This is a genomic window from Pseudomonas maioricensis (genome assembly GCF_022790535.1).
In the GTDB taxonomy this organism is placed as follows: Bacteria; Pseudomonadota; Gammaproteobacteria; order Pseudomonadales; family Pseudomonadaceae; genus Aquipseudomonas; species Aquipseudomonas maioricensis.
This window is the reverse complement of record NZ_LOHG01000006.1, coordinates 240,731-297,190: the sequence shown is the minus strand read 5'-3', so window position 1 is coordinate 297,190 and position 56,460 is coordinate 240,731. Positions and strand designations below refer to the sequence as shown.

Annotated in this window: 57 protein-coding genes (1 of these 57 running past the window's edge); 37 read left to right on the top strand and 20 right to left on the bottom strand. The window is 57.0% G+C overall.

What is annotated here, in order from left to right; translation table 11 throughout:
* Positions 1-2,225, bottom strand: partial view of an efflux RND transporter permease subunit gene (locus tag AUC61_RS12415; protein WP_243246482.1) — the 5' portion only. 937 nt of this gene lie to the left of the window's left edge; 2,225 of the gene's 3,162 nt are visible here — the first part of the coding sequence; its start codon is at positions 2,223-2,225; the stop codon falls past the left edge of the window.
* 3 nt (positions 2,226-2,228) lie between these two features.
* A complete protein-coding gene (locus AUC61_RS12410; RefSeq protein WP_243246480.1) occupies positions 2,229-3,383 on the bottom strand; it encodes an efflux RND transporter periplasmic adaptor subunit in 1,155 nt (384 codons plus the stop codon).
* A 249-nt stretch (positions 3,384-3,632) separates the two neighbouring features.
* Here AUC61_RS12410 and AUC61_RS12405 point away from each other — a divergent pair, with 249 nt between their 5' ends.
* The 3 genes from AUC61_RS12405 to AUC61_RS12395 all read left to right on the top strand — a co-directional run bounded on the left by AUC61_RS12405 (position 3,633) and on the right by AUC61_RS12395 (position 6,634).
* Positions 3,633-4,265, top strand: coding sequence for a TetR family transcriptional regulator (locus AUC61_RS12405; protein WP_243246478.1), 633 nt, complete (start codon positions 3,633-3,635; stop codon positions 4,263-4,265).
* Between the two features lie 284 nt (positions 4,266-4,549).
* Positions 4,550-5,683: a type VI immunity family protein gene (locus tag AUC61_RS12400; protein ID WP_243246472.1), complete on the top strand. Its 1,134-nt coding sequence runs from the start codon at positions 4,550-4,552 to the stop codon at positions 5,681-5,683.
* Positions 5,684-5,779: 96 nt separating this feature from the next.
* A complete protein-coding gene (locus AUC61_RS12395; RefSeq protein WP_243246470.1) occupies positions 5,780-6,634 on the top strand; it encodes a cache domain-containing protein in 855 nt (284 codons plus the stop codon).
* Positions 6,635-6,740: 106 nt separating this feature from the next.
* On the opposite strand, the gene AUC61_RS12390 is transcribed toward AUC61_RS12395, so the two are convergent.
* Together AUC61_RS12390 and AUC61_RS12385 are read right to left on the bottom strand one after the other, a co-directional pair.
* Entirely contained in the window at positions 6,741-8,249 is a 1,509-nt protein-coding gene (locus AUC61_RS12390) for an MDR family MFS transporter (protein WP_243246461.1), read from the bottom strand.
* A gap of 126 nt (positions 8,250-8,375) precedes the next feature.
* The gene (locus AUC61_RS12385; RefSeq protein ID WP_243246452.1) at positions 8,376-8,546 is read right to left on the bottom strand and encodes a hypothetical protein; all 171 of its coding nucleotides are present in this window, start codon (positions 8,544-8,546) and stop codon (positions 8,376-8,378) included.
* Positions 8,547-8,783: 237 nt separating this feature from the next.
* Here AUC61_RS12385 and AUC61_RS12380 point away from each other — a divergent pair, with 237 nt between their 5' ends.
* Positions 8,784-10,421: a 5-guanidino-2-oxopentanoate decarboxylase gene (locus AUC61_RS12380; protein WP_243246449.1), complete on the top strand. Its 1,638-nt coding sequence runs from the start codon at positions 8,784-8,786 to the stop codon at positions 10,419-10,421.
* Between the two features lie 45 nt (positions 10,422-10,466).
* Here the strand turns inward: AUC61_RS12380 and AUC61_RS12375 are convergent, their stop codons facing one another.
* Positions 10,467-11,396: an AraC family transcriptional regulator gene (locus tag AUC61_RS12375; RefSeq protein ID WP_243246448.1), complete on the bottom strand. Its 930-nt coding sequence runs from the start codon at positions 11,394-11,396 to the stop codon at positions 10,467-10,469.
* A gap of 316 nt (positions 11,397-11,712) precedes the next feature.
* On the opposite strand from AUC61_RS12375, the gene AUC61_RS12370 reads away from it, so the two are divergent.
* Both AUC61_RS12370 and AUC61_RS12365 read left to right on the top strand, forming a co-directional pair.
* Positions 11,713-12,054, top strand: coding sequence for an antibiotic biosynthesis monooxygenase family protein (locus AUC61_RS12370; protein WP_243246429.1), 342 nt, complete (start codon positions 11,713-11,715; stop codon positions 12,052-12,054).
* A gap of 52 nt (positions 12,055-12,106) precedes the next feature.
* The gene (locus AUC61_RS12365) at positions 12,107-12,346 is read left to right on the top strand and encodes a hypothetical protein (RefSeq protein WP_243246427.1); all 240 of its coding nucleotides are present in this window, start codon (positions 12,107-12,109) and stop codon (positions 12,344-12,346) included.
* A gap of 14 nt (positions 12,347-12,360) precedes the next feature.
* On the opposite strand, the gene AUC61_RS12360 is transcribed toward AUC61_RS12365, so the two are convergent.
* The 7 genes from AUC61_RS12360 to AUC61_RS12330 form a co-directional block, all read right to left on the bottom strand.
* A complete protein-coding gene (locus tag AUC61_RS12360; RefSeq protein WP_243246424.1) occupies positions 12,361-12,984 on the bottom strand; it encodes a flavin reductase family protein in 624 nt (207 codons plus the stop codon).
* Positions 12,985-13,124: 140 nt separating this feature from the next.
* The gene (locus AUC61_RS12355) at positions 13,125-13,544 is read right to left on the bottom strand and encodes a hypothetical protein (protein ID WP_122665504.1); all 420 of its coding nucleotides are present in this window, start codon (positions 13,542-13,544) and stop codon (positions 13,125-13,127) included.
* Between the two features lie 354 nt (positions 13,545-13,898).
* Positions 13,899-15,224, bottom strand: a complete 1,326-nt coding sequence (locus tag AUC61_RS12350) for an MFS transporter (RefSeq protein ID WP_243246422.1) — start codon at positions 15,222-15,224, stop codon at positions 13,899-13,901.
* A gap of 376 nt (positions 15,225-15,600) precedes the next feature.
* Complete coding sequence (locus tag AUC61_RS12345; RefSeq protein WP_243246421.1) at positions 15,601-16,929, bottom strand: sigma-54-dependent transcriptional regulator; 1,329 nt, start codon at positions 16,927-16,929, stop codon at positions 15,601-15,603.
* The gene (locus AUC61_RS12340) at positions 16,923-18,692 is read right to left on the bottom strand and encodes an ATP-binding protein (protein WP_243246413.1); all 1,770 of its coding nucleotides are present in this window, start codon (positions 18,690-18,692) and stop codon (positions 16,923-16,925) included. The genes AUC61_RS12345 and AUC61_RS12340 overlap by 7 nt, the downstream gene beginning before the upstream one ends.
* A gap of 179 nt (positions 18,693-18,871) precedes the next feature.
* Complete coding sequence (gene bglX / locus AUC61_RS12335) at positions 18,872-21,181, bottom strand: beta-glucosidase BglX (RefSeq protein ID WP_243246411.1); 2,310 nt, start codon at positions 21,179-21,181, stop codon at positions 18,872-18,874.
* Between the two features lie 224 nt (positions 21,182-21,405).
* On the bottom strand, positions 21,406-21,558 hold the full coding sequence (locus AUC61_RS12330) for a hypothetical protein (protein WP_243246409.1): 153 nt from the start codon (positions 21,556-21,558) through the stop codon (positions 21,406-21,408).
* On the opposite strand from AUC61_RS12330, the gene AUC61_RS12325 reads away from it, so the two are divergent.
* The 3 genes from AUC61_RS12325 to AUC61_RS12315 all read left to right on the top strand — a co-directional run bounded on the left by AUC61_RS12325 (position 21,548) and on the right by AUC61_RS12315 (position 24,481).
* Positions 21,548-22,765 (top strand): class I SAM-dependent methyltransferase, encoded by a 1,218-nt coding sequence (locus AUC61_RS12325; RefSeq protein ID WP_243246408.1) that lies wholly within the window; start codon positions 21,548-21,550, stop codon positions 22,763-22,765. The two genes, AUC61_RS12330 and AUC61_RS12325, sit on opposite strands and share 11 nt — an antisense overlap.
* A gap of 210 nt (positions 22,766-22,975) precedes the next feature.
* Entirely contained in the window at positions 22,976-24,124 is a 1,149-nt protein-coding gene (yiaY, locus tag AUC61_RS12320; protein ID WP_243246407.1) for an L-threonine dehydrogenase, read from the top strand.
* A gap of 33 nt (positions 24,125-24,157) precedes the next feature.
* Positions 24,158-24,481 carry a DUF2025 family protein gene (locus tag AUC61_RS12315; RefSeq protein ID WP_243246405.1) on the top strand — a complete coding sequence of 108 codons (324 nt, stop codon included), beginning with the start codon at positions 24,158-24,160 and terminating at the stop codon, positions 24,479-24,481.
* Between the two features lie 160 nt (positions 24,482-24,641).
* Here AUC61_RS12315 and AUC61_RS12310 read toward each other — a convergent pair whose 3' ends face one another.
* From AUC61_RS12310 to AUC61_RS12290, 5 genes are all read right to left on the bottom strand, one after another.
* On the bottom strand, positions 24,642-26,273 hold the full coding sequence (locus AUC61_RS12310) for a methyl-accepting chemotaxis protein (protein WP_243246403.1): 1,632 nt from the start codon (positions 26,271-26,273) through the stop codon (positions 24,642-24,644).
* Between the two features lie 267 nt (positions 26,274-26,540).
* Entirely contained in the window at positions 26,541-26,783 is a 243-nt protein-coding gene (locus AUC61_RS12305) for a pyocin activator PrtN family protein (RefSeq protein WP_099268585.1), read from the bottom strand.
* Positions 26,780-26,977, bottom strand: a complete 198-nt coding sequence (locus tag AUC61_RS12300) for a hypothetical protein (protein WP_243246402.1) — start codon at positions 26,975-26,977, stop codon at positions 26,780-26,782. The genes AUC61_RS12305 and AUC61_RS12300 overlap by 4 nt, the downstream gene beginning before the upstream one ends.
* A 105-nt stretch (positions 26,978-27,082) precedes the next feature.
* A complete protein-coding gene (locus AUC61_RS12295) occupies positions 27,083-27,334 on the bottom strand; it encodes a DUF1654 domain-containing protein (protein WP_243246385.1) in 252 nt (83 codons plus the stop codon).
* A 144-nt stretch (positions 27,335-27,478) separates the two neighbouring features.
* Positions 27,479-28,195 (bottom strand): XRE family transcriptional regulator, encoded by a 717-nt coding sequence (locus AUC61_RS12290; protein WP_243246384.1) that lies wholly within the window; start codon positions 28,193-28,195, stop codon positions 27,479-27,481.
* A 196-nt stretch (positions 28,196-28,391) separates the two neighbouring features.
* Between AUC61_RS12290 and AUC61_RS12285 the strand changes: the two genes are divergently transcribed.
* The 22 genes from AUC61_RS12285 (at position 28,392) to AUC61_RS12180 (ending at position 45,256) form a co-directional block, all read left to right on the top strand.
* The gene (locus AUC61_RS12285) at positions 28,392-28,811 is read left to right on the top strand and encodes a hypothetical protein (RefSeq protein WP_243246381.1); all 420 of its coding nucleotides are present in this window, start codon (positions 28,392-28,394) and stop codon (positions 28,809-28,811) included.
* 511 nt (positions 28,812-29,322) lie between these two features.
* A complete protein-coding gene (locus AUC61_RS12280; RefSeq protein ID WP_087264749.1) occupies positions 29,323-29,691 on the top strand; it encodes a putative holin in 369 nt (122 codons plus the stop codon).
* Entirely contained in the window at positions 29,684-29,977 is a 294-nt protein-coding gene (locus AUC61_RS12275) for a phage holin family protein (RefSeq protein WP_238599512.1), read from the top strand. Before AUC61_RS12280 ends, AUC61_RS12275 begins: the two co-directional genes overlap by 8 nt.
* Positions 29,978-30,153: 176 nt before the next feature.
* Positions 30,154-30,354, top strand: a complete 201-nt coding sequence (locus AUC61_RS12270; RefSeq protein WP_243246378.1) for a Com family DNA-binding transcriptional regulator — start codon at positions 30,154-30,156, stop codon at positions 30,352-30,354.
* 3 nt (positions 30,355-30,357) lie between these two features.
* Positions 30,358-30,999: a hypothetical protein gene (locus AUC61_RS12265; RefSeq protein WP_243246376.1), complete on the top strand. Its 642-nt coding sequence runs from the start codon at positions 30,358-30,360 to the stop codon at positions 30,997-30,999.
* A gap of 188 nt (positions 31,000-31,187) precedes the next feature.
* A complete protein-coding gene (locus AUC61_RS12260) occupies positions 31,188-31,778 on the top strand; it encodes a phage tail terminator protein (RefSeq protein ID WP_243246374.1) in 591 nt (196 codons plus the stop codon).
* Positions 31,775-31,969: a DUF2635 domain-containing protein gene (locus AUC61_RS12255; protein WP_243246371.1), complete on the top strand. Its 195-nt coding sequence runs from the start codon at positions 31,775-31,777 to the stop codon at positions 31,967-31,969. Before AUC61_RS12260 ends, AUC61_RS12255 begins: the two co-directional genes overlap by 4 nt.
* On the top strand, positions 31,966-33,462 hold the full coding sequence (locus AUC61_RS12250; protein ID WP_243246368.1) for a phage tail sheath C-terminal domain-containing protein: 1,497 nt from the start codon (positions 31,966-31,968) through the stop codon (positions 33,460-33,462). The genes AUC61_RS12255 and AUC61_RS12250 overlap by 4 nt, the downstream gene beginning before the upstream one ends.
* A 61-nt stretch (positions 33,463-33,523) precedes the next feature.
* Positions 33,524-33,871: a phage tail tube protein gene (locus AUC61_RS12245; protein WP_243246360.1), complete on the top strand. Its 348-nt coding sequence runs from the start codon at positions 33,524-33,526 to the stop codon at positions 33,869-33,871.
* A complete protein-coding gene (locus AUC61_RS12240) occupies positions 33,871-34,170 on the top strand; it encodes a phage tail assembly protein (RefSeq protein ID WP_087264742.1) in 300 nt (99 codons plus the stop codon). Before AUC61_RS12245 ends, AUC61_RS12240 begins: the two co-directional genes overlap by 1 nt.
* Positions 34,171-34,299: 129 nt before the next feature.
* A complete protein-coding gene (locus AUC61_RS12235) occupies positions 34,300-36,450 on the top strand; it encodes a phage tail tape measure protein (protein ID WP_243246358.1) in 2,151 nt (716 codons plus the stop codon).
* Positions 36,451-36,474: 24 nt separating this feature from the next.
* Positions 36,475-37,716, top strand: a complete 1,242-nt coding sequence (locus AUC61_RS12230; RefSeq protein ID WP_243246355.1) for a DNA circularization protein — start codon at positions 36,475-36,477, stop codon at positions 37,714-37,716.
* Between the two features lie 3 nt (positions 37,717-37,719).
* The gene (locus tag AUC61_RS12225) at positions 37,720-38,754 is read left to right on the top strand and encodes a phage baseplate assembly protein (RefSeq protein ID WP_243246354.1); all 1,035 of its coding nucleotides are present in this window, start codon (positions 37,720-37,722) and stop codon (positions 38,752-38,754) included.
* 53 nt (positions 38,755-38,807) lie between these two features.
* Positions 38,808-39,344: a phage baseplate assembly protein V gene (locus tag AUC61_RS12220; protein WP_243246352.1), complete on the top strand. Its 537-nt coding sequence runs from the start codon at positions 38,808-38,810 to the stop codon at positions 39,342-39,344.
* 2 nt (positions 39,345-39,346) lie between these two features.
* Positions 39,347-39,748, top strand: coding sequence for a phage GP46 family protein (locus tag AUC61_RS12215; protein ID WP_243246342.1), 402 nt, complete (start codon positions 39,347-39,349; stop codon positions 39,746-39,748).
* Entirely contained in the window at positions 39,738-40,781 is a 1,044-nt protein-coding gene (locus AUC61_RS12210) for a baseplate J/gp47 family protein (RefSeq protein WP_243246339.1), read from the top strand. The genes AUC61_RS12215 and AUC61_RS12210 overlap by 11 nt, the downstream gene beginning before the upstream one ends.
* The gene (locus AUC61_RS12205; RefSeq protein ID WP_243246336.1) at positions 40,772-41,377 is read left to right on the top strand and encodes a YmfQ family protein; all 606 of its coding nucleotides are present in this window, start codon (positions 40,772-40,774) and stop codon (positions 41,375-41,377) included. Before AUC61_RS12210 ends, AUC61_RS12205 begins: the two co-directional genes overlap by 10 nt.
* On the top strand, positions 41,377-42,537 hold the full coding sequence (locus tag AUC61_RS12200) for a phage tail protein (RefSeq protein WP_243246334.1): 1,161 nt from the start codon (positions 41,377-41,379) through the stop codon (positions 42,535-42,537). The genes AUC61_RS12205 and AUC61_RS12200 overlap by 1 nt, the downstream gene beginning before the upstream one ends.
* A 118-nt stretch (positions 42,538-42,655) precedes the next feature.
* Positions 42,656-43,747, top strand: coding sequence for a hypothetical protein (locus AUC61_RS12195; protein ID WP_243246331.1), 1,092 nt, complete (start codon positions 42,656-42,658; stop codon positions 43,745-43,747).
* A complete protein-coding gene (locus tag AUC61_RS12190; RefSeq protein WP_243246330.1) occupies positions 43,744-44,115 on the top strand; it encodes a tail fiber assembly protein in 372 nt (123 codons plus the stop codon). The genes AUC61_RS12195 and AUC61_RS12190 overlap by 4 nt, the downstream gene beginning before the upstream one ends.
* 212 nt (positions 44,116-44,327) lie before the next feature.
* Positions 44,328-44,765, top strand: a complete 438-nt coding sequence (locus AUC61_RS12185; RefSeq protein WP_243246329.1) for a cell wall hydrolase — start codon at positions 44,328-44,330, stop codon at positions 44,763-44,765.
* Positions 44,762-45,256 carry a lysis system i-spanin subunit Rz gene (locus tag AUC61_RS12180; RefSeq protein ID WP_243246327.1) on the top strand — a complete coding sequence of 165 codons (495 nt, stop codon included), beginning with the start codon at positions 44,762-44,764 and terminating at the stop codon, positions 45,254-45,256. Before AUC61_RS12185 ends, AUC61_RS12180 begins: the two co-directional genes overlap by 4 nt.
* Positions 45,257-45,410: 154 nt before the next feature.
* Here the strand turns inward: AUC61_RS12180 and AUC61_RS12175 are convergent, their stop codons facing one another.
* A complete protein-coding gene (locus AUC61_RS12175) occupies positions 45,411-46,232 on the bottom strand; it encodes an alpha/beta fold hydrolase (protein ID WP_122665470.1) in 822 nt (273 codons plus the stop codon).
* A gap of 534 nt (positions 46,233-46,766) precedes the next feature.
* Positions 46,767-47,657: a LysR family transcriptional regulator gene (locus AUC61_RS12170; RefSeq protein WP_027901660.1), complete on the bottom strand. Its 891-nt coding sequence runs from the start codon at positions 47,655-47,657 to the stop codon at positions 46,767-46,769.
* Positions 47,658-47,825: 168 nt separating this feature from the next.
* Here AUC61_RS12170 and AUC61_RS12165 point away from each other — a divergent pair, with 168 nt between their 5' ends.
* From AUC61_RS12165 to AUC61_RS12155, 3 genes are all read left to right on the top strand, one after another.
* On the top strand, positions 47,826-48,911 hold the full coding sequence (locus AUC61_RS12165) for a 4-oxalomesaconate tautomerase (protein WP_243246325.1): 1,086 nt from the start codon (positions 47,826-47,828) through the stop codon (positions 48,909-48,911).
* Between the two features lie 124 nt (positions 48,912-49,035).
* Positions 49,036-50,340, top strand: a complete 1,305-nt coding sequence (locus tag AUC61_RS12160; protein ID WP_243246324.1) for a CitMHS family transporter — start codon at positions 49,036-49,038, stop codon at positions 50,338-50,340.
* Between the two features lie 193 nt (positions 50,341-50,533).
* Positions 50,534-51,802: an OprD family porin gene (locus AUC61_RS12155; protein WP_243246323.1), complete on the top strand. Its 1,269-nt coding sequence runs from the start codon at positions 50,534-50,536 to the stop codon at positions 51,800-51,802.
* A 295-nt stretch (positions 51,803-52,097) separates the two neighbouring features.
* On the opposite strand, the gene AUC61_RS12150 is transcribed toward AUC61_RS12155, so the two are convergent.
* A complete protein-coding gene (locus AUC61_RS12150; protein WP_243246322.1) occupies positions 52,098-52,889 on the bottom strand; it encodes a substrate-binding domain-containing protein in 792 nt (263 codons plus the stop codon).
* Between the two features lie 158 nt (positions 52,890-53,047).
* On the opposite strand from AUC61_RS12150, the gene AUC61_RS12145 reads away from it, so the two are divergent.
* The 3 genes from AUC61_RS12145 (at position 53,048) to AUC61_RS12135 (ending at position 56,362) form a co-directional block, all read left to right on the top strand.
* Positions 53,048-53,725, top strand: coding sequence for a response regulator transcription factor (locus tag AUC61_RS12145; protein WP_243246321.1), 678 nt, complete (start codon positions 53,048-53,050; stop codon positions 53,723-53,725).
* Positions 53,709-55,079 (top strand): sensor histidine kinase, encoded by a 1,371-nt coding sequence (locus AUC61_RS12140; RefSeq protein ID WP_243246320.1) that lies wholly within the window; start codon positions 53,709-53,711, stop codon positions 55,077-55,079. The genes AUC61_RS12145 and AUC61_RS12140 overlap by 17 nt, the downstream gene beginning before the upstream one ends.
* Positions 55,080-55,183: 104 nt before the next feature.
* Positions 55,184-56,362 (top strand): D-alanyl-D-alanine carboxypeptidase family protein, encoded by a 1,179-nt coding sequence (locus tag AUC61_RS12135; protein ID WP_422765257.1) that lies wholly within the window; start codon positions 55,184-55,186, stop codon positions 56,360-56,362.
* Positions 56,363-56,460 lie beyond the last annotated feature (98 nt).

Below are 56,460 nucleotides of genomic sequence, written 5' to 3'. Positions count from 1 at the left end.
CCCAGGGCACTGGCCTTTTCGTCATCGACAGTGAGCTCGTACTGCGGCTCATCGCCCAGACCGTTCGGACGTACGCCTGCAAGAATCTTGCTTTGCGCCGCCATGCCGAGGAACTGGTTACGCGCTTCCAGCAGTTTCTCGTGGCCTACGCCACCCTGATCCTGAAGGTAAACGTCGAAACCGGTAGCGTTACCCAGTTCGAGTACCGAAGGTGGAACAACTGCATACACCATGGCGTCACGGAAGCTGGCGAAGTGTGCCTGAGCCCGTTGAGCAATCTTGAATACGGTATTTTCCGAATCACGCTCGTCCCACGGTTTGAGCATGACGAACGCAAGGCCCGAGCTCTGACCACGACCGGCAAAGTTGAAGCCGTTGACGCTGAACACCGAGTTCACGCCGTTGCCTTCACCGTTTTCCTTGTCGAGCAGGAAGGTACGCATCTCGTCGATGACTTTCTGCGTACGCTCGGCAGACGAGCCCGCAGGGGTCTGAACCTGAGCGAAAATCACGCCTTGGTCTTCTTCCGGCAGGAACGCGCTCGGGATGCGGGTGAACAGGAAGATCATGCCCGCAACGATGAGCAGATACACGCCGAATGCTGGCAACTTGTGAGTCACCATGCGTTTCACGCCGCGCTCGTAGCTGTCTACGCCACGATCAAACGTGCGGTTGAACCAGCCGAAGAAACCTTTTTTAGGTTGGCCGTGTTTTTCCGGGTCGATCGGCTTGAGCATAGTGGCGCAGAGCGCCGGGGTGAAAATCAGGGCAACCAGAACCGACAGGGCCATCGCAGAAACAATGGTGATCGAGAACTGTTTGTAAATAACCCCTGTAGAACCGCCGAAGAACGCCATTGGCAGCAGTACCGCCGAGAGCACCATGGCGATACCCACCAGTGCGCCCTGGATCTGCCCCATGGATTTCTTGGTCGCCTCTTTGGGCGATAAGTGCTCTTCGGCCATGACCCGTTCGACGTTTTCGACCACCACAATGGCGTCGTCCACCAAGAGTCCGATGGCCAGAATCATGCCGAACATGGTCAGGGTGTTAATCGTGAAACCGAACGCCGCGAGGATGCCGAAGGTGCCCAGCAATACCACCGGAACCGTCATCGTGGTAATCACGGTGGCGCGGAAGTTTTGCAGGAACAGGTACATCACCAGGAACACCAGCACGATCGCTTCGATCAGGGTGTGAACAACCCCGGAGATCGATTCGGTTACGGTCGGTGTGGTGTCGTACGGGTAAACCACTTTCATGCCAGCCGGGAAGAAAGGTTCCAGGTTGGCGACAGTGGCGCGAATGGCCTTGGCAGTGTCCAGAGCGTTGGCGCCGGAAGCCAGCTTGATCGCCATACCTGAAGCCGGCTTGCCGTTGAACTGAGCGTCGATGCTGTAGTTCTGGCCACCCAGCCCGATACGGGCGACGTCGTGCAGGCGTACTTGCGAGCCGTCGGTATTGACCTTGAGCAGGATGTTGCCGAACTGCTCAGGGGTTTGCAGACGAGTCTTGCCGATGATTGTGGCGTTCAGCTGGGTGCCAGGCAGGGCAGGGAGACCGCCCAACTGGCCGGTGGCGATCTGAACGTTCTGTGCAGAAATCGCCGTGCTCACATCAACCGGTGTCAGCTGGAAGTTGTTGAGTTTGGCCGGGTCGAGCCAGATACGCATGGCGTACTGCGAACCGAACACCTGGAAGTCGCCCACACCGGAGGTCCGGGAAATCGGGTCCTGGATGTTGGAGACGATGTAGTTAGACAAGTCTTCCCGGGTCAGACCGCTGCCGTCTTCGGCAACCAGACCGATTACCAGCAGGAAGTTCTTCACCGACTTGGTAACGCGCAGGCCCTGTTGCTGTACTTCTTGCGGCAGCAGCGGGGTCGCCAGGTTGAGCTTATTCTGGACCTGAACCTGAGCGGTATCCGGGTTGGTACCCTGGTTGAAGGTCACAGTGATGGTCATGCTGCCGTCGGAGTTACTGTCCGAAGAAACATAACGCAGGTTATCAATACCGTTGAGCTGTTGCTCAATGATCTGAACCACGGTGTCTTGCACAGTCTGCGCCGAAGCACCTGGGTAGGTAACCTGGATATCAATAGCTGTAGGTGCAATGGCCGGGTATTGGTTGATCGGTAGTTTCAGGATCGAAAGCGTACCCACCAGCATGATCACCAGGGCTAATACCCAGGCGAAAATGGGGCGGTCGATAAAGAATTTAGACATCGGTTACTCACCTTTGCCAGTGGCGGCAGGGGCGGACTCAGCGGACTGGGCTGGCGTGAGGTTGGTCGCTTCCTTGACCGTCACTTCTGCGCCTGGCTTGACGAATTGCAGACCTTCAGTGATTACGCGATCACCCGGTTCCAGACCTTTCTCGATCAACCAATAAGCACCAGCAGTGCGGTTGGCGATGAGTTCACGCTGTTCAACCTTGTTGTCTTTGTTGACCACCAGGGCAGACGGCTTGCCGCGCATGTCACGGGTCACGCCTTGCTGTGGAGCAAGGATGGCTTCGCTTTTCATGCCAGCCTGCAACTGAGCGTGAACAAACATACCTGGCAACAGGGTGTGATCAGGGTTCGGGAACACTGCGCGCAGGGTCACGGAGCCAGTCGCCTGATCTACCGAAACTTCGGAGAATTCCAGTTTGCCCGGCTTGCTGTATTCGCTGCCGTCTTCAAGGGTCAGCTTGACCGACGCCGCGTTGTCACCTGCCTTTTGCAGCTTGCCGGTCTCCAGGTCGCGACGCAGTTTGAGCATCTCGGTGGACGACTGGGTCACGTCAACGTAGATCGGGTCCAGTTGCTGGATCGTCGCCATGGCATTGGTCTGGCCGCTGGTAACCAGTGCGCCTTCGGTCACATCGGAGCGTCCGATACGGCCGGAGATCGGTGCCAGTACCTTGGTGTAGCGCAGGTTGATCTGAGCAGTCTGCAGAGTGGCCTGGGCTTCCTGGCTGGAGGCCAGAGCGGTGTCGTACTCCTGACGGCTTACCGCTTGCTCGTTGACCAACTGCTTGTAGCGGTCAGCCAGAGACTTCGCCGATTGCAGCGTCGCTTTTGCGCTATTGGCAGTGGCTTCGTAAAGCGCCGGGTCAATCTGATACAGCTGCTGGCCGGCTTTGACATCGCCGCCCTCTGTAAACAGCCGCTTGAGAATGATGCCGTTGACCTGTGGCCGAACTTCAGCGATGCGGTAAGCCGTGGTACGGCCCGGCAACTCCGAAGTCAGGGTGTAGGGTTGAGCTTTGATGGTTACGACGCCGACCTGAGGAGGTGCAGCTGCAGGAGCTGCGGCTTCTTCCTTTTTACTGCATCCACTGAGCAGTGTTGCCAGGGCGACGGCAGTGACCAGTACGGTAACAGCTGGCTTGAATTGCATGAAGATCCTCGGGTCAGGAGCCTGGGTGCTCAAGAAAAGTGAAAGGGTGTGAAAAATTCTGGCTGGATAAGTAGTAGGCTAATGAATATACTTACATTCACGGTTGTTTGTAAATACCCTATCCTGTGCCGCGAAGCCGCGCAGGGCGGGGATTGCAGGTTCGGGACAAGGCGATACAAATGCCGCCCGGTGTTGCTTCAGAGCCACATGATTCGTGGCATGGAGCATTTTCAATGAGGTTTTAATGCCATGGTCCGTCGTACCAAAGAGGAAGCTCAGGTTACCCGTAGCCAAATTCTCGAGGCCGCTGAAAAAGCGTTCTATGAGAGAGGCGTTGCGCGTACCACTCTGGCGGACATCGCATCCTTGGCAGGTGTGACACGCGGCGCTATTTACTGGCATTTCAGCAACAAAGCTGATCTGGTGCAGGCGATGCTCGACAGCATCCAGGAACCCCTGGAAGAGATGGCCAGGGCGAGCGAAAGCGAAGACGAAGTCGACCCATTGGGTTGCATGAAAAAATTGCTCGTTCATTTGTTTCATGAAATTACACTGGACCCAAAAACGCGTCGCATTAACGAGATTTTGTTTCATAAATGCGAATTCACCGATGAAATGTGCGACTTTCGCCAACAACGCCAGGTTAATGCACTCGAGTGCAACGACCGTATCGGCTTGGCACTGAGCAATGCGGTCCGCAAAGGCCAGTTGCCTGCTGACCTGGACACCGTCCGCGCTTCCATCGCCCTGCATGCTTATATAGACGGCATGCTCGGTCAGTGGCTGCTGGTCCCGGACAGCTACTCGCTCAACGACAGGGCCGAAAAATGGGTGGATGCCGGGCTGGACATGCTGCGCCTAAGTCCCGCGCTGCGCACCTGAAACTTCTTTCAGAATATCCCTGCCTTGCGCCCTGCACATCTATATCGAAGTATGCAGTGACTGCCCAGTCAGTTTACCGACTGCTTACAAATGTGTCGCAATGCCACTATGACTGCGAGTGATCGAAAGCGTTCGGCAGAGGCTATTTTTGTAGGATTTGAGTAGGACACTTCTTGAAGTGTGTAGCTGATTTCCCAAAGTGGTTTTCCCGTATTGTTCCCGCTGGCAACTACCTTCACTCTTCCGTCGCATTCTTGTTTATGGATGACCGGGAGAATAAAAACGTGTTGCAAACCGTATCTGAAGCATCAGGAATTCTGGGAAGGCTCAAGTGTCAGGCCAATCAGTTGCTGATCGACGCTGCACAGTGCAGACCTGCCGCCCGACTTGGGCTGATGACAACGTTGTACTTCAAGCAAGGCCATACGACGCAGACCCGGCAACGGATCGAAGCGTGCTTTACGCAATTTTACGAGACGTTTCGGCCTGCTCTGGAGTGGCAGTCTTACCAGCGACTTCGAAAGTTGTCCCCCAGCAGCTTCTCCATCTGCCGACGGCAGGTGCTTGAAAGCTCGCCTGACCAGCCGCTGTTATGGTCGATTTCCAGTGCCAGGCCAGTCGAGGCCGCGACTCATTGCATGTCGGTGATGGCGCCTCCTCAGAGCCAGGCGGCCACCGATCACTCTTGTCTGAAAATGCTCCTGCCATGGACCGTTCTGATGGACAGGGACGGGGCCAAAACGTATGAGGGGTGGATCAAGTACCTGTGCAATCAGACCCAGGCCGACCACGGCTATGGCAGTCTCGTGTGTGTCTTGCCGGGCGATGGTCTGCGATACCTGCCTTTGGAGTACCAGCTGGCTCAACGTTATGTTGGCTTGATGGTGGATGCCGGGCCTCATATGGAAAGCTTGCGATTGCTGGACCGGATCAAGGGCGTCAGTTGGTACAGCGTTCTGGGCAACCGCTTTGTTCAGCAGTTGGGAGGCAGCGACCGGTTGCGCAGTGTGCTAAGTGCCAACAGCGATGTGGTTTTTCACACTTACGAAAGCGGTCTCATGATTCGTGCGGGTGTCCTGCCGACGCTGGGAGGCAAGGGAGAAGAGCCGTCGAGTGCCTATATGGCGGTCAACAAGGTACTCAGGCCTGTCCGCGTGCAGGATACCGGGTGCCTGCACCCTTGTCCGGGGCGCGGCATAGGGTTTACCGAACAGTCCACTGCCCAGTGGTATGCCCGTTTCGATGAAAAACCCATGGCCTCGGTGCGTGCCGGTCAACCTTGTCCGCAGACCGGGCATTGGTTCAGCAGCGCCATGGCGCGCTCTCGCCGCTTCTTCAATAAAGGTGAAGTCATGCCCGCTTTCGAGCACCTCAAAGCAGATCGAACCCAGTGGTTCTGGACTGATTTCAGCGGGTAACAGAACGGCGGCGCTCACCTCTTCTTTATGAATGATTCTTCATCATCCGGCGTTTGGCTAAGCTCTGCGCAGACTTATAAAAAAGAGGGTCCTGTCATGCAGCTTTCGCCACGACGTATCGGTGTTGTCCTGGGGTTTCTATGTTCCGCCTGGCTTGGCCAGGCCGGGGCGGGCGTCGAGAGCCCGGAACAGGGGCCTGCTGCGAAGGCGCTGCTGGAGAAGGCAGTGGCGCGCTACCAGCAGGCCGGGGACAAGTCATTTGCCGAGTTCAGCCGTCAGGGCGAGTTCGTTGACGGGGAGCGCTACGTGTTTGTCGTCGATACTCATGGCGTCATGCTCGCCAGCGGTGGTCCCTCGGTGGTGCTGATAGGTCGGGATGTATCTCAGGTGCTTGAGCCTGATCTGCAAAAGGCGTTCAAGGAGGTTTTGCAAACCCCTGAGAGCAAGGGTGTGCAGCAGGCTGAATACCGCTGGCATAACTGGGCTGACGGCAAGGTTGAGCGCAAGCGTGTTTACTTCCAGCGTGTCGGCGAGCGGATCCTCGCGGTGGGTTATTACGTTCCTCGGGCTTCGCCTGAGCAAGCCAGGGTATTGCTGGATAAGGCTGTCGGTGAGCTGAATCGTGACCAAAAGGGCACACTCAGTGCGATCAATAGCCTGCGAGGCGGCTTTTTGCAGGATGACCTCTATGTGTTCGTCGTCGATCTGACCAGTAAGCGTTATGTGGCACACGGTACGAATCTGCGACTGATCAACACTGACTTTCGCAAGGTAAAAGATCCTGAGGGCAAACCTGTGGGTGAGCCGATGCTGGCCTTGATTGATAAACAGGACGCCGCTGAATACGAATACCGCTGGCGCAACCCGGTAACCGGCAAGGTGGAGAACAAGCATGCGTACGCGCGCAAGGTCGGGAATTACCTGGTGGCGGTGGGGTATTACAGCAAGTAGATCCTGTGAAAGCAGAGCTTGCTCGCGATGCAGTGCTTCAGATAACACTGGTTGTGCTTATCGCGGGCAAGCCCGCCTCCCATAGGGTAGTTCGACAAAACTCATTTCAGGCTTCCTTGTGCTCCTTGCCCCGCAACAGGTTGTTGGGCATTGCCAGCGCGGCAGCCAGGCCCAGCAGCGAGATTGCCGCGCTGACGATCATCAGGTGGCGGAACGTCAATAACAACTCGTCACGCAAGATTTGCAGGGCAGGGCCGCTGGCGGCGTTGAGGCTGTCCAGCAGGACATTGCCGGATGCGCCTTCAGCGCCGATAGGGCCTGCGCTCACGCCGCCCAGTCCGGTGTCTTGCAGCATTGCGAGTAATAGCGCAGACATCATGGCCACACCCACTGCGCCGCCCAGGGAGCGGAATAAATTTGTGGTGCTGGTCGCCACGCCCATGTCGTTTCTCGCAACCGAGTTTTGTGTCCCTACAAGCGAGGTCGGGAACTGCATACCGCTGGCGATCCCCGTCATCATCATGAACAGGCTGGTCAGCAGCAACGATTGCGGTGGAGTGAACGCCATGCCCAGGATCGCTATCGGCATCAACATCGCGCCGGTGAGGATCATCGGCTTGTAGCGGCCGGTGAGCGACGTGCGACGGCCAGCAAAAAAAGCGCCCATCGGCATGCCGATCGCCAGAGGTAAAAGGTGCACTGCAGCGCTGTCGGCACCGCCGCCGGTGACAGTCTGGAAACGTAGCGGCACCAGAACGATCAACGAAATAGCCTGGAAGCTGGTGAAGAAAATCGTGCACCAGCAAAGCACGGCGCTACGGTTGGCGAACAGGTGCATCGGTAACAAAGGCTCGAGCGTGCGCCGCTCGTACCAGACGAAGCAGATCAGGGCCAGCAGTGCCACGCCGAGCAGTGTCAGTACCTGTCGATCACGCCAGCCGTGGCCTTGGCCAATCTCCGTAATACCCAACAACAGCGAGCTCAGGCCAATAATCATCAGCACTGTCCCAAGGTAATCGATGATGGGTTTACGTTGCGGGACAGGTAGACCGAGCAAGGTACGTTTGGCGAACCACCAGGCGATCACGCCCAGTGGAAGGTTGATCAGAAACACCCAGCGCCAGGACAGGTACTGTGTCATGACGCCCCCCAGCAATGGGCCCGAAACGCTGGCCAGGGCGTACATGCCGCTGAAGTAGCCTTGGTAGCGTCCTCGCTCTCGGGGCGGCACGAGGTCACCGATGATTGCCTGGCTGACTGAAACCATGCCGCCCGCGCCAATACCCTGAATAACCCGCGCGAGTACCAGTTGTTCCATGCTTTGCGCCATGCCGCAGAACAGAGACGCCAGCGTGAAGAGTCCAAGCCCGAACAGCATCAACTTGCGCCGACCATACAAATCGCCCAGTTTGCCGTAGATCGGTACTGCCACGGTCAGGGCCACCATGTAGGCGGAGATCACCCACGCCAACAGGTCGAAGTCATTGAACTGGGTAGAGGTGGCAGGGATCGAGACAGCGACGATTGTCTGATCCAGCGCGCTGAGAAATACGGCCATCATCAACGCAAACAGGACGCTGCGGATGGAAGGCGTGGTGGCGGAAAGACTGGTCAAGGCAGAACCTGATCGGCAGTGATGCCCGCCGAATACCGACGGGGGAAGCAATCAGTCTAAGCCGATAGCTCCCTAATCGATAGGTGCCTTATACAGTTCTCGCGACTTAAACGCTTCAGCGTTGTGTCATCGCAACGCACTGAATGTCGCATTACTGGGGACGCAATGACCAAAATTGCAGGTCGCGACTTGCGGTGCCTGCCGCGCCAGCTCATTGCGATATACGCCTGCCGCATACACGGCGATGACGGCACTGATACCCAGTACAGTGACGCATCTTTTTATTTTTATGTTCATGCTGCTTCCCTCATTCCGACTACATGGCAGTACTGAAAGGATTAACAGGAGTGTAGGGCAGGCGTTTTAGAGCTGTAGGAAAGAATTGATCTAGCAGGCATGGCTTAATGCCTTAAAAGTTATAGCCGTGTTGATGCCGGTGCCATTGAGCATGAAATTTGCTTTTGCAGCTGTATCACCGGCGTTTCAAGTGAGCGCGTATCGGAACGTCTTCCAGTCAATCGAGGATCAATAACAATGGCAACCTGCGGCGAAGTGTTGGTGAAGTTACTGGAAGGTTATGGTGTGGAGCGGGTGTTCGGCATTCCGGGTGTGCACACCGTTGAACTCTACCGCGGGCTGGCCAGTTCGAGCATCAGACACATCACGCCGCGACACGAGCAGGGTGCGGGTTTCATGGCTGATGGTTACTCACGGACCCGTGGCAAACCGGGGGTGTGCTTCATTATTACCGGGCCTGGCATGACCAATATCACCACGGCCATGGGCCAGGCTTATGCGGATTCGATTCCCATGCTGGTCATTTCCAGCGTGCAGTCGCGCAACCAGTTGGGGGGCGGGCGCGGCAAGTTACATGAGCTGCCAGCGCAAGGTGCGCTAGTGGCTGGCGTCGCGGCCTTTTCCCACACACTGATGTCCGCCGCTGAATTGCCCGGAGTCCTGGCGCGGGCGTTTGCGGTATTTCAGGCCGGACGTCCGCGGCCGGTTCATATCGAAATTCCGCTCGACGTGTTGGTGGAAAATGCCGATGCGTTGCTGGGGTGTGAACCGGTCAGGGTCAGCCGCGCCGGCCCGTCACCGGCAGCCATTGCGCAGATGAGCCGCCTGCTCGCCAGTGCCCGGCGACCTTTGATCCTGGCCGGGGGCGGCGCCATTGACGCTGCTCCCGCACTGACTCGTCTGGCTGAGCAACTGGATGCTCCCATGGCGCTGACGATCAACGCCAAGGGCATGTTGCCTGCCAGTCATCCTCTACTGATCGGTTCGACTCAGGCGCTGGATCCGACGCGTGAGTTGATAGAGGCCGCTGACGTCGTATTGGCGATTGGCACCGAGCTTGCGGAAACAGACTACGACATCACCTTTCAGGGGCACTTCAAAATCCCGGGGAAGTTGCTTCGCATCGACATTGATCCCGACCAGACCGTGCGTAACTTTCCGCCAGCAGTGGCGCTGGTCTCTGATTCCAGTGCGGCTGCACAAGCACTGCTCACCGCGATGGCACACGAAACACTGAGCGAGCGCCTTTCAGACTGGGGCGCCAGCCGTGTAAGCGCATTGCGCAAAACCCTTGATGCTTCATGGGACGCGGCGACCCTTGGGCAGACGGTCTTTCTGCGTACGGTCGTGGAGGTACTGGAGGGAGTGATCATCGTGGGTGACTCAACCCAGCCGGTCTACACGGGGAATCTGACCCTGGACCTGGATCAGCCGCGGCGCTGGTTCAACTCTTCCACCGGTTACGGCACGCTGGGCTACGCGCTGCCAGCCGCGATAGGCGCTTGGCTGGGGCGCGCTGATGCGGGTGAGCCGCGTCCGGTGGCCTGCCTGATTGGCGATGGAGGCCTGCAATTCACGTTGGCGGAACTGGCCAGTGCAGTCGAAGCGCGCACGCCGATCATCATCCTGCTGTGGAATAACCAGGGTTACGAAGAGATCAAGAAGTACATGGTCAACCGCGCTATCGAGCCTGTAGGCGTGGATATTTATACGCCGGATTTTATTGGCGTTGCCAAGGCTCTAGGGTGTGAGGCAGAAGCGGTGGACGGCGTTGACTCGCTCAAGGCTGCTTTGCGGGTTGCGGTGATGCGGCCAGGGCCGACATTGATCGAGATTGATCAAAGGGTGTGGATGAGAGGAATGATGGCAGGGTAACGACGCCTGCCAAAGCGTTCCTTGAGAGCGCTCCGCCACACTCGGCTAAACCGTCGCCCTCAACCGAGCGAGGTCGCGAAGCGGCGGGGCTCCGAACAGTCGACTGTATTCCCGGCTGAACTGTGAAGGGCTTTCGTAGCCGACTTTGTAACCGGCTGCTGAAGCATCGAGTCCATCGGCAAGCATCAGACGCCGCGCCTCCTGAAGTCGCAGCTGCTTTTGATACTGCAACGGGCTCATTGCCGTCACGGCTTTGAAGCGATGGTGCAGGGTTGAAACACTCAGGTTCACCTCTCGGGCCAGGTCTTCTATGCGCAATGATTCAGTGAAATTCTGATTGAGCCACCTGATCGCCTGGGTTACGCGATGCGTCTGGCAACTGGTGATAGCGATTTCATAAAGACGGTGACCTTGAGGGCTGCGCAGCAGGCGATAGAGGATCTCGCGTTTTATCAGCGGCGCAAGCATGGCGATGTCCTTCGGGCTGTCCAGCAGCTTTGAAAGACGCAGCACCGCATCCAGCAACTGCGCATCGATTCGTTCTATATAAAGACCGCGCCCGCTGGGGCGTGTGGGGACGCTCATCGGGCCTGCCTCGGCAATCAATGCGTTGATGTCCGCAGGGTCAATATCCAGCCTTAGCGCCAGGTTTGGATTGTCCGGGGTGGCATCAAGGATTCTGCCGCTCAGAGGCAATGCCACGGACAACACCAGATAGTTGAGCGGGTCGTAGGTGTAGGTCTCATCCCCCAGGCGCACTTCTTTGCTGCCGTGAGCAAAGATGCACAGCGCAGGCTGGATCAGGCTTGGCAACGATTCTGCCGGACTTTCATAGCGCACCATGTGCAGCGGCGAGATTGCTGTCTGGAAAGCACCTTCAGAGGGCGCGAAACGGCGAATCAGCTCAGCCAGTTCCGCCCGCTGCTTTTCCATGTCTTCGCTGACCGGTTCTTTGGGGAGGTGGAGTTGCGACATGGGGAGTCCTTAATCCTTCGTTAATGTGCCTAGCTTATTTTTGTGCAAGCCAAAGAACTACGCTAATCCTGCGGGATGATTGCCTGATCCTGCCAGTGTGCAGCATTGGGGCCGCAGGATCGGATCAAGCATTGCCTGGTACTGTTCAGAATGATCATGTGCATGGCGCATTGCGCTGAAAGCTTTTTCGGCAGTGGTGCAGGATCAGGCAAGAAGCCGACAGGAACTGACTAACGATGATTGCGCCCAGGCCCTAATCTCGGTTCCTGCCGTCAATCCCGGAACATCATCCTGATACACACAAGGAGCCATGACCATGCCTCAGTCATCAACAGTGAGCCATCTGGTTTTCGCCCGCGCCAGGACAGGTCAAAGCGAGCAATTGGGCGAGCGCCTGCTCTGCTTGATCGAACCCTCGCGCAACGCCGACGGTTGCCTGAACTTTACCTTGCAGCTTTCACTCAAGGACCCGGATCTATGGTTGATTTCCGGCTGCTGGGCCAGTGACGCAGCCATGAACAGTTGGCTGGCCACTCCTGAGCTGCAAGTGTTTTCCGAAGTCATCCAGACCTACATGGTTAGCAGCCTGGATTTCCACACCTTCACTACGCCTGATGGCGCAGACATTGAAGTCGCTCGCTGGATGAACACAGTCTGAGCGCTGCCGGTTAGAATCCCCTGCTTTAAAGTATTAAGCAGGATCACTATTTATGGCACGCAAAGAACTCAATGGCTTCGAAGCCGTATCCGCAGTAGTCCCCGGCGAGGGTGGCTACGATGCCGCCATTGCAGTAAAAGGCCTGGGAGCCGGTGGTGCACCGGTATTTCATCGGATACTGCCAGGCCAGAAATTCAAGACCGCCTACGATGCCGACGTTGCAGCCACTGCCGAGCTGGACCGTCTGGTCGACATCGATGCTGAGGGGGGCCTGTCATTACAGGCGCTTTGATCTGGCTTCACTTCTCAGGCTTTAGGGCGGTGCATCCTGAACAGCGCTTCGGGTCCCAGCTGGAAGTAGTCGGCCGGGCCGCCGCCACGCAGAATAGGTTCGCCCGCTGCCGTGTCGTAAATCCCGTCCTTTAGCAGCGACTTGGCAATATGCACAGCCACCACCTCGCCAAGAATCAACCAGCTGGGTACAAGCTCCTTGTCGGCGCGCTGTAGCTGGATGATTTGGGTGACCTTGCATTCGAACGACACCGGCGTCTCTTTCACGCGTGGAACCGCCACGATCTGCGATGCCAGAGGTGTCAGGTTCGCCAATTCAAACTCACTGACGTCCGCTGCAACGGGGGCACAGCTCTGATTCATGGCTTCTGCCAGCGAGCGTGTGGCCAGGTTCCAGACGAACTCGCCGGTCTGTTCGATATTGTTCAGGCTGTCTTTGCGGCCAACACTGCAAAACCCGATGATTGGCGGAATGTAGTTGAACGCGTTGAAAAAGCTGTAAGGCGCCAGGTTCAACTTGCCGTTGGTATCGCGCGAGGAGATCCAGCCGATGGGGCGGGGGCCCACGATGGCATTGAACGGATCGTGAGGCAGGCCATGGCCTTGGGAGGGCTCATAAGAGTAAATATCGTCTGACATGGTACGGGTCCTGTTTAGCCGCTACGACGCATGAAATTTGCGTCCATAGTGCCTGACAATTCACCGTGCCTGACAGTTCTGCTTGGTTCAAAACGATTAAGCCCGGCACGAGGCCGGGCTAAAGGGGACACGTCGAGCGATTACACTCGACGGTTTGCACCAACGCGATCTGCACCGTCTGCAGCCAGACGATTTGCGCCTACGTGATCAGCGCCATCGGAAGTCAGGCGGTTTGCACCAACGCGATCAGCACCGTCTTCAGCCAGGCGGTTTGCACCGACGTGATCAGCGCCATCGGAAGTCAGGCGGTTTGCACCAACGCGGTCTGCACCATCTGCAGCCAGACGATTTGCACCGACGTGATCAGCACCATCAGAAGCCTGGCGAATGCCACCTACATTAGTGTGTTTGCTACCGCCTTCAGCAACAGTCAGAGTCGAAGTCTGCTCAACCGCATTAGTGTGGTCGTTACCTGGCAGACTTGGAAGTTGTGGAGAAGCGAATGCGCTTGAAGCCAATACAGAGAAAGCAAGACCAAAAATCAGTTTGTTAGTTTTCATGATGTTTACTCCAATCGAGTTGTTTGTCAGTTCGGTATGGAGTGAATGCTACGCGCCTGAAATTTATTCAGAAGTGAATAGGAGTGCTAACGACCATCGTTAAAAATGATAGTAAGCCGCAGGGCGCTGTTTTCGGGCTGTAGGGGCTAGGTTGCATCAGGGTGGTGCATTTCTCTGAAAAATCTTGCAATAAAGCCTCTTGACAAATCTGAATCTTAATTATGTTTGCGATATTTTCCGTTTTTTTAGACTTAAATTGCACTGATCTGGAAGCTATGGGTAGGCCGTGCTTCTCATAAAAAAGGGCAGCCGCAAAAAATGCGGCTGCCCTTCATCATTGCCGATGATGTGACCTTAGTCGGTCTCGATCCGCGAATGCTTGCGCGTGTCCTTCATGAAGACATACACCAGCAGCGAGCAGGCAATACAGGCTGTCACGTACCAGTAGTAACCGGTCTCCATGCCAATGCTCTTGAACCACAGTGCGATGTATTCGGCGGTGCCGCCAAAGATCGATACGGTCAGGGCATAGGGCAGGCCGACGCCCAGAGCGCGAATCTCCGTTGGGAACAACTCGGCTTTAACCACTGCGTTGATCGAGGTGTAGCCGCTGACGATGATCAGCGCCGCCATGATCAGGAAGAATGCTCCCCACCAGGTCTGAATCGTATGCAGCGTCGTGAGGATCGGTACGGTACACAGCGTTCCCAATACCCCGAAGGCGATCAGAATCGGTCTGCGACCGACTTTGTCCGACAGTGCGCCTACCAGCGGCTGAATCACCATGAACAGGAACAGCGTCGCTGCCGAGATCGTGGTCGAGTCACTGATGCTCATGCCGACCGTGTTCACCAGGTACTTCTGCATGTACGTGGTGTAGGTATAGAAAGCCAGCGTACCGCCCATGGTCAGACCGACGACGGTCATCAGTTCCTTGGGGTGGCGCATCAACGTGCGCATCAGGCTTTCCTGCGGCTTTTCTTTCTTCTTGCGGGTGAACGATTCCGTCTCTTCCATACCGCGACGCAGGAACAACGCAACCACCGCACACAGCGCGCCGATTACGAACGGCACACGCCAGCCCCACGAGTACAGTTGCTCGGTGGTCAGCGTCTGCTGCAGCACGATCAATACGGCAAGAGCGATGAGCTGCCCGGAAATCAGCGTCACGTACTGGAAGCTGGAGAAAAAGCCGCGGCGTTCTTTGGTCGCCATTTCACTGAGGTAAGTAGCCGAGGTGCCGTATTCCCCACCGACTGACAGGCCCTGTAGCAAACGGGCGAATACCAGCAGGATAGGAGCGCCGACGCCGATGACTTCGTAGCCCGGTGTCAAGGCAATGATCAGGGAGCCGAAGCACATCAGCAGTACCGATGCCATCAGCGCTGCCTTGCGACCTTTGCGGTCAGCGTACAGCCCCATCAGCCAGCCGCCGATTGGGCGCATCAAGAAGCCTACGGCGAAAATCGCGGCGGTGTTGAGCAGTTGCGCAGTGGTGTCGCCTTTGGGGAAGAAGGCCTTGGCGAAGTAGAGGGAGAAGGCGGCATAGACGTACCAGTCATACCACTCGACCATGTTGCCGACCGAGCCGCTGAAAATTGACTTGAGACGACTTGAGGTGGTTTTTGCGGCCGCTGGTGCGCTGGCCGACCCGACAGGGGCAGAGTTGGGAGTGTCCATCATGTTCCTTTATTCATTGTTTTTAGAATGGCGCGTCAATGCGCAACCTTGCTATGGCTATAGCAGGACCTGTGCCATGTGAAGAAAGGCCGGTTTAGAGGGGATGCATCAAGCTGGATGAGCGGAAATCCGCCTATTGAGGGCGTTGGCGTGAGCGGAAAGTTGCCGATTCGTGGCGTGAGATCACGATCGTATCTTTGACGCTACGACATCTCGCCGCAAACACGGATCCTGTAGGAGTGAGCTTGCTCGCGATGCCGTCAGGTCAGGCAGTAATTTATCGACAGGGAAATCGAATCGCGAGCAAGCTCACTCCTACAGGATCCGCATTTCATATCAGTTATCGATAGACGCTACATCAGCCCAGACGGCTGTTCTACTCGACAAACATCTCTCGCAACAGGCCATGCCGTTGCATCTTCTCGTTCAAGGTGCGGCGAGGCAGTTGCAGTTCTTCGAGGACGGCTTTGATATCCCCTTTGTGCCTTGCCAGAGCGGCGCGCAGGCACTGGGCCTCAAAAGCCTCTTGTTGGGCGGCGAGGGATTGCCCGCTATCACCCGTCATCAGAGGGGCCGATTCCAGGCCGAGAATCTGTCGCTCTGCTGCGTTGGCCAGTTCGCGTACATTACCCGGCCAGTCGTGGCTCAGCAGTTGGCCTAGCTGTGCGCCGCTGAGTGGCGGGGCGCTGCGGCCCAGGCGCTGCGCTGCCGTACTCGCGAAGTGTGCGAACAATAGAGGGATGTCTTCACGACGCTCGCGCAGCGGCGGCAGGCGCAACTCGGCAACTGTAAGCCGGTAAGCCAGGTCTTCGCGAAAGCGCCCGGCGCGGGCCTCTTCCAGCAGGTCTGGCTTGGTTGCCGCGACGATACGCAGGTCGACATCAATGGCTTTGTTGGACCCCAGACGCTCAAGCTTCTTGTCTTGCAGCACCCGCAGCAGTTTGACCTGTTGTGCCAGCGGCATGCTTTCGATTTCATCGAGAAACAGCGTACCGCCATCGGCGTACTCCAGCTTGCCGATACGTTTGCCCTGGGCGCCGGTAAACGCTCCGCTTTCGTGGCCGAACAATTCGGCTTCGAACAATTGCTCCGGGATTGCCGCACAGTTCAGTGCCACAAAAGGTTTGTGCGCGCGGGGACCGAAGTCATGCAGGCAGCGGGCGACCATTTCCTTGCCGCTGCCGGTTTCACCTCTGATGACCACGTTCACCGGTAGTTGTGAGAGGTCCAGCACCTGACGGCGCAAGGTTTGCAGGCCGGGTGAGACGCCCAGCAAGGTTGCTTCCAGCCTGGTGCGGGAGTCGGCCTGATCATGAAGGCGACGGTTTTCCAGAATCAGTTCGCGTTTTTCCAGGGCGCGTCGCAGGTTACGAAGCAACACTTCCGGACTGAAAGGCTTTTCGAGAAAGTCATAGGCACCTTCACGCATGGCGTCCACCGCCATGGGTACGTCGCCATGGCCGGTCAGCAGAATAACCGGCAGGTCGGCATCAATCGCCTGTAATCGATTCAGCAACTCCATACCGTTCATTCCCGGCATGCGCACGTCAGTGAGGATCACGCCGGGGAAGTGCTCCGGCAACTGCGCCAGGCAATCCTCTGCGCGGCTATAGACCTGAACGTTGAAGCTCGACAGCGTCAGCCATTGTTCGACTGCTTCGCGAATCGGAGCTTCATCGTCGACCACAATCACTGAGTTCAACATGCGGGGGCAGGCTCCAGATAGTCGTTGGGCAAGCTGAACCAGAACAGCGCGCCATCGTTCTTGTTTTCGGCGTTGAGCCGACCACCCAACTCATGGACGATGGCATAGGACACAGCCAGCCCCAGGCCCAAACCATCGCCGACCGGTTTGGTGGTGAAAAACGGGTCGAAGATGTTCGCCAGATGATCTTCATCAATGCCGCCACCGCTGTCACTGACGCTGATCAGCCAGCGTGTCTGTTCAGGGTGAATGCGGATTTCCAGGCGTTTGACCGGTTTGTCGCGCATGGCGTCCAGAGCATTGCGCAGTAAATTGATCAGCACCTGCTCAAGACGGATCGCATCCCCACGCACCCAGGCCGGTCGCGTCAGATTCAGAACGCAATCAACATGCTCATCACGCAACCGTGAGTCCAGCAGTAACAGGGCTTGATCAACGACGGCTGCGAGATCCAGTCTTTCGCGCAGCCCACCGGGGCTTTTACGGGCGAATGTTTTCAGGTGACCGGTCAGCGCTGTCATCCTGACCAGTTGTTGATCCAGCGGTCCGAGAGCCTTGTAGGCATCATCAACGCGTCCGTGATCAAGCAACAGCCGAACTGTCGCCAATTGCATGCGCTGAGCCGTCAGAGGTTGATTGATTTCGTGAGCCAACGCTGCGGACATCTGCCCCAGGGCGGCCAGTTTGGCGGACTGCACAAGGCCTTCTTGTGCGGTGCGCAGATCTCGGGTGCGTTCTTGTACCTGACGCTCCAACTCGTCACGGCTACTTTCACGCAGGCGCGCCAAACGCCAACGCTGGTAGAGAAACAGCCCGAGAAAAACCAGTGTCAGCCAGGTGCCTGCGGCTGCGAGGCCAGCGTTGCGCGCGTCCTCGCTGGCTGTTTGAGGTTTACGCAACAGGTGTAGAGTCCAGTCTTCGCCCGTGAGTGGCATTGATTGCCACAGATAATCGGCGCTGCCGTCCGGTCCATCTACGCGAGTCAGGTGGCTTTGCTTGCTGAACTCGCGTAGCTCAGTGCGTGGCAGGGGAGACAATGGTTGTTTGTCGTATTGGCGGGTTGCGGCCAGTTCGGCGCGATCCTTTTCAGAGATGGGCAGCAGTTCGCGATAACGCCAGCTTGGCTGGTTGGCAATGAAAACGATGCCCTTGGCGTCACTGACCAACAGCAAGTCATCGCCCTTGGCCCATTCGTGCTCAAGGTCGGGAAACTCCAGCTTCACGACCATTGCCCCCATGAAATCGCCTGTATCAGTGGTGACCGCGTGGGACAGGAAATACCCGGGGATACCACTGGTTACGCCGACTGCGTAGAAACGCCCGACACCAGTGGCCCTGGTTTGCTGGAAGTAAGGACGGAACGCGTAATTGTGCCCCACGTAGCTGGTCGGCAGCCGCCAATTGCTGGCACCGATGGCCAGGCCATCGCGATCCATCAGTTCGAGGGTCGAGGATTGGGCGGCACCATTGATCTTCTCCAGTTTGCGGTTCAGTGCATCCTGGGACACGGCAGTGATCGGGCCGTTAAGTGCGGCGCGCAGTTCCGGGTCGAGGGCCAACACGGCAGGCAACGCCCGGTAGCGCTCAATAAGCGTGTGCAGGGTGTTGGCGTAGAGTGAAAGCTGATCCAGTGCCCGCGTGGCTTCCTGCTCTACAGCCACGCGTTGAGCATGGCGCATGGCCAAACCCGCCGACACAGCAGCCCCCGCCAGGATCAGCAGGACATACAGGGTTATGCGCAAGGGGCGGGAAGTGGAGGGCATGAGTGGGGCAGCCTGGATTCCGCATTGGGGCACGGTCTTGTAGGAGCTGCCGAAGGCTGCGATGCGATAACTGGATCAGATCGATATCGCAGCCTTCGGCAGCTCCTACAGATGTTACGCGGTACTCAAATATTGTTTTATTCGTCGAAGGCAGTGTGTTTGCCCTCGACAGCTCACTCTTACAACAAATTAAAACTCGTCTCTTTAACCGTCGCAGAATCCAGGCCGATCATCAGCTTGAACTCACCCGCTTCGGCTGCGTATTTCAACTGCGGGTTAAAGAACTTCAGGTCTTCTTCTGTGAGGGTGAAGGTCACGACTTTCTCTTCACCCGCGTTCAGCATGATTTTCTCGAAGCCCTTGAGCTCTTTGACCGGACGGCTGATGGACGCTGCAACGTCACGCAGGTACAACTGAACCACGGTTTCGCCCGCGACTTTGCCAGTGTTCTTCACGGTCACGCTGGCAGTGAGCTTGCCTTTGCGTGGCAGGTCTCTGCTAGACAGAGTGATATCCGAAACATCGAACTGCGTGTAGCTCAGACCAAAACCAAACGGGAACAGCGGGCCGTTGGTTTCTTCGAAGTAATGCGATGTGTAGTTACCAGGCTTCTCCGGCGAGTAAGGACGACCGGTGTTCAGGTGTGCGTAGTAAATCGGAAGTTGACCGATCGAACGCGGGAACGACATCGCCAGTTTGCCCGACGGGTTGTAGTCACCAAACAGTACGTCGGCCACGGCATTGCCGCCTTCGGTGCCCGGGAACCAGGTTTCCAGCATCGCATCGGCCTGCTCGACTTCGTCGACCAGCACCAGTGGACGACCATTCATCAGCACCAGGACCAACGGTTTGCCGGTGGCTTTCAGGGCCTTGATCAATGCCTGCTGCGTTGCAGGGATGTTCAGGCTGCTGCGGCTGGCGGATTCGTGAGACATACCGCGAGACTCGCCGACTACGGCAACGATCACATCGGCCTGCTCAGCGGTCTTGACCGCTTCGTCGAGCATTTCCTGGGCTGGGCGCGGATCAACTTCCACTTCATGTTCAATGAAGTTCAGGTAGTTGAGGATGTGTTCGTTGTCGCTGATGTTGGAGCCACGGGCATACAGCAGCTTTGCTTTGTCGCCGACGGCATTGGCCAGACCATCATAGACGGTGACCGACTGATTCGGGCGGCCAGCGGCAGACCAACTGCCGAGCATGTCCAGCTGACTCTTGGCGAGGCTGCCGATCACGGCGATGGTGCCTTCTTTCTTCAGCGGCAACGTTTCGTTCTGATTTTTCAGCAGTACCAGCGTTTTGCGTGCTACGTCACGCGCTTCAGCGCGGTGCAGACGGTCGTCAGAATAAGTATCGGCCGGGTCTTGAGCCGCATCGCCAATGCGCAGGTACGGGTTGGCGAACAGGCCCATGTCGTACTTGGCGCCCAGCACTTCGCGGACCGCGTTGTCGATTTCCTTCACGGACACTTCGCCACTCTTGACCAAGCCTGGCAGCTCTTCGCCGTAAGCCTTGTCGTTCATGCTGAGGTCAACGCCAGCCTTGATGGCCAGCTTGGCCGCTTCGCGGTAGTCCTTGGCGACACCGTGGTCGATCAACTCCTTGATCGCACCGTGATCGCTGATGGTTACACCCTTGAAGCCCCAGTCCTTGCGCAACAGGTCTTGCAGCAACCAGTTGTTGGACGTGGCAGGTACGCCATTGATCGAGTTGAGCGCGATCATTACACCGCCAGCGCCTGCATCAATACCGGCGCGATACGGCGGCAGGTAATCCTGATACATGCGGGTCGGACTCATGTCCACGGTGTTGTAGTCGCGACCGCCCTCGACTGCGCCGTACAGGGCGAAGTGTTTGACGGCGGCCATGATGCTGTCGGCAGAAGCGACGTTCGCGCCCTGGAACGACTTGACCATTTCTTTGGAAATGCGCGAAACCAGATAAGTGTCTTCGCCAAAACCTTCGGAGCTACGGCCCCAGCGTGGATCGCGGGAGATATCCACCATCGGGGCGAAGGTCATGTCCAGGCCATCGGCGCTGGCTTCAATCGCCGAAATGCGGCCGGTCTCGGCAATCGCGGCCATGTCCCAGCTGGCAGCCATACCCAGGCTGATCGGGAAAATGGTCCGATGACCGTGGATCACGTCATAGGCGAAGAACATCGGAATTTTCAGGCGGCTTTTGGCGACTGCTGCTTCCTGAAGCGGGCGGTTTTCCGAACGGGTAATGGAATTGAACGTGCCGCCAATGCGGCCCGCAGCAATTTCCTTGAGAATCATCGGCTGCGGCATGTCCTGGGCGATGCTGATCAAGCGCAGTTGGCCGATCTTTTCGTCAAGGGTCATTTGTTTCATCAGATTGGCGATGAAGGCGTTTTTAGCCTGCAGCGTGGCCTGGCTATTGGCCGCCGGGGCGTTGACATTGTTTGCAGCCAACACTGGCTGACTGGCCAGACCGACCAGAAGACCGAGTAAACACAGCTTATTCATGAATGATTTCTCAAGGCTTTGCCCGCAACTCGCATTAAATAACAGGCAGCCATATTTTATGGGTTTAGACCTTTGGTATTGCTTGTCGGCCAGGGCCGCAGATTGCCGCTGTGCTTAATCATTGCACAGAGTATCTGTAGCGCAGGTTTTCGACATCTTGGCGTAGGCGACGGATTATGCAGGGGAACTTCGGTTTTGGCTAAAGCCACTTCAGCCATTCGGAATCAAAAAGTAACAAACAGACCATAGGCTCGCCAATCCGGCTTTATTCTTCCAGACCAGCGTCCATCAATTAATCCAACCTTCAACGCCTTAACCCGCCTAAAATAGCCGCCTTTGCTATCTGCTCGTTCCGAGGCGTTTTTGATGTCAGTCACCGCAACTTCCACCCAGCCAGCGCCAGATCATCGTGCGCAGTTCTTGAGCCTGCTGGAAAACAGTCTTTCCCAGAACTCGTTCATCAAGCTGGTGCTGGCCAAGTACGTGGGCGTCGAAGCCGAGTTGCAGCGGGTCATCATCAAGGCACTGACCGTCAAGGATCAGCCTTGCCTGTCTTTTGTTTATCGCTACAAAACCCGTGACATCACCAAGAATTTCCCGTTGGTTGAAGCGGTTCAGGTCATTGCGCAATTGTTGCCTGAGTCTTTCAAGAACGCGCACTTGTTGTCGTTGACCGATGAGGTCCAGCTGGAGTTCAGCAAAAAGGGCAAGAGCACCTTGTTCAAGAGCAAGGCCCAGCAGGAGCGTGAAGCGCCGTCTGCGGGTCATGACCGCGAGAAGAAGCGTTATCTGGAATTGACCCGACCGTTTCTGACTGATTTGGGCGTGACCAACAAGCAGCATGAGTTGATCCCGTCCATGTCGCGCAAATGGAAGCAGATCAACAAGTTCATCGAGGTGTTTTCCCACGCCCTGACGTCTTCACCACTCAAGCTCGATCAGCCGATCAAAGTGGCGGATTTCGGCTCAGGCAAGGGCTATCTGACCTTCGCTATTCACGATTACCTGCGCAATACGTTGCAGGCTGACGGGCAGGTGACAGGCGTTGAGCTGCGCGAAGACATGGTCACGCTGTGCAACAACGCGGCAGGCCGGCTTGAGCATCCGGGCCTGACCTTCGAATGTGGCGACGTGCGCAGCGTTGCGCCCAGCGCGCTGGACGTGATGATCGCCTTGCACGCCTGTGACATCGCCACTGACTATGCCATTCATATGGGCATTCGTTCCGGCGCATCGATCATCATGTGTTCGCCGTGCTGCCATAAGCAGATTCGTCTGCAAATCCAGAGTCCGACGCTGCTGCGGCCGATGCTGCAATACGGTTTGCACATGGGCCAGCAAGCTGAAATGGTCACCGACAGCCTGCGTGCGCTGCTGCTTGAAGCCTGTGGCTACGAGACCAAAGTGTTCGAGTTTATTTCGTTGGAACACACCAACAAGAACAAGATGATCCTCGCCGTAAAGCGCGCCGAGCCGCTCAAGTCCACTGAGATTCTGGCGAAAATCCAGGAGTTGAAAGTGTTCTACGGCATTCAGGAACAGTGCCTGGAAACGTTGCTGCAGGCGGATGGTTTTATCAAATAACACCAAAACCCCTGTAGGAGCTGACGAGCAACGCGAGGCTGCGATAGCGACCTGTCTGATACACCTCTATCGCAGCCTCGCGTTGCTCGTCAGCTCCTACAGGTGGCGTGCTTGCTTCTCCATTCATTGAGCCAGATCAATTCCCCCTTCCTCGGCGCGCGCATGCTGTAAGCATTCTCCACGCGCAGGCGACCACGCCGAGGTTCCATCATGAGCAGCACCTTTTTCATTCCCGCCGTGAACATCATGGGCCTCGGCTGTCTCGATGAGGCCATGCAGGCGATCCGTAAATACGGCTTTCTCAAAGCGCTGATTGTCACCGACGCGGGTCTGGCCAAGGCTGGACTGGCGGCCCACATCGCAGGTCTGCTGGTGGAGCAGGGCATTGACTCGGTGGTGTTCGACGGTGCGCAACCCAACCCGACGGTGAGCAATGTCGAGAGCGGCCTGGCTCTGTTGCGTGAGCGTGAATGCGACTTCGTGATCTCGCTAGGTGGCGGCTCGCCTCACGACTGCGCCAAAGGCATCGCCCTGTGTGCCACTAACGGCGGACACATCAGCGAATACGAGGGTGTGGACCTCTCGCAGAACCCGCAATTGCCGCTGATCGCCATCAATACAACGGCAGGCACGGCCAGTGAGATGACCCGCTTTTGCATCATCACGGATGAAGTGCGCCACGTAAAAATGGCCATTGTCGATCGCAACGTCACGCCACTGTTGTCAGTCAACGACCCGGCGATGATGGCCAAAATGCCCAAATCATTGACTGCTGCTACCGGCATGGACGCGCTGACGCACGCCATCGAAGCTTATGTCTCGACCGCCGCCACGCCGATCACCGATGCCTGCGCTCTGAAGGCTATGTCACTGATCGCCGGTTATCTGCGCCGTGCAGTGGACGATGGATCAGACATGGAGGCACGAGAAAACATGGCGTATGCCCAGTTCCTCGCAGGCATGGCGTTTAACAACGCATCTCTGGGTTTCGTGCATGCCATGGCTCACCAGCTCGGTGGTTTCTATGACTTGCCCCATGGCGTGTGCAATGCGGTATTGCTGCCTCATGTGCAGAGCTTTAACGCCGCGGTCTGCCCGGCGCGCCTGACGGATGTGGCGCATGCCATGGGGGCCGACATTCGCGGTCTGGCTCCGGAGGAGGGAGCCCGTGCCGCGATTTCCGCGATTCGTACGTTGGCGGGCTCTATCGACATTCCACCGGGGTTGACCGCCTTGGGCGTGAAGGAAGAGGACTTCCCGGTCCTGGCAGCCAACGCGTTGAAAGACGCTTGTGGTCTGACCAACCCGCGTCCCGCTGATCAGGCGCAAATAGAAGACATCTTCCGCCGTGCACTGTGATTGGCGCCCCACTCAATTGAGGCAGGACTGTTGATGAAAACCACCTCCAGCGCTATTTGCGAAGCAGCCGACGACCTCGCAGGTTTCGTCGGTTACCACCACAAGGCCCAGCGATACATCGTGCGTTTCAGCGAAGATTCGTTCGGTATGGATGTCAGCGATGAGGGCATTATTCCGGCCTGTGAATTCGTCTGGACGGCCGGGAAAGACGAACTCATGACTCTCAGTCGGGAGCGCCTTCAACTGCTTTTAGAGCAGAACATCGACGACCGCTTGCGCATCAGCGAGCCATTGCGGGTGTACATGCGACGTCTGGATTTGCCGGAGATAGTGGTGGAGCGGCGGGTGAGGGTTTAGAGCTAAATGCATCCTCAGGATTGGAATGCATTTCTGTAGGAGCTGCCGAAGGCTGCGATCAGTTATCGCTGACACAGCGCAATCGCAGCCTTCGGCAGCTCCTACAGTTCCAATGTTTCCGTGAGACTGCGCCGCGTCAGGGGCACGGCGCAGCTCACCCTCACATCTTGAAGCGCAGCGCCAGCTGATTCAGGCCCACCGCCAGTTGCGAAAGCTCGCTGCTGGCTGCCGAGGTCTGGTTGGCACCTGCCGATGTCTGCAGGGACAGGTCGCGGATGCTGGTCAGGTTACGGTCTACTTCTCGGGCGACTTGTGCTTGCTCTTCGGTGGCTGAGGCAATGCTCATGTTGCGTTCGTTGATCTGCACAATCGCCGCGGTGATTTCAGCCAGTGCCAGGCCTGCCGCTTCAGCGACATCAAGGCTCGCGCGTGCGCGTTCACTGCTGTGGCCCATGGCGCTGACTGCTTTACCGGCACCGTCCTGAATCGAGGCGATCATTTTTTCGATCTCGGCAGTGGACTGCTGAGTACGATGCGCCAGCGCGCGAACTTCGTCCGCTACTACCGCAAAACCACGACCCGCTTCACCCGCGCGTGCCGCTTCAATTGCCGCGTTGAGTGCGAGCAGGTTGGTCTGGTCAGCAATACCGCGAATCACGTCCAGCACGCCGCTGATGCCTTGAACCTGCACGGCCAGGCCATCGATCTCGACCGCGGTAACGCCGACTGCCTGGTGCAGTTCGTTGATCACGCTGACCGTTTCACCGACACGCTTGCTGCCGTTTTCTGCCGACTGGCTCGAATCACGCGCAGCTGTGGAAGCCAGCGAAGCGTTGCGTGCCACTTCTTCAACCGCCGCGCTCATCTGGTTAATAGCTGTGGCAGCCTGATTGATTTCATCGTTCTGACGCTGCACACCACGCAATGAGTCCTCGGTAACGGCGGTCATCTCTTCGGAGGTCGATGCCAGTTGCGACGAGGAGTCGCCCAGTTCACCGAGTGTGCGGCGCAGGTTTTGTTGCATCACCGACAGCGCTTGCAGCAGTCGGCCCGGTTCGTCCTTGCCGTCAATGTCGATTGGCTTGCTGAGATCGTTGGCGGCAATTTGCTGAGCAACCGCCAAGGCCTTGGCGATCGGCGCAGACAGGCTACGGGTAAACAGCGCTGCCAGTGCCAGTGTCGCGGCCAGTGCGATCAGAATCGCGGCGATGGTGACATTACGGGACTGCGCGTAGCTCTGGTCAGCAGCGGCGTCAGATTCAGCCATCTTGAGGTTTGCCAAACGCGAAACCTCGGTGATGTCTTTACTCAATACTTCCGCTGAGAGGGTCATTTCTCCGGTAGAAATAGTCATCGCATTGATAACGTCTTCGCGTTTTTGTTCGACGGCATCCAGGAAGCGCGAGTGAACACCGAGGTAAGCCGACAGATGCTGCTCCATACCGGAGAATGCTTTCTGGCCAGCTTCAGTCACCAGCAAAGGTTTTAACTTGCGAACATCGGCTTCCAGGCTCGCGCGAGCCTGACTGATGCGTTCGAGCTGACGTTTGGCACCCTCAGCATTTTGCGCCGCCCGTAGACCCGTGTTGCCCAGGCGGATTGTCACCAGATCAGTCTTGATCTGTTCGATGGCTTGAATAGTAGGCAGTACGTTGTCCTGCAACGTCTCTCGTGACTCTTTCAAACCAGCGGACTGCTGCAAGGAGAACAGACCCAAGGCTGTAATCAATACGGCAAAAAAGCCAAAGCAAAGCAGCGACCGGGGGGCGATGTTGAGGTTTCTCAGGTTCATGCGAGGGGCCTGTCGGAAGGGAAAACGTTAGTAGCCTATCGACGTTAAACGGTTCAGCTTGAGGCCGCCTAGCTGATTATTTGGAAATATCCAGTAATGAGCTGAAAAAAATGATGAAAATCAATGTTGTGACGAAAACCATTGAGATAGACGCTTCTCCGTGTAAACCAGGCAATCTGATTTTTGAGTTAAAGACTGATATCTCCAAGTGATTGTTGCTTGGTGAGCATTAGCGTGATGCCGCTGTATGACAGCGGCAGTCTCGGGTCACGCGGCCTGTAACTGGTCCTGAGCATCCAGATAATCCGCAAGGTTGTGCAGATAAACCACAGGCTGACCTTTGCTGGAGCCGCCAAGTCGAGTGACTTTGAGGGCAATTGCGCCACTGCTGATTTTGCGCATCAAGTAGCGATCACTCGATATGTGGGAAAAATACCGTTCTCGAACGGCGCTTAACGTCGGGCACGGCGTTGCGAATTCAGACCGCAGTTGGTTGAGTGTCTGGCTCATGCTGCGTCACCTCCCCAAGGGTTGATTTCATCCGAACGTGTTAACGGTGGGTTGCTCTGTGCACGCTTTTTTTTCGGTGTGATGATCAGTAAAAGTCCGGCTTGCTGCTGGATAGCGTGGATCGCAGCAGGATTCGAAGTGGCTACCGGGTGCAGGTACACCTGGCAGCGAGGGTGATGCTGTGGTTTTTTCATGTCTCGTACTCGGTAATGATTGGGTACGAGATCAAATTAGCAATAGCTAAATATTTATACAATAGCATTTGCTAAATATTTCCTTGGTGACACTGTTTCTATCCTTCAATCTTGAGCAGGAACATCCCAGAAGACGCGTACAGACCCGTCGTCCTGAAGGGTTGCGTACACGCCATCGGTCTCGGTAATGGCATCAATGATTTGATCCCAGTCCTCTTGAGATTCGTCCGGCGCTTTGTAAACGAGTGCGGCATGCTCCTTACGAGCGGCCGGTGAAGTGAGGATTTTCTGAATACGCGCCCCCAGCATTTCCAGCGATGTTGGGGGGACGAGCGCTCTGGGTTGCGTCTTGGACATGAGTTCCTCCTTGGTGTTATGTATATACATACAGTAATTATCGGGCGACCAAACGGCAAGAGAAAAGGAGTACTCGTGTACTCTTTTTTGGTTGGGGCATTAAAAAGCCCGCATCGGCGGGCTTGTTGCAGATCGCATTGAGGGCTACAGCTTTCGGGCGTTCCAGACGAGTAATACCCGCGCCTGAATATGGATTTTCTCAAGGTCAGCGCCATCGATCATGATCGGCGGATAAACCGGGTTGTCCGAAATCATGCGCAGCGCTCCACCGGTCATTCTCTGTAGGCGCTTGATGAACAGATCACCGTCGAGGGTGAACACGTAAACCGCATCGGTTCGAATTTCGGTGATGCCTCGATCAACGAGCAGCGAGTCGCCGTCGCGAAAGGTACCTTCCATGCTGTCGCCATCACCGGTGATGATCGCCAGGTTTTCGAGGCTTGAGTACGGCACGCCTTGAGTTTTCAGCCAGTCGAGATGCACCGTCATTTCACGGATGACTTCAACCTGGTGTTCCGGGACCAGGCCGTAGCCCATCGAGGCCGCCACGTTCAGATGCGGGATGGTGATGAACCCCAAAGACTCCATGACTTTCCGGGTGTCGACGGGTGCTGCTGCTTTTGGCTTCGCTCGTTCCAGCAGGTCACCGCTGTCCGAAGGTTCTGGAGAGACCAGTGTGCCTGGGGCGAGATCGATCTTGCCCTCCAGGGTAGCAGCCGCTTTTTCCCCTAGTTTTCGGTGGCCGTTCAATAACTGCGACAGATAAGAAGCGTCGAGGCCGAACTGGTTGGCGAAGTCTTTCTGTGTGAGGCCGGCCATAGCATGGCGAAGGGCTCTGAGGCGTTGTTCGTAAATATCCATGGCTCAATCATCGCTTTGCGTTAGCAGACAGTAAATTACATTTTGCTATTGATGTAAATATTAGCGATTGCTAATATTTTTGTTCATCCCACAGGTTCGCAACGATTTGCCTGGCTTCGGTCAGGTTGATTAATCACGCCTTGGGTTTTTCACGATGCCTGCTGTGCGGGTATTGAGTTGATGGAGAGCAACAACAATGATCAAGGAAATCGAAAAGCTGATGGTGCATTGGGGCGAGCAAACCCGCGAGCAAGGTTTGGGTGGCGGTTTGGGCAGCCAGTTGGGGGCATTGATTGAATGGGGCGGGGCACCACCACGCAGCACACCGGGCTCGCGCATTCTGGATGGCGGTGGCACAGGCATGGACACCATCGCCACGGCCATAGATCGTGCCGTCGCTCAGTTGCAGCGCACGCCGGGTCACGCGGCGTTGGCCAGACTCGCCACACAACGTTATTGCGAACTGGTGCCGGTGCGCGAGCAGATGCGCACCGCGGGGATTGCCGAAGGCGCTGACCGGACTTACCGCAACCGGGTACAGCGACTGCATGAGTTGGTGATGTCGATCGTGATGGCGAGTACGGGCAAGCGCGGCGTGCCTTCCAGCCTCCTATAAAAGCATGCTGGAACTCATCGACTTGTAGGAGCTGCCGAAGGCTGCGAAGCATTTATCCTGACATACCCTCATCGCAGCCTCCGGCAGCTCCTACAGGTCCAATGTTTGCTGCGCAACAACGCGGTACCAGCAACGGGCGATCACCCGCCAAACACGACTTTCTAAATTGAACCCAATCTCAAGGAGCTCACCTCGTAACCTAGGTAAGCTCCTGCAGGTACAGTCTCAGGAATAACTGGCTCAGGCTGCACAACCAACCGTTCGTCGAGCTACTTTGTCGTGTTCTGGTCACATTCCTGTCGCGTTCCAGTCGCATCTGAACCACCCTGAAATCAGCACTTCCCATGCTTTCCGGCGGCAGGTACAAAGGCGGCACGATCTGAGATTTACGCCTGAGGCAGCAACGGCAGGCAGGCTTTTTCAGCCACATATCAGGCCTTTAACAGGCAGTCACCCACCCCGCTTCGGCGGGGTTTCTTTTTCCCCTCGGGAATAGCAATGGAGTATGAGCATGGCCGAGCCAGCGAGCACGGCCGCATCTGTCGTGGTCGCTGGTGCGGCCGGTGCGGGTTTCGCAGGATTATTAACAGGCATTGATACGCTCGCCGCCATCGGCGCATTGGCGGGCGCATTGGTGTTCTTTACCACCACAGAAGAAATGCCGGTCTGGAAGCGGATGGTCTTTCTGCTGGTGTCATTTGTAATGGGTTATTTGTTCGCCCCCGCTCTGGTGGATTTCGAAGTCTGGGGGATTCGTCCTTTCAAGTATTCAGGGCCCGCAGCATTCGGGGCCTCCGTGCTGGTGGTCACTGTGGCGCTGGCAGCAATCAAACGGCGCGGCAGATTAGAGACCGGGCAGCCTGGAGGTCAGGATGGATAAGCCTTTGATTAGCGCACTGCTTACCCAGGTGACGTTCTGGTTGTGCATGGGCTTGTTCGTTCGGCTCTTCACCTTTCGCCGCAAGGGCGCGCGGTTTCGCCGCAACATGAGCTGTCTGGCCTGGCTGGTCATGGTCAGCGCTGGCACGGTGATGGTTTACATCTGCAAAGGCATGCTGGTCATGCCCGTTCAGGCCTGGCCTCTGGTCATGATCCTGGCCGTATTTGTCGGCTCTGTTTACCAGAGCAACGGCAACCTGGCGCAAGTCTGGAAGATCGGACAGTGAGCTTGATGTCTGAGCGCCGTTAACTTCGCAGGGCCCTTATTCGTCGGGCTTCGCGAGCCACTTTTTATGAGCACAGCAAAGCCCCGTCCGCGGGGCTTTTGCGTTGCAGCACAAAACAGGATGGCGATTTCGGATTGAGCCTGGCGTGACCTGGCATAAATCAAAGGATTACGCATATGTTGAAAGATTGCAGATGTGGAAAGTGCAAAAAACTTCTTGCCCGAGTGGGTGAGTACACCGAACTCCAGATCAAGTGTTCCCGATGCGGGGCGTTGAATCATGTGAGGGCCGAGAGCCCCGAGTCATCGCCTCTGAGCGACCAGCGTGCGGATAGTCCGCGCAACCTGATCAGTACCCAAATTAATACCTCGAGGTGAACTATGAAACTGTACAAAAAGCTTCTGTTGGTGACGGCCTTGCTGTCGTCCTTTGTTTCTGTAAATACCTGGGCTGCGGCTCAGTCGTGGAACCTGGCTCGTGATATGTATTTGATGAAGGAGAGTGCACCCGCTGGCTCAGCTTGGGCATTCATGCAAAGTGCGGCGGGCGGAGGTTCGTCGGCGAACTACACCGCCATGCCTTCTTTTGCGGCAGATCAGTGCGGTGCCTCTCCGGCAACCTGCTGGCAGAACACGGCCACTGGCGGCTGGATTGCCATTCCGAAATCTGATTACGGCTTTTCGGGAAGTGGCGGCAGCTTCGTCCTCAAGCAAGGCGATGCCACGTTGCATCCAGGCAATAGCACCCAGTCGATTATTCGCTGGACGAGTCCAATTAATGGGTCGATCAGTGTTCACGGCCGAGTGAATGATTTGCATACGTCCTGCGGCAACGGCATTGCCTTGATCATCAAGTCTGGTGACTCTGAGATTAAGACTTACGACCTCCCGAATGGCGGTAGCGCCGTGGTAAGCGAGGATGCTATTCCGGTTACTACCGGTGCTCCTTTGTATTTCGTGTTCGACAACAAAGGCGACTATTCCTGCGACGCTACCAGTCTGGATCTGTTAATCACCAACTAACAACGATACGTCGTAGGTCTATAAGCAGCCGGCGAAGATGTCGGACTGCTGATTTAACGATTTTCCCAATCCCTCGGACCCTCAGAAAGCCCCGATCCACGAGGCCTGCTGAGCCATTTTTACGACCATTACGAAGCCCCGTTCCCGGGGCTTTGTTGTGTCTGGAGTTCTGAAACTGGAGTTCTGAGATGAACGTAACAACTTTGATTGCGCAGATAAGCCAGCGCTGCCCCGGTTTTCAAGGCCGTGTCGCCGGTGGCCTGCAGTGGGACAGCGCCCGTACCGACGACCAACTGGCGATGCCCGCCGCCTATGTCCTGACGGCGGGTGATACCGCACAGGAATCCACCACCAATGTGGTCCGGCACATCGTTCGTGAGCAGTACCTGATCAATGTGGCACTGGCTAACGGTGATCAATACGGCCAGGCCGCGACTCAGGAACTTCACAGCATTCGCGTTCAGCTATGGGCCGCTCTGGTGGGCTTTCAGCCTGAAGCTGAAGACGATCCCTTGCAGTACAGCGGCAGCTCGATGTTGCTGATTGACGATAACCGGGTGGTTTACCAGTTCCGCTTTTTCACCGAGTTCATGCTGGGTCGCAGTGACCCGGCAGGGCCTCCCGAAACGTGGCAGGAGCAGCTCAACGATGGCCTGCCACTGCTTGAGGGAGTCGATATGGACATCGACTTCATTGACCCCATGGTCGATCAAAACCTGACAGATCGCGGCCCCGATGGCCGCATCGAATTTCAAACCCGTGAGGATATACCCCAGTGAAACGAGTACATGTGAAACCTGCCGAAGGCCGGGCTGTTCCGGATCCGGCCCGGGGTGGCGAACTGCTGCCCGCCGAGGGCTATGAAGTACCGCTGACTGCCTTTTGGCAGCGACGGATCAATGATGCAGACGTAGTAATCGTGGGTACGGCTCCGAGCCAGCCCAAAGCGAAAGGGAGTGCCGCCAAATGACTGTAGGTTTCAGCCAGATTCCATCCGATCTTCGTGTACCACTGTTCTACGCCGAGCTTGATAACTCGATGGCCAACAGCGGTGCTTCCAGTCTGCGACGTCTGATCATTGGTCAGGTCAACGACGATGCCACCAGCGAAGACATCGGCCGCCTGGTGCTGATCTCGCGCAGTACCGAAGCGCGCTCCATTGGCGGCGCCGGTTCGATGTTGTGGGCCATGCACGCCGCGCATCGCAAGATCGATGTTGCGGGCGAAGTCTGGTGCCTGCCACTCAAGATCGAGTCCGGCACCAATGCTCTAGGCAAGGTCACGCTGACCGGTACCGCCACGGCGGCCGGCCTGCTGAACCTGTACGTGGGTGGCGTGCGTGTGCGAGCCATCGTGCCTGAACTGGCCACGGCCGCTGATGCAGCTACTGCTTTGCTGAGCGCTATCAATGCGGCCACCGATCTGCCGGTTACTGCCACCGCCGAAGCGGGCGTCGTGACGCTGGTCAGCAAGTTCAAAGGCGAGCTGGGCAACGATATCCAGTTGAGCTTCAACCGACTGGGTGCCGCCAATGGCGAGCAACTGCCAGCCGGTCTGGAAGTCGTTTTGGCTGCGATGGCCGGTGGTGTGGGTACGCCGGAAATGGCCGCCGCGCTGGCCGCGCTCGGCGATGAGCCGTTCGAGTTCATCAGCCAGCCATGGACCGACGCTGCAACGCTGGATTACTGGAAATCCACCATGGATTTCACCTCGGGGCGCTGGTCCTGGGCGAAGCAGATCTACGGTCGGGTTTATAGCGCCAAGCGCGGGACGTTGGGTGCTTTGGTAGCTGCAGGCAAGCTGCGCAATGACCCTTCGGTGTCTATTGGCGCCATGGAAAAAAGCATTCCGCAGCCGGTATGGGAAGTCGCTGCTCAGTTCAGTGCACGCACCGCCGTGTTCATCAGCGCCGACCCTGCATGCCCGACGCAATCGGGTGAGTTGGGGGCCATCGAGCCTGCTGCGGTCAGTGACCGGTTCATGCTGGATGAATACCAGTCGTTGCTGGGCAGCGGCATCGCCACGTTCGAATATTCGGGCAGCGCGATGCGTATCCAGCGGGCGATCACCACGTATCAGCGTAACGCGTACAACCAGCCGGATGACTCGTACCTGGACAGCGAGCCGCTGCACCAGTCGGCGTATGTACTGCGTTTCCTGCGCACCCGGATCACCAGCAAATACGGTCGTCACAAACTGGCGAACGACGGCACCAAATTTGGCCCCGGCCAGCGCATGGTGACCCCGAAGGTGATTCGCGGTGAGCTGATCGCTGCTTATGGCGAGCTGGTGCGTTTGGGGATTGTCGAGAACATCGACGCCTTCAAGGACAACCTGATCGTTGAGCGCGACGCGACTAACCCGAATCGCCTGAACGTGCTGTATCCACCGGATCTGGTCAACCAACTGCGCGTGTTCGCGCTGTTGTATCAGTTCCGTCTGCAGTATTCCGACGCGGCCTGAGCCGCTTAATCAAACGTCATTCCAAGCCCGCCCTGTGCGGGCTTTTTTAGTGGAGATTCACATGGGTCAGAAAGTTGCGGGTACTTGCTACATCAAGGTCGACGGCGAACAGCTGGTTATCACGGGCGCGGTAGAAGTACCGATGTCCCGGGTCAAGCGTGAAACCGTCGTGGTCGGCTACTTCAAGGAAAACGAAGTCACGCCGTTCATCAAAGTTGACGCGATTCGTACCGTCGATTTCCCTCGGGCAAAAATCGAGACTGGCACGAACATGACGGTCACCGCCGAGTTCAACGACGGCACCACTTACGTGCTCAGCGGCGCGTACGCGGTGGATGACATGACCAGCTCGAGTGAGGACGGCAAGGTCAGCCTCAAATTCGAAGGCATCTCGGGGGACTGGCAGTGATGAGCAAAGAGACCTTTACCCTGGCCGTCGCCATCAAGGCACACGGTCAGGAACTCACTGAGCTGCACCTGCGTCGCCCGACGGCTGAAGAATGCCGGGCGATCAAGGTGCTGCCTTACACGCTTTCCGATTCGTCGATGCCGGTGGCGGATATCGAAGCAGCGTGCAAATACATCGCGGTGTGTGCAGCCATTCCGGCGGGGTCAGTCAACCAACTGGACCTGGCGGACCTGAACAGCCTGGTGTGGAAAATCATCGGTTTTTTCCTGCAGAGCGCTTCGGTGGCGTCGCCGACCTGATCGGTGTGGTGTACGACCTCGCTTACTTCTGGAGGTCGGACCCTGAGGTGCTCATGGGAAGACCTTTGGATGTAATTCTGGAAAGCGAGTGGCACGCCTTTCGAATACTCGAAGAGCAACGGGGGAATAATGGCTAACAAACTTCAAGTCGCGATGGTGGTCACTGGCATCGATCAGTTGTCGCTCCAGCTCAAAGGCGCGCAGAAAGAAGCATCGACCCTGAGTAAATCCTTGAGCGCCTTGGGCAACATTCCCTTCATGGATACTTTGACCGGCAAGGAGGGGCTGATGAAGCCCTTCATTGATGGCGCTAAAGCCGCTATTGCCTTTGAAAGCTCCATGGTCAAGGTCAGGCGGGCGGTTGATTTTCAAACCCCCGAGCAGTTCAAGGCGATGAGCAAGGACGTGCTCGACCTGTCGGAAAAATTGCCGGTGTCCGCTGCGGGCATCGCGCAAGTGTTTGCGTTGGGGGGAAAGTCGGGCATTGCCCGAGAGGAACTGAAAGCGTTCGCCGAAGATGCCTTGAAGATGGGTATTGCCTTCGATCAGACCGGGGAACAGTCCGGCGCGATGATGGCGTCATGGCGGACAGACTTCAAACTGAACCAGACGGAAGCCATGGCCCTGGCCGACCAGATCACTCAGTTGGGGAAAGCCGGGGGTGTGGACGCGGGGAAAGTTTCCCGGATCGTCACCGCCGCAGGTTCGTCCGGATTGAGCTCGGGGCAGGCCGCCGCAATGGGCGCTGTGTTCGCCAAGGGTGGCACTTCCGAAGAGGCGGCCGCGAGCAGCATGCGCAATTTTGCGCAAACACTGAACGCAGGCACTCTCGCAACCGAGGGCCAGAAGCAGGCGTTCAAGGCGTTGGGGCTGGACGCGCAAGCGGTGTCTGAAGGCATGTCCGCAGACGCCGAAGGCACGATCAGCAATGTACTGACCAAGCTGAATGCGCTGGAGAAGGGCAAGCAGGGCGCGATGTTGTCGCAGTTGTTTGGTGATCAATCGGCTGCTCCGCTACTGACTGATCTCGACACGCTGTCGCGGAATTTCCAGCTGGTCGGCAACAGTCAGCAGTATGCGGGATCGGTACAGGAAGCTTATGCCGCCACCGCGGAGACAACCGCCAGTCGGCTGCAGGTGATGGATAACCACACAACGCGTTTGGGGATTGCCATCGGTTCAGCGCTGTTGCCGCCGGTCAACGATTTCCTCGGCACGATCGGACCGTTGATCAGCAAGGTTTCAGAGTTTACCGAGGCCAATCCCGGGCTGGTCAGAAGCATCGCCGGGGCGGCAGCGGGCTTTACGCTCCTGCGTTTGGCGGTGGTCGCGGCGACGGTTGCCAGCGCCTTTATGAGCGCTGTTATTGGTAATAATCCTGTGGGGCTCATCGTTCGTGGGATTGCTCTGGCAGCAGGCTTGTTGATTGCCAATTGGTCATCGGTTGCTGCGTTTTTCAAGGCGGTCTGGGCGACGATTCAGGCGGCAGCAATGATGGCCTGGGAAGGGATAAAGACGATTTTTTCCTGGTCGCCGTTGGGCGCAATCATCGAGAACTGGGAGCCATTGAAAGGTTTTTTCAGTGCGCTGTGGGATGTGGTCAAGGCAGTAACGTCCCCATTCATGAACTACCTCAGTGGTATTTTTGACTGGCCACCCGTGGCTAAGGTTATCGAAATGTGGGGGCCTGTCGCTGAGACGTTCGGGACGATCTGGAATGGGGTGACGGAACTCACATCAACGTTTACCGGTTTTCTGGTTAGCGTCTTTGACTGGTCTCCGTTGGAGATGATCAAACAGCGCTGGGAACCGGTAGTCACCTGGGTTAAAGAGCTTTGGGGGGAAGTGAAAACCATCTTCGAACCCATGATGGCGTTGTTTGGCGGCGGCTTGATCAAGGGCGCCACCGATGAAATGAGTCAGTTTGCCGCCGATCAGCGCAAGGCAAACATAGGCGTCGGCGGTGGCACCGGACAGTTTTTAATGACCAACGCTGCCCAGGCGGTCCGCGACGAACAGGCACAGCGCAATCTCACTCAGGGCGGTGCATCAGCCGCTTCACTGTTGCGTTCACCTGAGCAAGGCGGTGCGCCCGGCAGCCTGATCATGGCCGGGTCACTCAATCAGCAGGCAGCGGCCAACAACCGTACGAATCTGCAGGGCGCGTTGACCGTGCAGTTCCAGAACGCGCCGCCGGGCACCACCGTTGGCGAGGCTCAAACCAATCAGCCGGGCTTCTCGATATCGCAAAGGGGCGTTCGCAGCCTCTCGCAGCAGTAGCCTCTCGAAATAAAGGACAGCGACATGAGCAAGACTTGGCGGGATGACCTGCAGTCTGCTTCGTTCCGTGGTGTCGGCTTTTGGGTCGACAGTGACAGTACGGTAGTGGGGCGGCGTACGCAGTTGCATGAATATCCCCAGCGTGATCGGCCTTTGGTCGAAGACATGGGGCGCAAAACCCGGGCGATAACCTTCGAGGCTTTTGTCATCGGAGACGACTGCTTTGTGCAGCGTGACAACCTGTTGCACGCACTCGATCAACCCGGATCAGGGGAGTTGATTCACCCTTGGTTCGGGCGCATGACCGTGACTGCGACTGAGGGCTGTCAGGTCAAACAGGCGCGGGCCGAAGGCGGGATCGCGAGGTTTTCCCTGTCGTTCGTGGAGGCTGGTGAAAAGGGCTACCCGGTGGGCGTGGCCAATACCGCCAGGCTGCTGGAGATGGAGAACGAAAGTTTTCTGGATTCAGCATTGGCCCGATACAAGAGCGCGATGGTACGGGTCAACAAAGCGCAAATCAGCATGACGGCGCTACAAAATGGTGTCGCCGGTGTGCAGTTGGCTATTCAGCGTGAGTTCAGTCAGTTGACCGGTTTTGTCAGTTCGGCGGCTTCGCTGGCCGACACCCTGGCCAACTTTCCGGAAAACCTGTCAACGATGCTGGGGGCGCAATTCTCCAGCATGACTGGCGAGTTTGATCGCTTCAAAACCTCGCAACGCCAGGCCATGACCAAGGTGGAAACGGTGCTTGGGCTGGTGAGTCCGGCGACGGCTGCGGGAGGTGTCGCCACGGTCGCAACCGTCACCGCTACGCGTGAGTTGGTGCGTGATGTGGTGCTGGCCGATGCCCTCCGTCTGGCCTCGGCCATGCCGGTGGTTGCAGCGCCTGCGGCGTTGCCGGGGGTACCCAGCCTCGAGCAGCAGGTTGCAACGCCCGTGGCGCGTCCCGAAGTACCGGTGGCGGCCGACATCATGCAACTGCGTGATGCTCTCGGCGATGCTCTTTGGCAAGCGGCGCTGCTCGCTGGTCACGAGCACTTCGAGCGCATTGAAGCGGTTCGCAAACGTATGAGGGAGCACCTGACCGCCGTTGCGCGTTCAGGGGTAAACCTCGTTGATGTGACGCCCAAAGAATCGGTACCCGCTGTGGTGCTGGCCTTCAGGCAATTTGCCGATGCCACACGTGGCGATGAAATCGTCGCGCGTAACAGCATTTCTCACCCAGGCTTCTTGCCAGCGGCGACCCTTCAAGTCGCTCAGGAGTAACCCATGGACTCGCAAAACGTCGTCACGCTCAGCGTTGATGGCACGGATTACCGTGGATGGAAAACAGTCAGCATCTCTGCCGGTATTGAGCAGCAGGCGCGGACGTTTACCTTGGGCGTGTCCTGGCGCTGGCCGGGCAAGGACATGGAAGTTGAGGTCAAGCAAGGCGCCCGTTGTGAAGTTCGCATTGGCGCGGATCTTGTGCTGACGGGACACGTGTATTCGACCCCGGTCAGCTACGACGCCAATAGCGTGACCCGCTCGATTGCCGGGCGGTCGCTGACGGCGGATCTGGTGGATTGCGCGGTAACAGGGGATGTTACTCAGTGGAATAAACAGAGCGTGCAGGACATTGTTCAAGCGCTGGCCGAACCCTATGGGATCAAGGTGCTCAGTGAGGTGGCACAGACTGCCAAGCTCGAAAGTCACCACAGTACCCCTGGCGAAACGGTGTTCGAGTCCATCGACAAATTGCTCACGCTGTCCAGGTTGTTTTCCACCGATGACGGCGAGGGGCATTTAGTGATTGTTGCTCCCGGCAGCAGCGGTCGAGCGGTTGACCGTCTGGAGCTAGGGAAGAATATTCTCACTGGCTCTGCGCAGTTGGACTATTCCGGAGTGTTCTCTCAATACCGTGTAACGGGTCAGCGTAAGCGGGAGGATAACGAACCCGCCAGTGCAGCAGCGCAGGTCGAGGCCTTAGCCTTCGACGACACGCCGCCACGCAAGCGGCTCAAGCACATTCATGAGCAGAACCAGTTGACCCAGACACTCGCTCAATCTCGCGCCGACTGGGAACGCGCCAGCCGCAAGGGCAAGGCGTTGACCCGCACCTACAAGATTCAGGGGTGGCGGCAATCGAACGGGGACCTGTGGCGGGAAAACATGATCGTGCGCATCGTCGATCATTTGATCGGTGATGACCAGGAAATGCTGATCAGCCAGATCCAGTACAACCTCGGGGAAAGCGGCACCACCGCAGACCTCACGGTCGCGCCCATCGAAGCGTTTCTACCTGAGCCCAAAAAGCTTGAGTAACGCCACGTAAACCATCGCTCACCCACTTTTATTACCTACTGGAAGCCTTCGACATGAGAGAGCTGCTGAACACGCTCGTCCGCGGAGTCGTCAATCTGGTCAACCCGGCCGGGGCGATTCAGTCCCTGCAAATGACCCTGACCGCAAACGAAGTGAAGGACGGTCTCGAACACTTCGAGCCGTATGGCTACACCTCCAATCCGCATCCCGGCGCGGAGGGCCTGACCGCTTTTATCGGCGGCGACCGATCGCACGGCGTGGTGATCTGTGTTTCGGACCGGCGCTTTCGCCTCACCGGTCTGAAGAACGGCGAAGTGGCGCTGCACACCGATGAGGGGGATTTCATCCACTTCAAACGCAATCGCGTCATCGAGTTGCAGACCCTGACGTTGCAGATCAATGCCGCCGATTCCGTGGATCTGAACACCACAAACTTCAGTGTGAAGGCGAGCGATGGCGTGACTTTCGACACACCGCTGATCAGCACCACCGGGCGCATCGAGTCGTCGGGCGATCAGGTCGCTGCGGGCGTCAGCCTGGTCACGCATGTGCATGAAGGTTCGGACAAAAAACCCGTGCCAGGAGGCTAGCCATGACCGTGATCAATGAAGCAATCACAGAACAGGCCTGGCGCCGCGCGGCAATCATCAGCCTGCTGACATGGCGGCGGGCCGGAGTGGACGACAAGCTGGACGACCCGGAGCGTTACGGCTGGTGGGGCGACAGTTTTCCCACGGTCACCGACGACCAGATCGGCTCGCGGTTGTACCTGCTGCGTCGCCGCACGCTTACCGCGCAGACCGAACGCGATGCCCAGGATTACGCCCGTGAAGCACTGCAATGGACGCTCGATGACGGCCGGGTTTCGGCCGTCCTGATCGACATCACACGCGGTGCCGAGCGGCTCGACATGCGGGTGAGGCTGGCCTTGACGGGCGGCGCCACGGTGGAAATTTATCTCGATAATTTATGGCTGGTGATCAATGCCGTTTAAAACTCCCTCACTACCCGAACTGATCAGCCGTGCTCGTAGTGATCTGGCCGGTTCAAGTGCGCTGCTGCGCTCTGACGCCGAGGTCCTTGCACGGATCAATGGCGCCGCTTCATATGGTCGCTATGGGCATCAACACTACATCGCCGCACAAATCCTGCCCGACACCGCCGATGAAGAAAATCTGCTGCGCATGGCACTGCTGCGGCTCAGGCGCAGCTATTTGCCCGCAGTGAGTTCAGCCGGTACGGCCAGCTTCACCGGAGTGGTGGGTGCGGTGCTGGATGCCGGGACATTGCTGCAACGTGAAGGTGATGGTGCGCTGTTCAAGGTGTCGCTGTCGGTCACGCTCACGGCGTTGAGCGGCTCGGTGAAACTGGAAGCCGTTGTGCCAGGCATTCTGGGTAATACGTCGGCGGCGACTCGCTTGACCACGGTTTCGCCGGTGGTCGGTGTCGCCAATACCTTCGTGGTGCTTGAACCCGGAATTACCGGTGGCACCGAGCAGGAAAGCCTCGAGGCGCTGCGGGCCAAGGTCATGCGCTCGTATGCGGTGGTGCCTCACGGCGGCAATCAAAGTGACTACGTGACTTGGGCGCTGGAAGTGCCCGGCGTGACGCGGGCCTGGGTGCGCAGGCACTGGATGGGACCGGGCACGGTCGGCGTGTTCGTGGTACGCGATGGCGACATTGACCCGATCCCCAACGCCGAACAACTGCAGCGCGTTTACGACTACATCGAATCGATGCGGCCAGTGACGGCAGAAGTGCGGGTGTTCGCGCCGGTCGAGCTACCAATCCAGTACGAAATCAAACAGACCCCGGATAGCGGAGCGATTCGCGCTGCCGTGGAAGACGCGCTGATTGACCTGCACAGCCGCGAGGCTGACCTGGGCGTTGTGTTGCTCGGCAGCCATATCGCCGAAGCCATCAGCGGCGCGGCGGGCGAAAAGGATCACACCCTGTTCGCGCCACTCGGCAACGTGCAACCGGACGCCAACGAGCTGCCCACCTTTGGAGGCATCTTATGGCGATAAGAACAGCCGCTGCGTATTACGCGCAGCTCAAGGCTCTGCTGCCTCCCGGCCCCGCCTGGGATGCAGAGCGGGTTCCGGAAATTCATCAGTTGCTCGAAGCCGGCTCCCTGGAACTGGCCCGCGAAGATGTGCGCTTGGCTGACCTGTTGGGTGAGAGCGATCCAAACCACGTGCGTGAACTGGTCCCGGACTGGGAGCGAGTCATGGGCCTCCCTGACCCGTGTCTGGGGGTGAACCCCTCCTTCGAAGACCGGCAACTGGCCGTCCGCCGTCGCCTGACAGAAGTCGGCGGGCAAACCCCGGCGTTCTTCGTGCAACTGGCGATATCGGTGGGCTATCCACACGCGACAGTTACCGAATACCGCACACCGCGCTTTGGCAATGCCCGCTTCGGCAAGTCCCGTTTCGGTACCTGGTCAGCGCAGTACATGTGGACCCTGAACACAGGCCCGCGCCTGCGACTGGGTCGGCGCTTTGCGGTCACCCACTGGGGCGAACGCTTCGGAGTGAACTCCAGTAGCGCGTTCGAATGCGTCATCCGCCGCGCAGTCCCTGCGCATGCACATGAGTTTTTAAATTACGGGGTAAATGAATAATGGATTTTCCAAAAAGCGTGCCCAACGTCGGGCTGGTTGACGGCCGGTTCGTCGACGAAAGCAATGTGACCGGTCAGGTCGGATCACTGATCACGGCGGACTGGGGCAATGCAATGACGTCGGAGATTATCAACGTCATTGAGGCGGCGGAGTTGGTGCCAGAGGAGGGTAATGACGCTCAGTTGCTGGACGCTCTTAACAGAATCGTCACCCGCACCATACCGGAGGCAATGCCCACGGCAACTGAGACGAACTCAGGCGCCGTCAAGCTTGCCAGTGTAGAAGAGGCTCAGACAGGGACCAACAAACAAAAGGCCGTCACCCCGTTTGGAGTGCATCAAGCCATTGATAAAAAGGCACTGATGGCGTCAACCCTTCGTAAAGTCGCCGCCTCTAAAACGTTGCTGTCTTCCGACCTTGGATTGGTGATCGTTGATGCGACCATGGCGACAGTGAGTGTCACGCTACCTGCTTCAACAGCAGCGCTGGGTATTCGTGATGTCATCCTGCGACGTGCAGATAACACTGACAATCGACTTAGCGTCGTTGCTAGCGGTGGTGACAAAATCAAGATGCATACCCATCTCAGCGCGGACGGTTACCCATTTCTGATGCTGATGGGGGCAGGTGACTGGTGGCATCTGCGCAGTGATGGTGCTGGTGGTTGGTGGCCCGTGGGGCGTAGCGATACTACCCCGTTGGGCAGGGTGGTTTTCGACACTGGTATTGCAGTCCCTCCTGGCGGTTACGGACCTATGTCTGGTTCTGTGTTCGTACGCTCGGAGTGGCCATGGCTGTGGGATCACGCTCAGCAGTCGGGGATGCTGACCACCGAAGCCGCTCGTGTGGGTATGGAGGGTGGCTGGACCAGCGGGGATGGTGTTGCAACTTTCCGTGGTCCTGAAGCGCGAGGAGAGTTTTTTAGGGTCTTTGACGATGCACGTGCTGTCGATATTTCCCGTGTTGCTGGCTCGTCCCAGGCCGCCAGTGAGGTGTTGACGGGTAGTGGAGAGGGGCGATCTGCCGATGTCAGGAACTATGACAAACGTACCGCTGTTTCAAGTGGCCGTCTTACGGGCTCCGAAACTTCCTCTGCGCATCACTGGGACGCCATCAGGCCGCGAAATATTGCTTATCCTGGCCGGATTAAATTGATCTGAGCATTTCAAACACAGCCAGTTATTTCAGGGGTGTCGTCACGTTTTATTAGCCATGTGACGCGCTTGGTTATCAGGATGGTTGTATCGCGTCTTCGTGCAAATTATCGGGTAGAAAATAATGGATTTTCCAAAAAGCATGCCAGACATAGGGCTGGTTAATGGTCAGTTTGTGGATGAAGATATTACGACTGGCCAAGCAGGTACTTATATCCCCAGTTCTTGGGGCAATGCGGTAACTCAGGAGATTCTCAATGTTATTGAGTCTGCCGAACTTGAACCGAGGGAGGGTCAAAATAATCAGCTAGCTCTGGCTATTGAGCAATTGATTACGGATAACCTGGCAGGCGCTGCGACTGAAGAAAAGTCGGGTATCGCGAAAATTGCAACGCAGACGCAAGTTGATACCGGAACAGACGACTCAACCATCGTCACCCCGAAAAAACTGGCAGAGAAAGCGAGCGTCGGCATCAAGGGCAGTTTCTCGAACCTTCGAATATCTACGACGGGAGTGAGTGCGGTCATTACTATCACCGCTGATCGTTTGGTGGTGGAGGGGCCTCATCTGACAATGCGTACGTTGAGCGATATTTCGCTGTCATGCAACCTTACGGCTGTAGGCTTGAACGGATTGGATACTGGCGTATCGGCTGGATCAACATGGTACTTCGTTCACGTTATCCACAATCCTGTGACGCGTGCCATCGCCTCTCTTGTATCGCTTGGCAAATCGGCTCCGGCACTTCCAGTGGGCTTCACTCATGCTGCTCGTGTGGGGGCTGTTCGAACTGATGCAACCGCGAACAAGTACCCTCTTTCAATTAGTCAGTTTGGTAACAAGGTGCGCTATGAATTGGTGGCAGCTTCTAACGTAGTGGCCTATCCAACAGTTGCCTCTGGCACGGCAAGTGTAGCGGTAGCGGCGTCGTTGAGTAGTTTTGTTCCTGAAACGGCTTGTCGCGCATCTTTAGTGGCTGGCACGACCACCGGGTATATTGGTTTTGCTCCGACAGGCACGTCCATCGCAACGCCAGGGAACGGATACTTAAGCCCTGCGCAGCTAAATGGCTTTCCCTATGTAGGTGGTTATAACGTGTCGGGACCAGTTCCTACTGCATCCGGCGATATCAACCTTAAAACGATGAGCGTTATGTATTGCTCATCTTCGTCTGTCGGAATTTTGCAGTGCATGGGCTGGGAGGACAATTTATGAGTGGCTATGCGGTTAGAAAAGATGGACTTGGGTTTCGTGCTGTAGACGGTCCTGAATTTAGTGTAGGTACTGAGTCTAAAATTTTTCCTGATGGTGAGACGGAAATTTACTCGGAGGCGCTGCCTTCGTTGGCGCAATTATCTGCAGATGTGATGTTGAGTCAAGCGCAGGCGAAAGTCAGCGAGTTACTAGGTGTGGCAGCGTTACGAATTGCTCCTCTTCAGGACGCAGTGGACTTGGGTTTGGCAACGGACAGAGAAGTCGAAAATTTGAAGGTGTGGAAGTTATACCGCGTTAACGTTCTTAGGGTGGTTGATTTAGCGGGATATCCTCAGTCTATCGAATGGCCGGTGTTGCCGAATGTTTAAGACTTGGCGCTGTCCTTGTCAGTGCCCCTCGATTTAAATTAAGCGCTTTTAAATCGTTAGCCTATGGAACAACGCCTCTCGTACCCTCGTTTTAGTCTTGTCTTGTGTTGCACTTTTTGTAAGAGAAGCCATTAGTTGGCGAATGGCTTCCCCCGATATGTATGCCCTCACTTATAAACGGCGAGGGTGTGATTTTTCGCCCGGAGAAATCCATGACCGCAACAAACAAAGACCACGACACCCTCGCCCGAACGCTCTGGGGCGAGGCTCGTGGTGAGGGGATGGCGGGGATGATCGCTGTCGGCTGGACCATCCGTAACCGGGTGGAAATGGATCTGCATAACGATGGCAAACCTGACTGGTGGGGGGAGGGCTATGTGGCTGTGTGCCGGGCCCCGTATCAGTTCAGTTGCTGGAACCGTAACGATCCCAATTATCCGTTCATGAGCGGCACGAAACCCATTCCTGTCGCGCAATTCGCACTGGCTTTGCAGGCGGCTTCGGCCGTCATGGCGGGCGAGCAATCTGATCCAACCGGTGGCGCGACTCATTACTACGCCACCAGCATGCCCAAGGCTCCGGCCTGGGCATCGATGGCCCGGCGGACACTCAAGCTGGGTCGTCACATTTTCTTCAGGGACGTGCCATGAGCGCGTTCTTGAAATGGATGCCAGCCTGGGGTTGGCTGGTTCTGGGACTGCTGTTATCGAGCAGTTATCTTGCCCTGCGCCTACACGATGTAAAGGCGGATCGCGACCTGATTTCCCTCGAGCGTGATGCCGAACAGGCAAAGCTCCGCCAGCTCACCGCTGCCAATGAATCACGTAAAAAGACCCAGAAGCTGCTGCTTGATCTGGACACTCGTCACACTCAGGAACAGGCCCGCGCCGATGAAAAAAATGATGCCATGCTCGCTGCTGTCGCTACTGGTGCTCAGCGGGTGTATGTCAACGCCCGTTGTCCCGCAGTGCGAACCTCCGCCAGCACCGCCCGCCAGCCTGATGAAGAGAGTCGAGCCCAACTTGACCCAGCGGTTGCAGAAAGAATTCTCCATACCGGCGTCGACGGGGATGACGCCATCCGTCAATTGAGTACGTTGCAGGAGTATGTCGAGAGGGTGTGTCTGGGGCAGAGCAGATAGGGAAGGACGTAGATTGCTGTCGTGTAGCAATGATTGAACTGTAGGAGCTCACCGAGGTTACGAGGCCAGCGATCGCGACTTGTCTGACACTCCGCTATCGCTGGCCTCGTAACCTCGGTGAGCTCCTACAGAATCGGGTTTAACTAAAAAACCATCAGCCCTTGATGAACGCCAACAGATCCTCGTTGATCACTTCCGGGTGGGTCGTGCACATGCCGTGCGGATAGCCTTTATAGACTTTCAACGTGCCGTTCTTGACCAGTTTGATGGACAGTTCGGCGGAGTCTGCGATCGGCACGATCTGGTCATCATCGCCGTGCAGGATCAGCACCGGTACGGTGATCTTTTTCAGGTCTTCGGTGAAGTCGGTTTCCGAGAAGGCTTTGATGCAGTCGTAATGGGCTTTGGCGCCGCCCATCATGCCCTGACGCCACCAGTTGTCTTTGGTGCCTTCGGAGACTTTGGCGCCTTCGCGGTTGTAACCGTAGAACGGGATCGGCACTTCTTTGTAGAACTGCGCCCGGTTGGCGGCGAGTGCTGCGCGGAAGCCGTCGAACACGCTCATTGGCAGGCCGCCTGGGTTGTTGGCAGTTTTGAGCATGATCGGTGGCACTGCGCCGATGAGTACGGCTTTGGCTACGCGGCCAGCACCGTGCTGCGCGACATAACGAGCGACTTCACCACCGCCAGTGGAGTGGCCGATGTGCACGGCGTCTTTGAGTTTCAGGTGAGTCACCAGCGCTGCCACGTCGGCGGCGTAGGTGTCCATATCGTTGCCGGTGGCGGTCTGGGTCGAGCGGCCATGACCGCGACGGTCGTGAGCGATTACCCGGTAGCCTTTGGACACGAAGAACAGCATCTGCGCGTCCCAGTCATCGGAACTGAGCGGCCAGCCATGGTGGAAAACGATGGGCTGACCGGTGCCCCAATCCTTGTAGAAAATCTCGGTGCCGTCGCTGGTAGTGAAACTTGTCATGTCGTTATGTCCTTTTCCAGTAGGGGCTTTAGTTGCCGCTTGAGCAACGTTGCTGCCAATGGCCATTGCCGAGAGTGAGCCTGCAGCCAGCGCAGTGGCGCCAACTTTGAGTACTTGCCTGCGTGAACTCGTCGGGGTAGTTGGGGTGTTATTGCTCTCTGACATAGAACCTCCAGCTCTCGGCTGGGCACGAGAGGCTGACTCAAGACGTTAGCTCAATCCATGAGCGGGGGTTGCAGCAACCGACGATTGCGCAACAGGCATCAGGGCCTGGGGCACTTAACTTGGGTAGTTGCAGTTTTAAGTGATAAACCGGAACGCAAAAATACAGTCCGAGTTGAACCCGAAATCAACAGCACCGATGTAACGGATGTGCTGTTGTCTGAGCAAAACTATACGGCGCTAAGCGAGAAAGAATAACGAGGCAGGAACTGACTGATTGTCGCTCTGGTGTTGACAGATGGGGGACCCGTAACAGATTGAAATGTACGGACTCTGTTGGCGCTCACGAGCCGACACGAGTCCGCGACAGCGTCACTGCGGCCACTGCTCCAGCAGCATCGCCACAAACTTCTCCGCCGCCGGAGACAGCGAAGCCCCGCGCCTCGATACCAGACCAAGGGTCCTGTCGACCACCGGATCAACCAGCGGCACGCTCACCAATGTCGGATGACCTTCGGCCGGCATTGCCAGGCTTGGCATGGCTGAAATGCCCAAACCTGCCTCGACCATCCCCAATGAGGTCGACAAATGCTGCACCTCATAAAACCATTTGGGCCGCCAACTCAAACCCGCCAATGCATGGTCAAGAATCATCCGGTTGCCACTCAGACGGCCCACACCAATAAGGCGATATTCGCTGAGTTCGATCCAGGACACAGACTCGCGTTTTGCCAGTTCGTGGTCACGTCGGCAGGCGAGGACGAAGGGCTCTTTGACCAGTGGCACAAACTCGATATCCGGGTGTTGTCCGCTCATCATGTTGATGCCGAAATCGGCTTCCCCGCGTAGTACTGCTTCCAGGCCTTCGTTGGCACTGAGGTCCAATAAGCGGATGCGGATCTTTGGATAGCGCTCGTTGTACAGGCGAATCACGGAAGGTAAAAAGTAGAACGCTGCGGTGGGGATGCAAGCGAGGGTCACCTGACCAATCTGCCGTTCTGCCAATTCCCTAATGTTCAGAATCGAGTCTTCAAAATCGTCGAGCAGCCGTCGCGCCTTCGGAAAAAAATCCCGGCCTACACTGGTCAGACTGACCCTGCGCGTAGTGCGGTCCAGCAATGAAGTTCCTAATCCCTGTTCAAGCTTCTTTATGCGTCGAGTTAACGCGGGTTGAGAAATGTGCAGTACTTCAGCAGCTTCATGAAAGCTACCCAGTTCGGCGATTTTCACGAATGATCGAATATCTTGCAGCTCATATTCCACTTTTTATTCTCCTGTAGGTGGTTGGTAATGGGCGTTTCTCAGGTTAATTTATTATTTACCAAAGTGGAATAATCGCTACGATATTTGCATTGGATAAGCGAAAACATCCGTGGGACTCTTGCTTTCAACACATCAATGACCCCAATTGATCAACAAGAGTCTGCCCATATGCAACCGATTCCCTGCGTTCTGATGCGCGGCGGCACCTCCAAGGGGCCGGTTTTTCTTGCCAGTGATTTACCTGTCTCGACTGCCGAGCGTGATGAGCTTTTGTTGGCGCTGATGGGCTCCGGCCATGAGCTGGAGATCGACGGCATCGGCGGTGGTAGTCCACAAACCAGCAAGGTGGCGATTGTCAGCCCTTCGTCCCACGAAGACGCGGATGTGGATTACCTGTTCGTGCAGGTCATGGTTTCGCAGCGCCGTGTCGATACCGCGCCCAACTGCGGCAACATGCTCTGTGCTGTTGGCCCGTTCGCGGTGGAACAAGGTCTGGTCAAGGCCAGTGGCGATGTCACCCAGGTGCGAATTCGTAACCTCAACACCGGCACGTTTGTTTGCGCTGACGTCAACACGCCCGGTGGCCAGGTCAGTTACGAGGGGCAGACCAGCATCGATGGTGTGCCAGGCTCGGCAGCTCCCGTACAACTGACGTTTCTTGATGCGGCGGGTAGCAAGACCGGCAAACTTTTCCCCACGGGGCAACAGACTGACATTCTTGATGGCGTGCCGGTGACCTGCATCGACATGGCCATGCCGATGGTCATCATCGAAGCCTCGCTGCTGGGCAAACGCGGTGACGAAACACCTGCGGAGCTGGATGCTGACAAGGAGTTCTTGCGCAAACTCGAAGCCCTGCGTCTGCGCGCTGGTATGGCGATGGGGTTGGGCGATGTCAGCGATAAAGTGATCCCCAAACCCGTGCTGGTTTCGAAACCCGATGCGGGCGGGACCCTCAAGGTTCGCTACTTCATGCCGCATAGCTGTCATAAGGCGTTGGCCATTACCGGTTCGATCGGTCTGGCTACAGCGTGCGTCAGTGACGGAACCGTTGTCGCCAGGTTGCTGGGCCTGGGGGCTGATTCATCGCGCTTGCAGCAGGTCCGGATCGAGCATCCCAGTGGATCGATTCAGGTGGCCCTGACTTATGTCGGCGAGAACGGACAAACGATTCGAGCCTCTGTGATCCGGACCGCGCGCCGACTTTTTTCCGGTGAAGTTTATGCGCCTGCCGTGCAACGGTTGGCTGGCTAAAAGTTTTGCAGTGACACCTACTCCAATCGATCGCCATTCGAGCAGATCGGGTATCGTTCAGACGGTTCCCGGCAAGCCCGGCTGCATTCGCTTGGCCAGAAAATAACAACAAGAGAATATCCATATGCTTGCCTTCCTTGGCCTGGCCATGGTCGTGGTCTTCACCTACCTGATCATGTCCAAACGTTTGTCGCCCATCGTTGCGTTGACCATCGTCCCGATAATATTTGCAGTCATTGGCGGCTTTGGCGGCACCACCGGAAAGATGATGCTCGATGGCCTGAAGATGGTCGCGCCATCAGCCGCGTTGTTGCTGTTTGCGATCCTGTTCTTCGGCCTGATGATTGACTCCGGACTGTTCGATCCGTTGATTCGCAAGATCCTGAAGCGCGTTAATGGCGACCCGATGAAAATTGCGGTGGGCACAGCGTTGTTGTCGCTGACCGTGGCCCTTGATGGCGACGGTACTACCACTTACATGATCACCTGTGCCGCAATGCTGCCGCTCTACAAACGCATCGGCATGAACCCGATGATCCTCGGCATTGTGTCGATGCTTTCCTTGAGCATCATGAGCGGCATGACTCCGTGGGGAGGCCCGGCAACGCGAGCCATTGCTGCGCTGGGGCTGGACGCCGGGGAGTACTTCATCCCGTTGCTGCCGACCATGATCGGTGGTGCGGCGTGGGTGGTGTTCACGGCCTTTTTGCTGGGACGTGCCGAGCGCAAACGTATCGGTAATGTGAACCTGCAAAGCGGCGGCGGTAACTGCTACATCGAAGCGATTCTGGGCGATACGCCACACAAGCGTCCCAAGCTGGCCTACGTCAATCTGGCGCTGGTTATTGTCGTGATGGTCGCGCTGGTCATGGGCCTGATGCACTCAGCGGTTCTGTTCCTGATCGGCTTTGTGCTGGCGCTGATGATCAACTACCCGCAGCTGGAGGTTCAGAAGGAACGCATCCTCGCTCACTCCGGCAATGCCATGACCGTGGTGCTACTGGTGTTCGCGGCCGGTGTGTTCGCCGGGATTTTCTCCGGCACCAAAATGGTCGATGCGCTGGCGCAAACGCTGGTGGCGTGGATTCCACCGGAGTGGGGCCATCTGTTCCCGTTGGTGGTTGCACTGACCAGCATGCCGCTGACCTTCGTACTCTCCAATGACGCTTACTACTTTGGCGTGGTACCGATCCTTGCCAACGCCGCAGCCGCGTACGGCATCAGCCCGCTGGAAATCGCCAGGGCATCGATTCTGGGGCAGCCGGTGCACTTGATGAGCCCGCTGGTGGCGTCGACTCTGCTGTTGGTGGGCATGATCGACCGAGATATCGGCGACTTTCAGAAAGCCACGGTGAAATGGGCGGTCCTGACGTCTTTGGTGGTCACGGCCCTGGCGCTGCTGACCGGTGCGCTGACGTTGTTTGTTTGATTTAAAAACTGAAATGCATTTTCTGTAGGAGCTGCCGAAGGCTGCGAAAGCGGTCATCCTGACACACCGCTTTCGCAGCCTTCGGCAGCTCCTACAACAACTCTGTTTGCAGCCACTTATGACTGAACCACCACACGCCCCTGACAGGGCGTGCGGATCACTGCATCTCCAATAACAACAACGAGTACTGAGCATGAGTATGTTTTCCAAGCGTGGAACTGCAACTTTCATAAAAAGCGCGCCGCTGTTGACCTTGCTGCCTTGGGTCGGCGTGGAAGCCGCGGGTTTTATTGAAGACAGCAAGCTCAAGCTGCAACTGCGCAACGTGTACTTCAACGAGAACTTCCGTGACGAAAACGGCCTGAGCGCCCGCGCGGCCAGTACCGCCAAAAGTGAACGCACCGAGTGGGCGCAAGGCGTTCTGCTCGACTATCAGTCCGGTTTTACCCAAGGCACGTTGGGCGTTGGCGTCGACGCGCTGGGCTTGCTGGGCGTCAAGCTCGATTCAGGCAAGGGTCGCAGCGGCACTGGCTTGCTACCCGTGCATGACGACGGTCGTGCAGCCGATGAGTTCGCCAGCCTCGGCGCGGCAGCGAAAGTGCGTCTGGCTAAAACCACGCTGAAGTACGGCACGCTGTTGCCCAAGACGCCGGTGCTTATTTACAACGATGCACGGCTGCTGCCTCAGACTTATCAGGGCACTCAATTCACCAGCACCGACATTGAAAACCTGACGCTGACGGGCGGTCATCTGGATCAGTTCAAACTGCGTGATTCTTCAGACAGCCGCTCGATTATTCCTGATGGTTTCACGGGGAAAGGCTCGGACTTTTCCTATGCAGGCGGTGACTACAAGTTGGGCAAAAATATCCGGTTGAGCTACTTCTATGGCGAGCTGGAAAACTTCTACCGTCAGCAATTCGCTTCGATCCAGCATGACTTACCGTTGGGGAGAGGCGTACTGACCAGCGACCTGCGCTATTTCCACAGTGTCGATGCCGGAACGGGACGCGGCGGCAAAATCGATAACGATATGCTCAGCGGGCAATTGACCTATGCGCTCGCTGGGCACAGTTTTGGCGGCGGTTATCAGACCTTGAGCGGCGATGCGGGCCTGCCTTACATCAGCGGCGCAACCGTGTATTCGTTCAGTAATGTCGGGATCGGCAAGTTCATCGAAGAAGATGAGAAAACCTGGATGCTCAGCTACGGCTATGACTTCGCCCGCGTTGGCGTACCGGGCCTGACATTCTCGACGCGCTACCTGAGTGGCGACAACGGCAAGGCGGGTGCTGCCCAATTGAAAGAGTGGGAACGCGATGCGGAGCTGGCGTATGTGCTGCAGAGCGGTTCGCTAAAGGGCCTGGGAGTCAAAGTGCGCAACTACGTTTACCGCTCGGATTTTGCCCGCGGCCGTGACAGCAACCGGATCTACATCACCTACGACATTGCGCTTTGGTGACCGGCCCCATTTATCGAACAAAATTCGAATCATTGTATGGAGACGGTTTTACGTGGGAGATTCTATGTTGGTCTGCAAGCGCTAATCCCGGTGGGAGCGAATTCATTCGCGAAGAGGCCGGTACATTCGAAGCTTATGTATCGCTTTAACACCGCCTTCCCGAATGAATTCGGTCCCACCTGGAATCGTATTTGCCGCGAGACAGCGCGGTGTCAGGGACACGGGGCGATCTTCTATCGAACACAATGCAATCCCTTCAGGAGCGACCGGGGTGGTGCTCCTGCAGGTTTCCGGTCTATCGGGTTGTCACCGGCTTCAAGCCGCTTTCTTCAATGGCTTTTGCGCCTTCTTTAGAGGCCATGTATTTCAGCAGTGCCTGAGCCTCTTTTGCATGCTCGGTTGAGCGGGTAACCGCACCCGAATAAAGCGTCATTTGCTGTGCCTGGTCCGGGATCAGGCCGACGATGTCGATGCCTTTAACAGGCTTGAGTTCGCTGAGCTGCTGAAAGCCGATTTGTGCTTCTTTGCGGGCGACAACCGCGCCTACGGGTTCGGCTGGAATCATTCGCGCCTTGGCCTGGAAATCATTGCCAAGGGTCATTTTCGGAAACAGGATGCGCGAGAGATAAACGCCGCTGGCGCTGTCGGAGTAGGCGATGGACTTGCTGTCGAGCAACGCCTTGCGAAACGCCTCCATGGTCGAGATATCAGGCTTGTTCTCGCCCTTGCTCACGGCCATGGCGATGTAGGATTTGCCCAGATCGACGCGGCTGGACTTATCGACCCGATCTTGCGCCACCAGTTTGTCCAGCGCAGAACCGACCATCAGCACGACATCGGCAGGTTCTTTTCGGTCCAGGCGGTTGGGAATGGCTTGAGGTGTTTTCCCCATGGACGGCGATGCTTCTATGTTCAGCTTTACTCCAGTGGTTTTCTCATAGTCCGGTGCGATGCCCTGAACTGCACCCATGATGCCGCCAGAGCTGAGTACTGTTAACGTGGTTGGAGACGGCGCCGGTGCGGCGTTGGCGGTGAGGGCAGCGAACAGTGCGCATGAAAAGGCGAGGGGTGTGAGCAGTCTTGGCATGGCAGGGAACTCGTTGACGAAAAAATGCGACACTAAGCGCCGCAGTCGACATGGCAAAGTTACCTTCCGTTAATAAATATTTAGTTTACCCACCGTGGCCAGATCCCTAGGCTCGCGGTTTTTCACACCGCACGCGCGGACATTCAGCGGGGATAATCATGAATCAGGCGCTGGTCATCGAAGATGATGAGGTGACCGCACAGTCCATCGCCACCGAGCTGCAGGCTCATGGTTTTAATGTGCAGCGCGCCAGTACCGGGCGTGACGGGCTGGCGATGGCCATTGCTGGTAGCTATGACGCCATTACTCTGGACCGAATGCTCCCGGACTTCGACGGCCTGACGATTGTCACCACCTTGCGCAGCCTCGGCATTCGCACGCCGGTGTTGATGATCAGCGCCTTATCTGATGTTGATGAGCGTGTCAGAGGGCTGCGCTGCGGTGGCGATGATTACCTGACCAAACCGTTCTCGATGGTCGAAATGGTTGCGCGCCTGGAAGTGTTGTTGCGACGGCCGACCAGCGAGTCTCAGATTCATCAATTGAGCGTTGGCAACCTCACCCTCGACCTGATCGAAAACAGCGTGTCGCGCTCCGGCGAGAGCATCACGTTGCTGCCCACCGAATTCAAACTGCTGACCTACCTGATGCGCCATGCCGGGCAGCAAGTGACGCGCACCATGTTGTTTGAAGAAGTCTGGGGGTACCACTTCGATCCCGGTACCAACATCATTGATGTACACATGGGCCGCTTGCGCAAAAAGATCGAAGGCCCCGGTGCGCCGTTGATTCATACCATTCGTGGATCGGGGTACGTGCTTGGCACCCAGGACTGAGCGCTGGCGCTCCAGCAACAGCCGGCTGATCGGCCTCTACGCGTTGTTCTTCGTGGCATGGGGCGCGGTGTTCACCGGCGTTCTGTACTGGAAGATTTCCGGTTATCTCGGCACGGTGGCCGAGCGGACCTTGATGCAGCGCGCGCACTATTACCAGAAGATCGACGATGCCAATCTGGTCGATGAACTACAGGGCAGCGAGTCTTACTCGATTCCCGGCATCGACGCTTATGGCCTGTTTGAAGGCAACGGCCAATATGTGGCTGGCAACCTGTTGAAACTGAGATCGAGCCTGCCGGATGACGGGCGCGTGCACTACCTCAAACGCGGTTTGAGAATCGCCGACACGCTGAGTGAAACACGTAGCAGTCATGCGTTTCTGCAGCGCCGCAAGGACGGTCGAATACTGGTGCTGGCCCGTGACGGCGGTTCTATCTCGGCGGTCGCAGGCATTATCGGTCAGGCACTTTTCTGGGGACTGTCTCTGACCCTGATACCCGGTTTGATCGGCTGGCAATTACTCCGACGCAGGCCATTGCGTCGTGTCGAACGGCTACAGCGCAGCACCGAGCGCATCGTATCTGGCAACCTCTCGGAGCGTCTGCCCCTTTCGTCCGCGCGGGATGAGCTGGACATGCTCGCCAACGCCGTCAACACCATGCTCGAACATATCGAGCGTTTGCTGCATGAGGTCAAAAGCGTGTGTGATGGCATCGCACATGACCTGCGCACGCCGTTAACCCGTCTGCGCGCGCGGCTTTACCAACTGCAACAATTGCCCATGACCGATGCTCATGCATCAAGCTTAAACCTGGCGCTGGAAGAGAGCGAAGCGATCATGTTTCGTTTTCAGGGCTTGCTGAGGATTTCCGAGCTGGAAGACACGCGACGGCGACTGGCCTTTGCGCCTTTTCAGCCCGACGTACTGCTACGCCAGGTCCACGAGTTTTACGAACCCATGGCGCAGGAAAAAGGTCAGGTTCTGGGGCTCGAACTGGGTGCAGATTTACCCGCCATGAGGGGCGATCAGGCACTGCTGTTTGAGGCGCTGACGAATCTTCTGGATAACGCGATCAAATTCACCTCGCCAGGTGGGCATCTTTGCCTGCGGGCGAATGCCATGGAGGGCGGGCTGCGCATCGAAGTGATTGACGACGGTCCGGGCATCCCCGAAGCCGAGCGGGAGAGCGTGTTGCGCCGGTTATATCGGGGGGATGCCAGTCGTCAGCAACCGGGCTACGGGCTTGGCCTTTCTCTTGTGGCTGCGGTCGTTCGTTTGCACGCGTTCAGCTTGCGGATTCACGCTTCTGAATCAGGCGGCACGCGGGTGGTTATCGACTGCCCGCGGATTTAGCTAAGGTGTTGGCGCGCTTAAACTTTTCTTAACTTTGCTTAATTTGAGACAGGACAGGTCATCACCTAGTTTGGCGGACCCTCTGCCAACCCGGACCTGTTTCTGTGAAACCACTGATATTGCGGATCAGCCTGATCTGCGTTTGCACCCTCTGGGCGAATGTCGGCGTGGCCGATCCGTCTCCGGGCGCCATGATTCCTTCGCCGCCCCAGTTGTCAGCGAGCGCCTGGGTGTTGATGGACGCCAACACGGGTCATGTCATCGTTGAGCACGACGCGGATGAGCGTTTGCCTCCCGCCAGTCTGACGAAATTGATGACGGTGTACGTGGCCACCCGGGATATTCAGGCCGGGCAATTGAAACCGGACGAACTGGTTACCGTCAGTGAAAACGCCTGGCGCACCGAAGGCTCCAGAATGTTCCTGGATCCGGGCAGCACCGTCAGCGTTCATGATTTGCTGCAAGGCATCGTCATCGACTCCGGTAACGACGCGAGCGTTGCGTTGGCCGAACACATCGCAGGCAGCACTGACAGCTTCGCCAGCCTGATGAACAAAACTGCGCACAGTCTTGGGCTGACCAACACCCACTTCGATAACCCGACAGGCCTGCCGGAACCCGACCATTACTCGTCCGCTCATGATATGGCGATACTGGCGCAGTCGATCATCAACGATGAGTCGGCGTACTACCCGCTGTACAAGAAAAAGCACTTCACGTGGAACGGCATTCGACAACCCAATCGCAACTTGCTGCTGTGGCGTGACAAGACCGTTGATGGTCTCAAGACCGGGCACACTGAGGCAGCGGGTTACTGCATGGTCACCTCTGCCGTTCGGGATGGTCGGCGGTTGATCACTGCGGTGTTCGGCTCAAGTTCGGCGCTGGCGCGTGCCACAGACACCGAGAAACTCCTCACCTATGGTTTCCGCTTTTACGAGAACCAGACCTTTGAGAAAGCGCTTCAGCCGTTGAGCCATCCGAGAGTCTGGAAGGGCACTGAAAACACAATTGCCGTGGGCGTTCTCGACGACATTACGCTGACGACGCCCAAGGGTTCGCACAAGCCTGAAACCCGCGTCCACATCGATGCGCCACTGATTGCCCCTGTGGATAAAGGCGCAGTGGTCGGCAGCATTGACGTATTTGATGGCGAGCAGAAACTGGCAACCCGGCCGTTGATCGCGTTGGAAGGTGTTGAGGCAGGAAGCTGGTGGACCCGCTGGACGGATGCGGTGCGGTTGCTGTTTCAGAGGTGGTTTGCGGGGTTTGCAGAGGATTGAAGTCTATTTTTGTAGGAGGCAACTTGTTGGCGAGGCGGCATACCTGACGCTCCGCCTCGCTAACAACATGCAAACTACTGGATTGAAAAGCATTTTCT

Excerpts from the sequence above, each read along its gene's own strand:
- AUC61_RS12230 (WP_243246355.1), top strand. The coding sequence starts at position 36,475 with ATGAGCAAGACTTGGCGGGATGACCTGCAGTCTGCTTCGTTCCGTGGT.
- AUC61_RS12345 (WP_243246421.1), bottom strand. The coding sequence starts at position 16,929 with ATGTTGAACTCAGTGATTGTGGTCGACGATGAAGCTCCGATTCGCGAA.
- AUC61_RS12160 (WP_243246324.1), top strand. The coding sequence starts at position 49,036 with ATGCTTGCCTTCCTTGGCCTGGCCATGGTCGTGGTCTTCACCTACCTG.
- AUC61_RS12250 (WP_243246368.1), top strand. The coding sequence starts at position 31,966 with ATGACTGTAGGTTTCAGCCAGATTCCATCCGATCTTCGTGTACCACTG.
- AUC61_RS12385 (WP_243246452.1), bottom strand. The coding sequence starts at position 8,546 with ATGAACATAAAAATAAAAAGATGCGTCACTGTACTGGGTATCAGTGCC.
- AUC61_RS12380 (WP_243246449.1), top strand. The coding sequence starts at position 8,784 with ATGGCAACCTGCGGCGAAGTGTTGGTGAAGTTACTGGAAGGTTATGGT.
- AUC61_RS12375 (WP_243246448.1), bottom strand. The coding sequence starts at position 11,396 with ATGTCGCAACTCCACCTCCCCAAAGAACCGGTCAGCGAAGACATGGAA.
- AUC61_RS12315 (WP_243246405.1), top strand. The coding sequence starts at position 24,158 with ATGAAAACCACCTCCAGCGCTATTTGCGAAGCAGCCGACGACCTCGCA.
- AUC61_RS12275 (WP_238599512.1), top strand. The coding sequence starts at position 29,684 with ATGGATAAGCCTTTGATTAGCGCACTGCTTACCCAGGTGACGTTCTGG.
- AUC61_RS12180 (WP_243246327.1), top strand. The coding sequence starts at position 44,762 with ATGAGCGCGTTCTTGAAATGGATGCCAGCCTGGGGTTGGCTGGTTCTG.
- AUC61_RS12340 (WP_243246413.1), bottom strand. The coding sequence starts at position 18,692 with ATGCCCTCCACTTCCCGCCCCTTGCGCATAACCCTGTATGTCCTGCTG.
- AUC61_RS12175 (WP_122665470.1), bottom strand. The coding sequence starts at position 46,232 with ATGACAAGTTTCACTACCAGCGACGGCACCGAGATTTTCTACAAGGAT.
- AUC61_RS12165 (WP_243246325.1), top strand. The coding sequence starts at position 47,826 with ATGCAACCGATTCCCTGCGTTCTGATGCGCGGCGGCACCTCCAAGGGG.
- AUC61_RS12195 (WP_243246331.1), top strand. The coding sequence starts at position 42,656 with ATGGATTTTCCAAAAAGCATGCCAGACATAGGGCTGGTTAATGGTCAG.
- AUC61_RS12265 (WP_243246376.1), top strand. The coding sequence starts at position 30,358 with ATGAAACTGTACAAAAAGCTTCTGTTGGTGACGGCCTTGCTGTCGTCC.
- AUC61_RS12270 (WP_243246378.1), top strand. The coding sequence starts at position 30,154 with ATGTTGAAAGATTGCAGATGTGGAAAGTGCAAAAAACTTCTTGCCCGA.
- yiaY (WP_243246407.1), top strand. The coding sequence starts at position 22,976 with ATGAGCAGCACCTTTTTCATTCCCGCCGTGAACATCATGGGCCTCGGC.
- AUC61_RS12280 (WP_087264749.1), top strand. The coding sequence starts at position 29,323 with ATGGCCGAGCCAGCGAGCACGGCCGCATCTGTCGTGGTCGCTGGTGCG.
- AUC61_RS12360 (WP_243246424.1), bottom strand. The coding sequence starts at position 12,984 with ATGTCAGACGATATTTACTCTTATGAGCCCTCCCAAGGCCATGGCCTG.
- AUC61_RS12300 (WP_243246402.1), bottom strand. The coding sequence starts at position 26,977 with ATGAAAAAACCACAGCATCACCCTCGCTGCCAGGTGTACCTGCACCCG.
- AUC61_RS12405 (WP_243246478.1), top strand. The coding sequence starts at position 3,633 with ATGGTCCGTCGTACCAAAGAGGAAGCTCAGGTTACCCGTAGCCAAATT.
- AUC61_RS12260 (WP_243246374.1), top strand. The coding sequence starts at position 31,188 with ATGAACGTAACAACTTTGATTGCGCAGATAAGCCAGCGCTGCCCCGGT.
- AUC61_RS12210 (WP_243246339.1), top strand. The coding sequence starts at position 39,738 with ATGCCGTTTAAAACTCCCTCACTACCCGAACTGATCAGCCGTGCTCGT.
- bglX (WP_243246411.1), bottom strand. The coding sequence starts at position 21,181 with ATGAATAAGCTGTGTTTACTCGGTCTTCTGGTCGGTCTGGCCAGTCAG.
- AUC61_RS12185 (WP_243246329.1), top strand. The coding sequence starts at position 44,328 with ATGACCGCAACAAACAAAGACCACGACACCCTCGCCCGAACGCTCTGG.
- AUC61_RS12145 (WP_243246321.1), top strand. The coding sequence starts at position 53,048 with ATGAATCAGGCGCTGGTCATCGAAGATGATGAGGTGACCGCACAGTCC.
- AUC61_RS12310 (WP_243246403.1), bottom strand. The coding sequence starts at position 26,273 with ATGAACCTGAGAAACCTCAACATCGCCCCCCGGTCGCTGCTTTGCTTT.
- AUC61_RS12220 (WP_243246352.1), top strand. The coding sequence starts at position 38,808 with ATGAGAGAGCTGCTGAACACGCTCGTCCGCGGAGTCGTCAATCTGGTC.
- AUC61_RS12290 (WP_243246384.1), bottom strand. The coding sequence starts at position 28,195 with ATGGATATTTACGAACAACGCCTCAGAGCCCTTCGCCATGCTATGGCC.
- AUC61_RS12190 (WP_243246330.1), top strand. The coding sequence starts at position 43,744 with ATGAGTGGCTATGCGGTTAGAAAAGATGGACTTGGGTTTCGTGCTGTA.
- AUC61_RS12150 (WP_243246322.1), bottom strand. The coding sequence starts at position 52,889 with ATGCCAAGACTGCTCACACCCCTCGCCTTTTCATGCGCACTGTTCGCT.
- AUC61_RS12200 (WP_243246334.1), top strand. The coding sequence starts at position 41,377 with ATGGATTTTCCAAAAAGCGTGCCCAACGTCGGGCTGGTTGACGGCCGG.
- AUC61_RS12240 (WP_087264742.1), top strand. The coding sequence starts at position 33,871 with ATGAGCAAAGAGACCTTTACCCTGGCCGTCGCCATCAAGGCACACGGT.
- AUC61_RS12235 (WP_243246358.1), top strand. The coding sequence starts at position 34,300 with ATGGCTAACAAACTTCAAGTCGCGATGGTGGTCACTGGCATCGATCAG.
- AUC61_RS12355 (WP_122665504.1), bottom strand. The coding sequence starts at position 13,544 with ATGAAAACTAACAAACTGATTTTTGGTCTTGCTTTCTCTGTATTGGCT.
- AUC61_RS12245 (WP_243246360.1), top strand. The coding sequence starts at position 33,524 with ATGGGTCAGAAAGTTGCGGGTACTTGCTACATCAAGGTCGACGGCGAA.
- AUC61_RS12215 (WP_243246342.1), top strand. The coding sequence starts at position 39,347 with ATGACCGTGATCAATGAAGCAATCACAGAACAGGCCTGGCGCCGCGCG.
- AUC61_RS12410 (WP_243246480.1), bottom strand. The coding sequence starts at position 3,383 with ATGCAATTCAAGCCAGCTGTTACCGTACTGGTCACTGCCGTCGCCCTG.
- AUC61_RS12395 (WP_243246470.1), top strand. The coding sequence starts at position 5,780 with ATGCAGCTTTCGCCACGACGTATCGGTGTTGTCCTGGGGTTTCTATGT.
- AUC61_RS12365 (WP_243246427.1), top strand. The coding sequence starts at position 12,107 with ATGGCACGCAAAGAACTCAATGGCTTCGAAGCCGTATCCGCAGTAGTC.
- AUC61_RS12370 (WP_243246429.1), top strand. The coding sequence starts at position 11,713 with ATGCCTCAGTCATCAACAGTGAGCCATCTGGTTTTCGCCCGCGCCAGG.
- AUC61_RS12325 (WP_243246408.1), top strand. The coding sequence starts at position 21,548 with ATGTCAGTCACCGCAACTTCCACCCAGCCAGCGCCAGATCATCGTGCG.
- AUC61_RS12285 (WP_243246381.1), top strand. The coding sequence starts at position 28,392 with ATGATCAAGGAAATCGAAAAGCTGATGGTGCATTGGGGCGAGCAAACC.
- AUC61_RS12350 (WP_243246422.1), bottom strand. The coding sequence starts at position 15,224 with ATGGACACTCCCAACTCTGCCCCTGTCGGGTCGGCCAGCGCACCAGCG.
- AUC61_RS12305 (WP_099268585.1), bottom strand. The coding sequence starts at position 26,783 with ATGAGCCAGACACTCAACCAACTGCGGTCTGAATTCGCAACGCCGTGC.
- AUC61_RS12155 (WP_243246323.1), top strand. The coding sequence starts at position 50,534 with ATGAGTATGTTTTCCAAGCGTGGAACTGCAACTTTCATAAAAAGCGCG.
- AUC61_RS12225 (WP_243246354.1), top strand. The coding sequence starts at position 37,720 with ATGGACTCGCAAAACGTCGTCACGCTCAGCGTTGATGGCACGGATTAC.
- AUC61_RS12295 (WP_243246385.1), bottom strand. The coding sequence starts at position 27,334 with ATGTCCAAGACGCAACCCAGAGCGCTCGTCCCCCCAACATCGCTGGAA.
- AUC61_RS12205 (WP_243246336.1), top strand. The coding sequence starts at position 40,772 with ATGGCGATAAGAACAGCCGCTGCGTATTACGCGCAGCTCAAGGCTCTG.